This is a genomic window from Vibrio sp. HM8-C (assembly GCF_058630515.1).
In genome coordinates this window covers 115343-168395 of record NZ_JBMMKS010000012.1, presented here as the reverse complement: position 1 = coordinate 168395, position 53053 = coordinate 115343, and the positions used below count along the sequence as shown (strand labels likewise).

At 43.1% G+C, this 53053-nt stretch carries 49 protein-coding genes and 18 tRNA genes (1 of these 67 only partly in view); 36 read left to right on the top strand and 31 right to left on the bottom strand.

All coding sequences use genetic code 11. The features are described 5' to 3' along the window. Positions 1-51: 51 nt before the first annotated feature. From ushA to hemA, 7 genes are all read right to left on the bottom strand, one after another. Positions 52-1713 carry a bifunctional UDP-sugar hydrolase/5'-nucleotidase UshA gene (gene ushA / locus ACOSVQ_RS14845; protein ID WP_491983273.1) on the bottom strand — a complete coding sequence of 554 codons (1662 nt, stop codon included), beginning with the start codon at positions 1711-1713 and terminating at the stop codon, positions 52-54. A 360-nt stretch (positions 1714-2073) separates the two neighbouring features. Next, positions 2074-2925, bottom strand: a complete 852-nt coding sequence (kdsA, locus tag ACOSVQ_RS14840; RefSeq protein ID WP_491983272.1) for a 3-deoxy-8-phosphooctulonate synthase — start codon at positions 2923-2925, stop codon at positions 2074-2076. Positions 2926-2943: 18 nt separating this feature from the next. Continuing rightward, complete coding sequence (locus ACOSVQ_RS14835) at positions 2944-3753, bottom strand: SirB1 family protein (protein WP_491983271.1); 810 nt, start codon at positions 3751-3753, stop codon at positions 2944-2946. 67 nt (positions 3754-3820) lie between these two features. Beyond that, positions 3821-4204, bottom strand: a complete 384-nt coding sequence (locus ACOSVQ_RS14830; protein WP_165312024.1) for a SirB2 family protein — start codon at positions 4202-4204, stop codon at positions 3821-3823. 30 nt (positions 4205-4234) lie between these two features. Further along, on the bottom strand, positions 4235-5098 hold the full coding sequence (gene prmC / locus ACOSVQ_RS14825; protein WP_491983270.1) for a peptide chain release factor N(5)-glutamine methyltransferase: 864 nt from the start codon (positions 5096-5098) through the stop codon (positions 4235-4237). A 3-nt stretch (positions 5099-5101) separates the two neighbouring features. Beyond that, entirely contained in the window at positions 5102-6190 is a 1089-nt protein-coding gene (prfA, locus tag ACOSVQ_RS14820; protein WP_491983269.1) for a peptide chain release factor 1, read from the bottom strand. A gap of 29 nt (positions 6191-6219) precedes the next feature. Further along, complete coding sequence (hemA, locus tag ACOSVQ_RS14815) at positions 6220-7479, bottom strand: glutamyl-tRNA reductase (RefSeq protein WP_491983268.1); 1260 nt, start codon at positions 7477-7479, stop codon at positions 6220-6222. A 160-nt stretch (positions 7480-7639) separates the two neighbouring features. On the opposite strand from hemA, the gene lolB reads away from it, so the two are divergent. The 22 genes from lolB to ACOSVQ_RS14705 all read left to right on the top strand — a co-directional run bounded on the left by lolB (position 7640) and on the right by ACOSVQ_RS14705 (position 14914). Beyond that, positions 7640-8254: a lipoprotein insertase outer membrane protein LolB gene (gene lolB / locus ACOSVQ_RS14810; protein ID WP_491983267.1), complete on the top strand. Its 615-nt coding sequence runs from the start codon at positions 7640-7642 to the stop codon at positions 8252-8254. Next, positions 8251-9159, top strand: a complete 909-nt coding sequence (gene ispE, locus ACOSVQ_RS14805; protein ID WP_491983266.1) for a 4-(cytidine 5'-diphospho)-2-C-methyl-D-erythritol kinase — start codon at positions 8251-8253, stop codon at positions 9157-9159. Before lolB ends, ispE begins: the two co-directional genes overlap by 4 nt. Beyond that, positions 9152-10096: a ribose-phosphate pyrophosphokinase gene (locus ACOSVQ_RS14800; protein WP_102940907.1), complete on the top strand. Its 945-nt coding sequence runs from the start codon at positions 9152-9154 to the stop codon at positions 10094-10096. The genes ispE and ACOSVQ_RS14800 overlap by 8 nt, the downstream gene beginning before the upstream one ends. A gap of 308 nt (positions 10097-10404) precedes the next feature. Beyond that, the gene (locus ACOSVQ_RS14795; RefSeq protein ID WP_491983265.1) at positions 10405-10812 is read left to right on the top strand and encodes an SPOR domain-containing protein; all 408 of its coding nucleotides are present in this window, start codon (positions 10405-10407) and stop codon (positions 10810-10812) included. Positions 10813-10933: 121 nt separating this feature from the next. Further along, on the top strand, positions 10934-11524 hold the full coding sequence (gene pth, locus ACOSVQ_RS14790) for an aminoacyl-tRNA hydrolase (protein ID WP_491983264.1): 591 nt from the start codon (positions 10934-10936) through the stop codon (positions 11522-11524). A gap of 10 nt (positions 11525-11534) precedes the next feature. Beyond that, positions 11535-12626: a redox-regulated ATPase YchF gene (gene ychF, locus ACOSVQ_RS14785; RefSeq protein WP_491983263.1), complete on the top strand. Its 1092-nt coding sequence runs from the start codon at positions 11535-11537 to the stop codon at positions 12624-12626. A 291-nt stretch (positions 12627-12917) separates the two neighbouring features. Beyond that, positions 12918-12994 (top strand) — tRNA-Met (locus tag ACOSVQ_RS14780). A gap of 54 nt (positions 12995-13048) precedes the next feature. Beyond that, a tRNA-Leu gene (locus ACOSVQ_RS14775) sits at positions 13049-13133 on the top strand. Between the two features lie 26 nt (positions 13134-13159). Further along, a tRNA-Gln gene (locus tag ACOSVQ_RS14770) sits at positions 13160-13234 on the top strand. 79 nt (positions 13235-13313) lie between these two features. Beyond that, positions 13314-13390: transfer RNA gene (locus ACOSVQ_RS14765), tRNA-Met, on the top strand. A 60-nt stretch (positions 13391-13450) separates the two neighbouring features. Continuing rightward, positions 13451-13535: transfer RNA gene (locus ACOSVQ_RS14760), tRNA-Leu, on the top strand. A gap of 25 nt (positions 13536-13560) precedes the next feature. After that, positions 13561-13645: transfer RNA gene (locus tag ACOSVQ_RS14755), tRNA-Leu, on the top strand. Positions 13646-13671: 26 nt separating this feature from the next. Beyond that, a tRNA-Gln gene (locus ACOSVQ_RS14750) sits at positions 13672-13746 on the top strand. A 53-nt stretch (positions 13747-13799) separates the two neighbouring features. After that, positions 13800-13884, top strand: a tRNA-Leu gene (locus ACOSVQ_RS14745). Between the two features lie 12 nt (positions 13885-13896). Then, a tRNA-Met gene (locus tag ACOSVQ_RS14740) sits at positions 13897-13973 on the top strand. Positions 13974-14026: 53 nt separating this feature from the next. Further along, positions 14027-14111: transfer RNA gene (locus ACOSVQ_RS14735), tRNA-Leu, on the top strand. Positions 14112-14137: 26 nt separating this feature from the next. After that, positions 14138-14212, top strand: a tRNA-Gln gene (locus tag ACOSVQ_RS14730). 82 nt (positions 14213-14294) lie between these two features. Next, positions 14295-14379, top strand: a tRNA-Leu gene (locus tag ACOSVQ_RS14725). Between the two features lie 26 nt (positions 14380-14405). Further along, positions 14406-14480 (top strand) — tRNA-Gln (locus tag ACOSVQ_RS14720). Positions 14481-14561: 81 nt separating this feature from the next. Then, positions 14562-14646: transfer RNA gene (locus tag ACOSVQ_RS14715), tRNA-Leu, on the top strand. 26 nt (positions 14647-14672) lie between these two features. Next, positions 14673-14747, top strand: a tRNA-Gln gene (locus ACOSVQ_RS14710). A gap of 82 nt (positions 14748-14829) precedes the next feature. After that, positions 14830-14914 (top strand) — tRNA-Leu (locus ACOSVQ_RS14705). Positions 14915-15136: 222 nt separating this feature from the next. Here ACOSVQ_RS14705 and ACOSVQ_RS14700 read toward each other — a convergent pair. The 15 genes from ACOSVQ_RS14700 to ACOSVQ_RS14630 form a co-directional block, all read right to left on the bottom strand. After that, positions 15137-16270 carry a flagellin gene (locus ACOSVQ_RS14700; protein ID WP_491983262.1) on the bottom strand — a complete coding sequence of 378 codons (1134 nt, stop codon included), beginning with the start codon at positions 16268-16270 and terminating at the stop codon, positions 15137-15139. A gap of 481 nt (positions 16271-16751) precedes the next feature. Continuing rightward, entirely contained in the window at positions 16752-17891 is a 1140-nt protein-coding gene (locus ACOSVQ_RS14695; RefSeq protein ID WP_491983261.1) for a flagellin, read from the bottom strand. 391 nt (positions 17892-18282) lie between these two features. After that, positions 18283-19476, bottom strand: coding sequence for a flagellar hook-associated protein FlgL (gene flgL / locus ACOSVQ_RS14690; RefSeq protein WP_491983260.1), 1194 nt, complete (start codon positions 19474-19476; stop codon positions 18283-18285). Between the two features lie 12 nt (positions 19477-19488). Further along, positions 19489-21363, bottom strand: coding sequence for a flagellar hook-associated protein FlgK (gene flgK / locus ACOSVQ_RS14685; protein WP_491983259.1), 1875 nt, complete (start codon positions 21361-21363; stop codon positions 19489-19491). Positions 21364-21539: 176 nt separating this feature from the next. Further along, positions 21540-22502 carry a flagellar assembly peptidoglycan hydrolase FlgJ gene (flgJ, locus tag ACOSVQ_RS14680; protein WP_491983258.1) on the bottom strand — a complete coding sequence of 321 codons (963 nt, stop codon included), beginning with the start codon at positions 22500-22502 and terminating at the stop codon, positions 21540-21542. Positions 22503-22512: 10 nt separating this feature from the next. Beyond that, entirely contained in the window at positions 22513-23598 is a 1086-nt protein-coding gene (locus ACOSVQ_RS14675) for a flagellar basal body P-ring protein FlgI (protein ID WP_491983257.1), read from the bottom strand. A 116-nt stretch (positions 23599-23714) separates the two neighbouring features. Beyond that, the gene (gene flgH, locus ACOSVQ_RS14670; RefSeq protein WP_491983283.1) at positions 23715-24494 is read right to left on the bottom strand and encodes a flagellar basal body L-ring protein FlgH; all 780 of its coding nucleotides are present in this window, start codon (positions 24492-24494) and stop codon (positions 23715-23717) included. A 50-nt stretch (positions 24495-24544) separates the two neighbouring features. Continuing rightward, entirely contained in the window at positions 24545-25333 is a 789-nt protein-coding gene (gene flgG / locus ACOSVQ_RS14665; protein WP_491983256.1) for a flagellar basal-body rod protein FlgG, read from the bottom strand. A 20-nt stretch (positions 25334-25353) separates the two neighbouring features. Beyond that, the gene (gene flgF / locus ACOSVQ_RS14660) at positions 25354-26103 is read right to left on the bottom strand and encodes a flagellar basal-body rod protein FlgF (RefSeq protein ID WP_491983255.1); all 750 of its coding nucleotides are present in this window, start codon (positions 26101-26103) and stop codon (positions 25354-25356) included. A 203-nt stretch (positions 26104-26306) separates the two neighbouring features. Beyond that, on the bottom strand, positions 26307-27611 hold the full coding sequence (gene flgE, locus ACOSVQ_RS14655) for a flagellar hook protein FlgE (RefSeq protein ID WP_491983254.1): 1305 nt from the start codon (positions 27609-27611) through the stop codon (positions 26307-26309). Positions 27612-27639: 28 nt separating this feature from the next. Continuing rightward, the gene (flgD, locus tag ACOSVQ_RS14650; RefSeq protein WP_491983253.1) at positions 27640-28347 is read right to left on the bottom strand and encodes a flagellar hook assembly protein FlgD; all 708 of its coding nucleotides are present in this window, start codon (positions 28345-28347) and stop codon (positions 27640-27642) included. A gap of 17 nt (positions 28348-28364) precedes the next feature. Continuing rightward, positions 28365-28781 (bottom strand): flagellar basal body rod protein FlgC, encoded by a 417-nt coding sequence (gene flgC, locus ACOSVQ_RS14645; RefSeq protein WP_165312044.1) that lies wholly within the window; start codon positions 28779-28781, stop codon positions 28365-28367. A 5-nt stretch (positions 28782-28786) separates the two neighbouring features. Continuing rightward, positions 28787-29182, bottom strand: coding sequence for a flagellar basal body rod protein FlgB (gene flgB / locus ACOSVQ_RS14640; RefSeq protein WP_491983252.1), 396 nt, complete (start codon positions 29180-29182; stop codon positions 28787-28789). A 264-nt stretch (positions 29183-29446) separates the two neighbouring features. After that, on the bottom strand, positions 29447-30274 hold the full coding sequence (locus ACOSVQ_RS14635) for a protein-glutamate O-methyltransferase (protein WP_491983251.1): 828 nt from the start codon (positions 30272-30274) through the stop codon (positions 29447-29449). Positions 30275-30284: 10 nt separating this feature from the next. Next, a complete protein-coding gene (locus ACOSVQ_RS14630) occupies positions 30285-31211 on the bottom strand; it encodes a chemotaxis protein CheV (RefSeq protein WP_491983250.1) in 927 nt (308 codons plus the stop codon). 56 nt (positions 31212-31267) lie between these two features. Here ACOSVQ_RS14630 and flgA point away from each other — a divergent pair, with 56 nt between their 5' ends. The 3 genes from flgA to ACOSVQ_RS14615 all read left to right on the top strand — a co-directional run bounded on the left by flgA (position 31268) and on the right by ACOSVQ_RS14615 (position 32920). Next, a complete protein-coding gene (gene flgA, locus ACOSVQ_RS14625; protein WP_491983249.1) occupies positions 31268-32035 on the top strand; it encodes a flagellar basal body P-ring formation chaperone FlgA in 768 nt (255 codons plus the stop codon). 112 nt (positions 32036-32147) lie between these two features. Beyond that, positions 32148-32465: a flagellar biosynthesis anti-sigma factor FlgM gene (flgM, locus tag ACOSVQ_RS14620; RefSeq protein ID WP_491983248.1), complete on the top strand. Its 318-nt coding sequence runs from the start codon at positions 32148-32150 to the stop codon at positions 32463-32465. Between the two features lie 29 nt (positions 32466-32494). Further along, positions 32495-32920, top strand: a complete 426-nt coding sequence (locus ACOSVQ_RS14615) for a flagella synthesis protein FlgN (protein WP_491983247.1) — start codon at positions 32495-32497, stop codon at positions 32918-32920. Between the two features lie 106 nt (positions 32921-33026). On the opposite strand, the gene flgP is transcribed toward ACOSVQ_RS14615, so the two are convergent. Then, positions 33027-33461 carry a flagellar assembly lipoprotein FlgP gene (flgP, locus tag ACOSVQ_RS14610; RefSeq protein ID WP_491983246.1) on the bottom strand — a complete coding sequence of 145 codons (435 nt, stop codon included), beginning with the start codon at positions 33459-33461 and terminating at the stop codon, positions 33027-33029. 9 nt (positions 33462-33470) lie between these two features. Next, a complete protein-coding gene (locus ACOSVQ_RS14605; RefSeq protein WP_491983245.1) occupies positions 33471-34106 on the bottom strand; it encodes a FlgO family outer membrane protein in 636 nt (211 codons plus the stop codon). A 163-nt stretch (positions 34107-34269) separates the two neighbouring features. Between ACOSVQ_RS14605 and ACOSVQ_RS14600 the strand changes: the two genes are divergently transcribed. Both ACOSVQ_RS14600 and ACOSVQ_RS14595 read left to right on the top strand, forming a co-directional pair. Then, positions 34270-35403, top strand: a complete 1134-nt coding sequence (locus ACOSVQ_RS14600) for a flagellar assembly protein FlgT (protein WP_491983244.1) — start codon at positions 34270-34272, stop codon at positions 35401-35403. 53 nt (positions 35404-35456) lie between these two features. After that, a tRNA-Arg gene (locus ACOSVQ_RS14595) sits at positions 35457-35533 on the top strand. A gap of 304 nt (positions 35534-35837) precedes the next feature. Here ACOSVQ_RS14595 and ACOSVQ_RS14590 read toward each other — a convergent pair. After that, a complete protein-coding gene (locus ACOSVQ_RS14590) occupies positions 35838-37316 on the bottom strand; it encodes an EAL domain-containing protein (protein ID WP_491983243.1) in 1479 nt (492 codons plus the stop codon). A gap of 442 nt (positions 37317-37758) precedes the next feature. Here ACOSVQ_RS14590 and ACOSVQ_RS14585 point away from each other — a divergent pair, with 442 nt between their 5' ends. After that, positions 37759-38289, top strand: coding sequence for a GNAT family N-acetyltransferase (locus tag ACOSVQ_RS14585; protein ID WP_491983242.1), 531 nt, complete (start codon positions 37759-37761; stop codon positions 38287-38289). A 69-nt stretch (positions 38290-38358) separates the two neighbouring features. Here ACOSVQ_RS14585 and ACOSVQ_RS14580 read toward each other — a convergent pair whose 3' ends face one another. Continuing rightward, complete coding sequence (locus ACOSVQ_RS14580) at positions 38359-39894, bottom strand: methyl-accepting chemotaxis protein (protein ID WP_491983241.1); 1536 nt, start codon at positions 39892-39894, stop codon at positions 38359-38361. 522 nt (positions 39895-40416) lie between these two features. Between ACOSVQ_RS14580 and ACOSVQ_RS14575 the strand changes: the two genes are divergently transcribed. Further along, positions 40417-40923, top strand: a complete 507-nt coding sequence (locus ACOSVQ_RS14575) for a Fe3+-citrate ABC transporter substrate-binding protein (RefSeq protein WP_491983240.1) — start codon at positions 40417-40419, stop codon at positions 40921-40923. 101 nt (positions 40924-41024) lie between these two features. Here the strand turns inward: ACOSVQ_RS14575 and gltX are convergent, their stop codons facing one another. Further along, positions 41025-42452 (bottom strand): glutamate--tRNA ligase, encoded by a 1428-nt coding sequence (gene gltX / locus ACOSVQ_RS14570; RefSeq protein WP_491983239.1) that lies wholly within the window; start codon positions 42450-42452, stop codon positions 41025-41027. 191 nt (positions 42453-42643) lie between these two features. Between gltX and ACOSVQ_RS14565 the strand changes: the two genes are divergently transcribed. After that, positions 42644-45436 carry a copper-translocating P-type ATPase gene (locus ACOSVQ_RS14565; RefSeq protein ID WP_491983238.1) on the top strand — a complete coding sequence of 931 codons (2793 nt, stop codon included), beginning with the start codon at positions 42644-42646 and terminating at the stop codon, positions 45434-45436. Positions 45437-45570: 134 nt separating this feature from the next. Continuing rightward, positions 45571-46443 carry a TraB/GumN family protein gene (locus ACOSVQ_RS14560; protein WP_491983237.1) on the top strand — a complete coding sequence of 291 codons (873 nt, stop codon included), beginning with the start codon at positions 45571-45573 and terminating at the stop codon, positions 46441-46443. A gap of 304 nt (positions 46444-46747) precedes the next feature. Here the strand turns inward: ACOSVQ_RS14560 and ACOSVQ_RS14555 are convergent. After that, positions 46748-46824 (bottom strand) — tRNA-Pro (locus ACOSVQ_RS14555). Between the two features lie 234 nt (positions 46825-47058). On the opposite strand from ACOSVQ_RS14555, the gene ACOSVQ_RS14550 reads away from it, so the two are divergent. The 3 genes from ACOSVQ_RS14550 (at position 47059) to rluF (ending at position 49236) form a co-directional block, all read left to right on the top strand. Further along, positions 47059-47199, top strand: coding sequence for a DUF3149 domain-containing protein (locus tag ACOSVQ_RS14550; RefSeq protein ID WP_165312060.1), 141 nt, complete (start codon positions 47059-47061; stop codon positions 47197-47199). A gap of 173 nt (positions 47200-47372) precedes the next feature. Then, complete coding sequence (gene smrA, locus ACOSVQ_RS14545; RefSeq protein ID WP_491983236.1) at positions 47373-47969, top strand: DNA endonuclease SmrA; 597 nt, start codon at positions 47373-47375, stop codon at positions 47967-47969. Positions 47970-48141: 172 nt separating this feature from the next. Next, entirely contained in the window at positions 48142-49236 is a 1095-nt protein-coding gene (rluF, locus tag ACOSVQ_RS14540; protein ID WP_491983235.1) for a 23S rRNA pseudouridine(2604) synthase RluF, read from the top strand. Between the two features lie 74 nt (positions 49237-49310). On the opposite strand, the gene upp is transcribed toward rluF, so the two are convergent. After that, positions 49311-49937, bottom strand: coding sequence for a uracil phosphoribosyltransferase (upp, locus tag ACOSVQ_RS14535; RefSeq protein WP_165312063.1), 627 nt, complete (start codon positions 49935-49937; stop codon positions 49311-49313). A gap of 166 nt (positions 49938-50103) precedes the next feature. On the opposite strand from upp, the gene purM reads away from it, so the two are divergent. Both purM and purN read left to right on the top strand, forming a co-directional pair. Continuing rightward, positions 50104-51144, top strand: a complete 1041-nt coding sequence (purM, locus tag ACOSVQ_RS14530; protein WP_491983234.1) for a phosphoribosylformylglycinamidine cyclo-ligase — start codon at positions 50104-50106, stop codon at positions 51142-51144. A gap of 3 nt (positions 51145-51147) precedes the next feature. Beyond that, on the top strand, positions 51148-51786 hold the full coding sequence (purN, locus tag ACOSVQ_RS14525; protein WP_491983233.1) for a phosphoribosylglycinamide formyltransferase: 639 nt from the start codon (positions 51148-51150) through the stop codon (positions 51784-51786). A gap of 95 nt (positions 51787-51881) precedes the next feature. Here the strand turns inward: purN and ACOSVQ_RS14520 are convergent, their stop codons facing one another. Together ACOSVQ_RS14520 and lpcA are read right to left on the bottom strand one after the other, a co-directional pair. Next, positions 51882-52727, bottom strand: a complete 846-nt coding sequence (locus tag ACOSVQ_RS14520; RefSeq protein ID WP_491983232.1) for a class II glutamine amidotransferase — start codon at positions 52725-52727, stop codon at positions 51882-51884. 140 nt (positions 52728-52867) lie between these two features. Beyond that, positions 52868-53053, bottom strand: partial view of a D-sedoheptulose 7-phosphate isomerase gene (gene lpcA / locus ACOSVQ_RS14515; protein ID WP_491983231.1) — the 3' portion only. Its footprint extends 390 nt past the window's final position; the window shows 186 of its 576 coding nt (coding positions 391-576); its start codon lies beyond the right edge, outside the window; the stop codon is at positions 52868-52870.

The following is a 53053-nucleotide window of genomic DNA, read 5'->3' as shown; positions in this document are numbered from 1 at the left end:
AAGCGGTGTTTTCACACCGCTTATTCCGTAGCTAATGAATCAACTTATTGATTATTTATAAACAATTTCACCAGAAGGTGCGTATGTGTTTACATCAATAGGGCTATTCGCTTGTAGGTAGTCTTTAAGAACTTCAGCATCTACGAAACCAGTGTTAACGAAACCTTTGCGGTCTGTAATCTTAGGATATCCGTCACCACCAGCAGCGTTGAAGCTTGGTACTGTGAAGCGATAGGTATCGTCTAGACGAAGCTGTTTGCCACCAATAAATACGTTAGATACTTGACCATCTTTTACGTGCATTGAAATGCCAGCAAATTGCGCATAAGCACCAGAGTCAACAGGTTTAGTCGCAACAACATTTAGGTAATCAAGCACTTCCTGACCAGTCATATCGATGTAAGTCAGAATGTTTGCAAATGGTTGTACTTTCAACACATCTTTGTATGTGATATCGCCAGCAGGGATAGAGTCACGCACGCCACCAGAGTTCATTACAGAGAAGTCTGCTTTTGCACGTTGCATGTGAGCCGTCGCAATCAAACGACCTAAGTTAGTTTGTTGGAAACGAACAACGTTACGGTCACCTTCCAATTTACCATTCGACTCAGCAACTTTAACACTAAGCTGCTCTTGGCCTTTTTCTTGGTAAGGACGTAGGAATTCCAGCATCTCTTTGTTCTCTGGAATCTCTGTCGTCGCAATCACCATCTTGCTCTCACCGTTAACCTTCACCTTATTCTTCAGGTTCACAGGGATCAAGTTGTAGCTCACCATGTTCAACTCGCCATTACGGAATTCGTAATCAGCGCGGCCTACGTATTTACCCCATTCGTAAGCTTGAACAATGTAAGTACCGTTTTGCATGTCTGGTTTACACTCGTCACCCGGAGCGAAGTTTTTCTTCACTACATTCGGACCTTCCATACATACAGGCTCTTGAGAGTGGCCACCAACGATCATATCCAAGTCGCCTTCATTCAAGTAGCGAGCAAGTGCAACGTCACCCGGTGCATTGATACCGTATTCACCGTTTTGGTAGTGTCCCATGTGAGTCACTGCAATGATCAGATCTGGGTGTTCAGTCTTTTTCAGCTCAGCGATAACTTTCTTCGCTTCTTCTTTAGGATCGCGGAAGTCGATACCACCAATGTATTCTGGGTTACCAATTTTCGCCGTGTCTTCCGTGGTTAAACCGATGACCGCGATTTTGATACCTTGCTTATCAAACATTTGGTATGGCTGGAACAAACGCTTGCCCGTCGCCTTGTCGTAAATGTTTGCTGAAAGCATTGGGAATTCAGCCCATTCACGCTGTTTGAACAGCACTTCTAGCGGGTTATCAAACTCATGGTTACCTAATGCCATTGCGTCGTAACCAATCTTGGTCATGCCTTTGAAATCTGGCTCTGCATCTTGTAGATCAGACTCTGGAACACCCGTGTTGATGTCACCACCAGAAAGTAGAAGCAGGCTACCGCCTTCAGCTTCAACTTGAGCGCGAATATCGTCGATCAAAGTCTTGCGAGCGGCCATGCCGTATTCGCCGTATTTGTTTTGCCAGAAACGACCGTGATGGTCATTGGTGTGAAGAATAGTCAGTTTGTACGTTTTATCTGCTTCCCACTCGTGAGTAGGTTGCGTCGCACAGCCTGCCAGTGACGCCAAAATAGCGGTACTTAAAACCGTTTTTAAAATAAAGCCTTGTTTCATTGTCATACCTTTGAGCTGATGAAATCCACTAATAATAATTTTTAGGTCTAGATCAATCCGTTATCCATTGAGTTAACTTGAGATCGACCTATAAAAATAGATCTAACCTTAAAATAACCTCACATAAGTGACAGAGTTATTTCATATTAATGTCTAATAGATCACAATAGAAACGTCAAAAAATTTAGTCACTTAATCGGCTAAATAGTAAAACTAGTTTATTGAAGCCGTTTTTTTTACTTTTTATTGCATTAGTAGGACGAATTTGTGAATGAAATCGTTTGCTCAACGAATTCATTACAATCAGGCAGAGATAAAAAAGCCACCTTTCGGTGGCTTTTTACTTATAAATTCATTCAATTAGCGAATGTCGATTTTCTCAAAACTCTTCACTAAATCATCGAGAGCTTTCATCTGTGCCAAGAAAGGCTCAAGCTTGTCTAGTGGTAGTGCTGAAGGACCATCACAACGTGCTTTTTCTGGGTTTGGATGCGCTTCAATAAACAGACCTGCAATACCCGTCGCTAAACCTGCTTTCGCAAGCTCTACGGTTTGTTCACGACGACCACCAGAAGCTGAACCGGAAGGGTCACGCATTTGCAGTGAGTGAGTCACATCAAAGATAATCGGGCTACCGTTTGAGGCTTTCTTCATTACGCCAAAACCAAGCATATCCACTACTAGGTTATCGTAACCGTGGCAAGAGCCGCGTTCACATAGAATGATTTTCTCGTTACCACACTCAGCGAACTTCTCAACGATGTTGCCCACTTGACCTGGGCTCATGAATTGAGGTTTCTTCACGTTGATAACAGCACCCGTTTTTGCCATTGCTTCAACTAGGTCAGTTTGACGAGCAAGGAACGCTGGAAGTTGGATAACGTCTACCACATCAGCAACAGGCTGTGCTTGAGCTTCTGTGTGTACGTCAGTGATAATTTTCACGCCAAAAGTATCTTTCAGCTCTTGGAAAATTTTCATGCCTTCTTCAAGGCCTGGACCACGGTATGAGTGAACTGAGCTACGGTTTGCTTTATCAAACGACGCTTTAAACACGTACGGAATACCAAGCTTATCCGTCACTTTTACGTAGTGCTCACAGATTTGCATTGCCAAATCACGAGATTCCAGCACATTCATACCTGCAAACAAGGTGAACGGTTTGTCGTTTGCGACAGGAATATCGCCAACGTGAACGATTTTTTGGTCCATGTTTTATCTCTTCAATAATTAATGCAAGGTCACAGTGTTATGACTGAGTGCATGCATTTGAGTTTTTAATAATTCTGCTGCTGGATCGTCAGGGCAATTATCAATAAAGAACTGATAATCAGACATTGCCACCTGATGACAATCTAATTGCTGATAAATATAGCCTCTATCGCGGATTTCGTACGGATCATCCGGAACAAAAGTCAGGGCTAAATCCGTGCATCTCAGTGCCAGAGTGTAGCTTTCTTCACGCAATAAGGCACTTTTCAACAAAGCAAGCCAACGACCGATAATCGTTGGATGGTCAGTAACTTTCAGATCTTCCGCTTTGAGTTTTGCCAGAGGGCCTTTCATTCCGATCAACCAAGCTTGTAACGTATGATTTGAAACATACTCACCCGAAAACGGATTCAAATATTGGTTGGTTTCATCTGACCAATTCACTTGCAATAAAAACTGTGTTGGAAACGTAATACCTTGCAAAGGAAAACCGAGTTTGCGACCGAAGTACAGCAGTAGAGCACCTAAACTCACTGGCACACCTTTACGTCGTTCTAATACCTTATCAATAAAAGCATTGTTGGAATCGTAATACGCTTCGCGATCGCCAATAAATCCCCACTCTTTATAGAACAAGTGTAAGAATGCATCGAAGCGCTCTTTCCCTTCGGTTTTATCTGCGAGTATTACCTCAGCTTCATTTAGTAGACGGCTTAACTCTTGCTCAGCCCATTCTACTTGAGTTTCTGGATCGATGGCTTTGTTGAGGATTAATGCTCCTTCAACCAGCTCCATCTCATCAAAATCTTCATCAAATAAGTCAAGCATTTAACTACTCTTTTTTCGCTAACAGTGATTATTCTAATTGAGCTTTTTCTATTGTTCGGCTTTTCTTCTAGCCAAAGAACACTGGCATTTTTGTCACGGCAACTTTGCCCGCCATTCCCAGCCAGCCTAGTGCACCGAAAAAGGCAAATGTACGCAGTAAGTTGTTGCGTGCTAATTTCAGTGTGAAGAAACCCAATGCAATGTAAGCCAGTACACAAGTAAGCTTTTCAGTCATCCACGGAGCGGCTGCCGTAAATGGAATAAAGCCAGTGATAAAGATTAAACCAATACCTGATAGCAGTAAGAAAGTATCAACGACGTGAGGCGTTATTTTCAGAAACTTATTCTGTAGATGCTTGGAGTTCATCATCAACAACACATAGCGAACTGAAAGCAATAGAGCGCTGATCGCAATGGTCAGCATATGGAAATGTTTTAAACCTTCGTACATCTTTATCCTCTTTACGCCTTATATGACTTTTTATTTGATATCGTTTTTTATTCGATATTGGCCTAAGGTAACACGATCATTACCAGCATAATCCTTTTGTGTTTCAACATTGCTATAGCCGAAACACTGCAAAATCTCTCTCACCGCTAAACCTTGGTCATAACCATGTTCAAACAGCAGCCAGCCATCGTTTAACAGATAATCACGCGCTTTGTCACTGATGGTTTTTATGTCTGCCAAACCATTATCGGATGCAACCAACGCACTCTTAGGTTCAAAGCGAACATCACCAACGGATAGATGCGGATCGTTTTCTTCAATATATGGTGGGTTTGAAACAACTAAAGCAAACTTTGTTCCCACTGGTACAGGTGAAAACCAACTGCCATTCCAGAATGACGCATTAGTAATGCCTAAACGCTGCGCATTTTCGCTAGCGAGCTGCCAAGCTTCCTCACGCAAATCAATACCAAACACTTTACGCTGTGGGAGCTCTGATGCCAGAGCGAGAGCAATCGCCCCTGTGCCCGTACCTAGATCTAAAATATCTCCATCGATAAGCTGAGATTTATCTAACGCAAGTTCCACCAGTCTTTCGGTATCCGGTCTTGGAATCAAAGTGGAAGGAGATACTTTTAACGGCAGTGACCAAAACTCACGCTCTCCAATGATATAAGCAACAGGTTCGCCGGATTTTCGACGCTCAATTAACACGTCAAACTGGCTTTGTTGTTCGGATTGAAGGGTTTTATCTGGCCACGTCAGTAGATAGGAACGCGGTTTTTCTAACACATGGCAAAGTAGCACATTGGCATCAAGAGACGGCGAATCACTGCCGCTCTCGATAAATTGCTCTGTTGCCGCTTTTAAAGCAGCCTCAATGGTTAGAAACATTGATTAGTTTTGCTCTGCAAGTGCTGCTAACTGATCTGCTTGGTGCTCTAGTAATACAGGATCGACCAACGCTTGTAGATCACCTTCCATTACCTCACTTAAACGATAAACCGTTAAGTTGATGCGGTGATCAGATACACGGCCTTGTGGGTAGTTGTAAGTACGGATACGGTCGCTACGGTCACCAGAACCTAACAGGTTACGACGTGTATCTGACACTTCAGCCGCACGCTTAGCTTGTTCAGCTTGAGCAATACGCGCAGCAAGAACTGCCATCGCTTTTGCTTTGTTTTTGTGCTGTGAACGTTCGTCCTGACACTCTACTACGGTGCCTGTTGGCAAGTGAGTAATACGGATTGCAGAATCCGTGGTGTTAACGTGCTGACCACCCGCGCCCGAAGAACGGAAAGTATCGATTTTCAGATCGCTTGCTTTAATTTCTGGGATTTCAGCTTCTGGCACTTCAGCCATTACCGCTACTGTACATGCAGAAGTATGAACACGACCTTGTGATTCCGTTGCAGGAACACGTTGAACACGGTGACCGCCTGATTCAAATTTCAGTACGCCGTATGCGCCATCGCCGCTCACTTTCGCGATCATCTCTTTGTAACCGCCGTGTTCTGCTTCATTTGAAGACATTACTTCAATGCGCCAGCCTTTCTTCTCTGCAAAACGGCTGTACATGCGGAACAAATCACCAGCGAAGATACCGGCTTCGTCACCACCAGCACCTGCACGAATTTCAAGGAAGCAGTTACGGTCGTCGTTTGGATCTTTTGGAAGTAGAAGAATTTGCAGCTCGTCAGTTAAACGTTCGATTGCCGCTTTCGCTTCTTTCATCTCTTCCTGAGCCATTTCACGCATTTCTGCGTCATCTTCTTTGGTCATCTCTTCAGCGGCAGCTAAGTCATCTTGAGCTTGCTGATAGGCTTGGAAACACTTAGTGATCTCTTCAAGCTGAGAGTACTCTTTTGACAGAGCACGGAATTTATCTTGATCACCAATAACCGTTGGATCACCCAACAGGTGTTGAACCTCTTCATAACGTTCAACAAGAGATTCAAGCTTCACTAAAATCGACGAGTTCATATTTTCTTCTTTAAATTCAGAGTTACAGATTACTGTGAGTCATCAAGACCCAAGCTTTGTCTGATAATGGCAAGTTTTGCCGGTTCACCTAACTCCGCAGCGCTTTGCATCGCTCGTGTTGGGGTATGAATAAGTTTGTTGGTGAGTTTGTTGCTCAACTCAACCAAAAGTTTTTCTGGGTCTCCGCCCGCCGCTAAAGCCTGTAAGCTTTTTGATAGCAATTCTTCGCGGATATCATTGGCTGCTTTACGGTAATCACGAATACTATCGACCGCTTGCAGTGAACGCATCCAGCTCATGAAAGCTGCACTTTCTTCACTAACGATAGCTTCTGCTTGAATCGCTTCCACTTTGCGCTGCTCAATATTGCTATCCACAATGGATTGCAAATCATCCACGGAATACAGATAAGCGTCATTGAGGTCGCCAACTTGCGATTCGATATCACGAGGTACGGCGATATCGACAAACAGCATAGGTTGATGGCGACGTTTTTTCAGCGCGCTCTCTACCATACCCTTACCAATTATAGGTAAAGGACTGGCGGTTGAGCTGATAACGATATCGGCAAAATGCAGGTAATCGGGGATTTCATTTAATGCGATTACTTCTGCATTAAATTCTTCCGCTAAACTCATTGCTCGCTCACGAGTACGGTTTGCCACAATAATACGTTTGCAGTTGTGCCCTGCTAGATGTTTAGCCACCAACTCGATGGTTTCGCCAGCACCAACAAGCAGCACTGTTGCATCGGATAAAGACTCAAAAATGTGTTTTGCCAAAGTACAAGCGGCATAAGCCACCGATACCGCACTGCCACCAATTTCTGTTTCAGTACGAACGCGCTTAGCCACAGAGAATGCTTTCTGGAACCATTTATCCAGTGAAGAATCCACGGCATTGTTGTTGCGCGAATCAGCGTAAGCTTGCTTTACCTGACCAAGAATTTGCGGTTCACCCAATACCAGAGAGTCCAGACCACAAGAGACACGCATTAAATGACGAATCGCAGCTTGGTCTTCATGGATATAGAGACTAGGTTTCAAATCTTCTGGGCTGACGTTGTGAAATTGAGTCAGCCATTCGATCAGTTTGTTCTTACTTGATGATTTAACATCACAATAAATCTCGGTACGGTTACACGTCGAAAGAATAACACTTCCGTTAACGTGTGAGTCAGCCGACAACTGGCCAAGAGCCTCAGACAATTTATCTGGACCGAAAGCCACTTTTTCTCGTAACTCAACCGAAGCCGTATTGTGATTGATACCAATAGCAAGCAAGGACATCTATCGAGGATTCTCTGGTAAGAAATGAATTAGGGGCAGAATTTTACTTTATGCCCCTTATGATTGAAAGAGTAACTAGGATTTGTTTTCCCGACTTCGTGATATCAATGATATAGTGATGCCAATTTCACTCACTTTGCCGCACAAATAACGAGCAATTATGATGATAAAACCGCGTATTCTCCTTACCTTCGCTTTTTTGCTGACTCTGTTTGGCTGTAGTTCCACACCAGAGCCGATTGTTGATGTCGAATGGCAAGCTCATCAACAAAAGCTGCAACAAATTCAAACTTATCAAGTGATCGGCAAGATCGGTTACATTTCACCAGAGCAACGTGAATCACTAAATTTCCAATGGCAAAAGTCGCCGAACCAAAGCCAACTTCGTTTAACCAACTTTCTCGGTCAAACCGTATTAAGCCTTTCTATGGATGCCAAAGGCGCAAAAGTGGAAACTTACGATGATCAGAATTTCAGTGCCTCAAATGGTCAGATATTGATTTACCAGCTCACCGGATTGGATATTCCTATCGATGACCTTCAGGACTGGGTTCTCGGTCTGCCAACAAAAGCTGACAACTTTAAGCTCAATGAAAGCAACACATTAGCGTCACTAGACAAAGCGTCGGGTCGACAAAACTGGCATGTCGATTACACTCGTTATAAAGAGTTCGATTGGCAGAACGGCAATATTCCTTTGCCTGATAGAATGCAGTTAACGCAGCAACAAACTTCAATAAAACTTGTTATCTCTAAATGGATACTTACCCAATGATTTTTGGCAAAACCGTTTGGCCATCTCCTGCTAAGTTAAATCTTTTCCTCTACATTACTGGGCGTCGTGACAACGGATATCACGAACTACAGACGCTATTTCAGTTTCTAGACTATGGTGATGACATCACTATAACCGTCAATGAAAGCGGTAAGATTAACCTCACTCCTGAGCTTGAAGGCGTAAAAACGCAAGACAACCTGATTTGGAAAGCTGCTAGCGCATTGCAACAAAAAACAGGATGCTCTTTAGGTGCAGACATTGAACTCAACAAAATTTTACCTATGGGCGGCGGTATTGGTGGTGGTTCTTCAAATGCTGCGACCGTTTTAGTTGCCTTAAACTACCTCTGGCAAACCAACCTAAGTGATGATGATCTTGCTGAAATCGGCTTAGCTCTTGGCGCCGATGTACCCGTTTTCATTCGCGGATTCGCAGCCTTTGCCGAAGGTGTAGGTGAAGAATTAACACCTGTTGAAGCTGAAGAAAAATGGTATTTAGTCGTTCGCCCGAATGTGAGCATCGCAACCAAAGATATTTTCTGCCATCCAGAGTTAACCAGAAATACGCCGAAGCGAGAGCTGTTAACTCTTCTTGACACTCAATACGAAAACGATTGCGAAAAAATTGTCCGAATGCTGTATCCAGAGGTTGATAAGCAACTTTCTTGGCTGCTACAATACGCGCCGTCAAGATTGACCGGTACAGGATCTTGCGTTTTTGCTGAATTTTTGAACAAAAATGAAGCAAAAAATGTTCTGTCCCAACTCCCTGACACTGTCTCAGCGTTTATCGCTCAAGGGCGAAATGTTTCTCCGCTTAAAGAGACACTGGCTGCATACCAAACAGCCAACCCCAATCTAATTAAAAACTGGACGCAACCCCGAGGTTTCCACCGTGCCTGATATGAAGCTATTTGCTGGTAATGCCACACCCGAACTAGCACAACGTATTGCTGAACGTCTATACATTTCTCTAGGAGATGCTACTGTTTCTCGTTTCTCTGATGGAGAAGTCGCAGTACAAATCAATGAAAATGTTCGTGGTAGCGACGTATTTATCATCCAATCAACTTGTAAACCAACCAACGACAACCTAATGGAACTCGTTGTGATGATTGATGCTATGCGTCGTGCTTCAGCAGGCCGTATTACTGCTGTTATTCCTTATTTTGGTTACGCTCGTCAAGACCGCCGTGTGCGTTCTGCTCGTGTGCCAATCACTGCAAAAGTTGTTGCAGACTTCCTTTCTAACGTTGGTGTTGACCGCGTTCTTACTATCGACCTACACGCAGAACAGATTCAAGGCTTCTTCGATGTACCTGTAGATAACATCTTCGGTACTCCAGTTCTTCTTGAAGATATGAAAGCACGTGGTCTAGAAGATCCAGTGGTTGTATCTCCTGATCTAGGCGGTGTTGTACGTGCACGTGCAACTGCTAAAGCACTAGGTGATATCGATATCGCAATCGTCGACAAACGTCGTCCTCGCGCTAACGTTTCTGAAGTAATGAACCTAATTGGTGATGTTGAAGGTCGTGACTGTGTGATCGTAGACGATATGATCGATACAGGTGGCACACTATGTAAAGCTGCAGAAGCTCTGAAAAACCGTGGTGCTAAGCGCGTGTTCGCTTACGCAACTCACGCAGTATTCTCTGGTAACGCAGCGAAAAACATTAAGAACTCTGTTCTTGACCAAGTTATCATCACTGACTCAATTACTCTGTCAAAAGAAATGGCAGCAACAGGTAAAGTGACTCAGCTGACTCTATCGACAATGCTAGCAGAAGCTATTCGTCGCATTAGCAACGAAGAATCTATCTCTGCAATGTTTAACTAATTATTGTTGAACTAAGCATTTAGATAACCTTTCAAAAAAGCGCTTCAGTCACGAAGCGCTTTTTTTATATCTTCCCAATCTTGTTATGCAAATCTGTCCCCAAATTGACTGTGTGGGATAAAGCCTCTCTATTACAGTACTTCAATTCACTCTCATATAGGTCAATTCCGAAACTACTTGCCAGCAAGCTGTTTGAGTTGAAGCGCTCCATTTTTGCCAGTAAGTTTTGCCTCTCCATAAGAGTAACTGCGTGACCTGACTCATTACCGATTGATGTGAGAATGGACTGAATCGAACTGGAGTTAAAAGTGTATAAGATTTTAGCTGTTATATTGGCAGTAGCATTGATGGGATGTACTCCATTAGGCTCGCAACCTGAAAGCCCTGCGCAGTGTGTTGGTGTGATGTCATCTGAAGATGCCTACGGCTACATGAACCCAAACCATTTCACTGTTCAAGTACTTGCTTTAAAACAAGAAAAAGACATCAAAGAGTACATCCGTAATATAGACCCGAATCACCCTGTATGGGTTAACTGGAAAACCAGTCGAGGCACACAATGGTACGCAGTGACCGCTGGTGATTTCGCCAGTAAAGAAGAAGCGCGCAAGGCTATTGATTCTCTCCCTCACGGAGTAAAGCAGTCTGAACCTTTCGTAATTAGTTTTGCCGAAATGAAACAGAAGCAACAAACCAACGTTGTGAGAATGCGCTAGGGAAAAACGCGTAAAACCTCTCTCATTTGTGCCGAATTTGACGAATCCCTTTGAGCCTCGCGCCAAAGGGATTTTTTGTGCTATCATACCGCGCTTTTTCGTTTCCTAAGGGATCCTAGCTTTGAGTCAACCAATTAAATTACTTGTCGGTCTGGCAAATCCTGGCCCGGAATATTCTAGAACACGACATAATGCAGGTGCATGGGTCGTAGAAGAACTGGCTCGTATTCACAATATTACGTTGAAAAATGATCCGAAATACTTCGGTCTGACTGGCCGTATTGTGGTCAATGGCGAAGATTTACGTTTGCTGATCCCAACCACTTTTATGAATTTATCCGGTAAAGCAGTTGCAGCTCTTGCGAAGTTCTACCAAATTCAACCTGAAGAGATCATGGTGGCACATGATGAACTTGATCTCCCGCCAGGTGTTGCTAAGTTCAAAAAAGGCGGTGGTCATGGTGGTCACAATGGTCTTAAAGACACCATAAGCAAACTAGGTAACAACAAAGAATTTTACCGTCTACGGATTGGCATTGGTCATCCGGGACATAAAGATAAAGTCGCAGGTTATGTGTTAGGCAAAGCCCCTGCTAAAGAGCAGGAGCAATTAGATGCAACCGTCGATGAATCGGTTCGTTGCCTCGATATCTTGTTAAAAGATGGTCTAACGAAAGCGCAAAATCGCTTACACACGTTCAAAGCTGAATAAGGTTACAGACATGGGTTTTAAATGTGGCATTGTTGGTCTACCTAACGTTGGTAAATCAACACTTTTCAATGCTCTAACAAAAGCAGGTATCGAAGCGGCGAACTTCCCGTTTTGTACTATCGAACCAAACACTGGTGTAGTACCAGTGCCGGATCTTCGTCTAGATGCACTAGCGAAAATTGTAAATCCTGAGCGTATCCTTCCAACAACAATGGAATTCGTGGATATCGCAGGTCTGGTTGCGGGTGCTTCTCGCGGTGAAGGCCTAGGTAACAAATTCCTAGCTAACATCCGTGAAACTGACGCGATCGGTCACGTTGTTCGTTGTTTCGAGAACGAAAACATCGTACACGTTGCAGGTAAAGTATCGCCAATCGAAGATATCGAAGTGATCAACTTAGAATTAGCAATGGCTGACCTTGATTCTTGTGAACGTGCTATCCAACGCAACGCGAAGAAAGCAAAAGGTGGCGACAAAGACGCTAAGTTAGAACTTGTAGCACTTGAAAAGCTGCTACCAGTACTTACTGAAGGCGGCTCGGCTCGTACAGTTGATTTATCTAAAGAAGAACTAGCAGCAATTGGCTACCTGAACTTCTTAACGTTAAAGCCAACCATGTACATCGCTAACGTTGCTGAAGATGGTTTCGAGAACAACCCGTACTTGGATCTTGTTCGTGAATTCGCGGAAAAAGAGAACAACGTTGTAGTTCCTGTATGTGCTGCTATTGAATCAGAGCTGTCTGAACTAGAAGACGACGAGCGCGAAGAGTTTCTAGCGGATATGGGTATCGAAGAACCGGGTCTAAACCGCGTAATTCGTGCTGGTTACGAACTACTTGAACTTCATACTTACTTCACTGCAGGTGTTAAAGAAGTCCGCGCTTGGACAATCCCTGTAGGTGCAACAGCGCCAAAAGCGGCAGGTAAGATCCACACAGACTTTGAAAAAGGTTTCATTCGCGCAGAAGTTGTCGGTTATGACGATTTTATCCAATTTAATGGTGAAAGCGGTGCGAAAGAAGCAGGTAAATGGCGTTTAGAAGGTAAAGATTACATCGTTAAAGATGGCGATGTAGTTCACTTCCGTTTCAACGTGTAATCTGCAAAATTAACAACTGAACAAAAGCCAACCAACGGGTTGGCTTTTTTATTTTCCCCCTTAATCATGTGAAAGAAACATCAAAATTTGCTGCTATGCAAAAGTAATAAATCTGTTGTTTTGTTGGCACTTTTTGATCACAAACACGCCTCTTTGTTTAAAAAAAAGTCGAACGATGAGTTTAAGGCGATTTATTCAAAAAAACTGTTGACGCTCTGAGAGCAGATCCGCATAATGCGCACCGTTCTCAGCAATAAGGCAACTCATCTTAGAGAACAAAAATTAGGTAATGGCTACGTAGCTCAGCTGGTTAGAGCACATCACTCATAATGATGGGGTCACAGGTTCGAATCCCGTCGTAGCCACCATTTCCTAAGTACTTTTTAGCTAAAATAACTAGCAGAAAGTCTTTAGGAAATAATGCGGAAATGGCGAAATTGGTAGACGCACCAGATTTAGGTTCTGGCGCCGCAAGGTGTGAGAGTTCAAGTCTCTCTTTCCGCACCATTATTCAGATGAGCAATCATCTTAGTAGGTCTATCGCCAAGCGGTAAGGCAGCGGCTTTTGATGCCGCCATCCCCTGGTTCGAATCCAGGTAGACCTGCCACTATTTAATAGTTTCAGTATTTGAAAATTTATTGGAACTCGTAGCGAGTTTATATTATATTGTCTCGCTCAAAAATGATGGCTACGTAGCTCAGCTGGTTAGAGCACATCACTCATAATGATGGGGTCACAGGTTCGAATCCCGTCGTAGCCACCACTTATTCTAATTATTTGCTTACTTTTAATATTTAAGCAGGTAATTTTAGATATCCGAGATGCGGAAGTGGCGAAATTGGTAGACGCACCAGATTTAGGTTCTGGCGCCGTAAGGTGTGAGAGTTCAAGTCTCTCCTTCCGCACCATATTTCTCGATATCTTAAAAGTTTTGCGGAAATGGCGAAATTGGTAGACGCACCAGATTTAGGTTCTGGCGCCGCAAGGTGTGAGAGTTCAAGTCTCTCTTTCCGCACCATTATTTAGATGAGCAATCATCTCTGTAGGTCTATCGCCAAGCGGTAAGGCAGCGGCTTTTGATGCCGCCATCCCCTGGTTCGAATCCAGGTAGACCTGCCATTATTACAACGATTATCTGAAGACCAATATTCAGTTAATCTACAAATTAAGATGCGGAAGTGGCGAAATTGGTAGACGCACCAGATTTAGGTTCTGGCGCCGCAAGGTGTGAGAGTTCAAGTCTCTCCTTCCGCACCATTATTTATTGTTGGCTACGTAGCTCAGCTGGTTAGAGCACATCACTCATAATGATGGGGTCACAGGTTCGAATCCCGTCGTAGCCACCATTTCCTAAATGCTTTTAGCTAAAATAAACAGCAGAAAGTCTTTAGGAAATAATGCGGAAATGGCGAAATTGGTAGACGCACCAGATTTAGGTTCTGGCGCCGCAAGGTGTGAGAGTTCAAGTCTCTCTTTCCGCACCATTATTTAGATGAGCAATCATCTCTGCAGGTCTATCGCCAAGCGGTAAGGCAGCGGCTTTTGATGCCGCCATTCCCTGGTTCGAATCCAGGTAGACCTGCCATTATTTAAGTGTTTTGTTTAAAGAACAAATCATTACAACGATTAATTGAAGACCAATACTCAGTTAATCTACAGATTTAGATGCGGAAATGGCGAAATTGGTAGACGCACCAGATTTAGGTTCTGGCGCCGCAAGGTGTGAGAGTTCAAGTCTCTCTTTCCGCACCATTATTTAGATGAGTAATCATCTCTGCAGGTCTATCGCCAAGCGGTAAGGCAGCGGCTTTTGATGCCGCCATCCCCTGGTTCGAATCCAGGTAGACCTGCCATTATTGAAAAATAGCTGGTTTTAGACGAGTTATTACAACAATTAATTGAACGCCAAATTCAATTAATTTACAGATTAAGATGCGGAAATGGCGAAATTGGTAGACGCACCAGATTTAGGTTCTGGCGCCGCAAGGTGTGAGAGTTCAAGTCTCTCTTTCCGCACCATTATTTAGATGAGCAATCATCTCTGTAGGTCTATCGCCAAGCGGTAAGGCAGCGGCTTTTGATGCCGCCATTCCCTGGTTCGAATCCAGGTAGACCTGCCATTATTTAAGTGTTTTGTTTAAACAACAAATCATTACAACGATTAATTGAAGACCATTATTCAGTTAATCTACAGATTAAGATGCGGAAATGGCGAAATTGGTAGACGCACCAGATTTAGGTTCTGGCGCCGCAAGGTGTGAGAGTTCAAGTCTCTCTTTCCGCACCATCATTATGAAACCCAGCTTAGGCTGGGTTTTGTTTTATCTGTGGCTCCAACCTTACATTTCCTTCATTTGGATTTATTCTTACCCCAGTAAATCTCGACTAACTGATTTAAATAACTTTGGTAGCACCTATATCGTGGATATAAAAAATCCAGCCGAAGCTGGATTTCTATCATTGTACGCATTACACGCTTTTCAACAGTTAACCTATTCGTGGCAAACTACTACCCTAGCAGTGACAATGCTGAATTTGGTGCTTGTTTCGCTTGTGCCAGTACAGTGCTAGACGCTTGGCTAAGAATTTGAGACTTAGTTAGCGCTGTGGTTTCTTTCGCAAAATCTGTGTCTTTGATCCGGCTCTTAGAAGCGTTAACGTTTTCATTGATGCTTTCTAAGTTATTGATCGCATGATTGAAACGGTTTTGGAAAGCACCAAGTTGCGCACGATGGCTATCTACAAATTTCAGAGCAGCATCCACGACAGCTACAGATTGTTGAGCGCCACCAACACTGGTTACATCAATATCTTTAACTGTAACGTCTTTGCCTACGCCAAAACCAAGCTCACTAGCGAGGCTACCTTCAAAGGTCGCTTTGCCTTCAACTTTATCAGCCGCAGTAAACAGTTGTAGCTTACCATCTTCGTCTACAGACGCCTTAACCATGTCTGTTTGACCATTAATGTAAGTGGCTAACTCTTCAATATCATCACCAGTTTTAGCACTAATAGAGATCGTTTTCTCACCGTCATATTTATCATTCAACGTGATAGTGAGATCATTGCTGCCTGATTTAACAGACCAATCTTTATCTTGGCCATTTTCAGCTTTATAGCTCACGCCGCCCATTTTCTCATTGTCACTGCGCATGTTGTTGAGAGACAGCATAACTGCCTCACCGCTGTCAGCGCCAATCTGGAATGATTTAGTATTGAATGTCCCGTTTAACAGCTTACCACCGGCAAAAGACGTTGTTTCCGCTATACGGTTAAGCTCGTCATTCATTGCCGTAATTTCTTCTTGAATCGCTACACGCTCAGCTTTTGAGTTAGAACCGTTTGCTGCTTGCAATGACAAGTCACGAACCCGTTGCAGAATATTCGTTGTCTCATTCATTGCACCTTCAGCGGTTTGGGCAATAGAAATACCATCATTGGCGTTGCGAACGGCAACATCAAAGCCACGGCTTTGCACATTAAGACGGTTAGAGATCTGAAGACCTGCAGCATCATCTTTTGCACTGTTAATCTTTGAACCTGATGACAAACGTTCCATCGACGTTTGCTGTGCAGCGGTGGCACTGTTCAAATATCGCTGTGCTGTCATTGCTGACACATTAGTATTTACGTTCACTGACATAATTGTCTCTCCTAAGATTTTTCTACGAAGCGGAACTTCGATTGCGGCTTCCGACGTCTCGAAAAACCAAAATGTTCTCTCAAAGTTACTTCTAGTAACGGCTTACGAGACAATACCTTTAGAAAAATTAAGGATTTACCGAAAAAATGCGACGCAATTAGCAAAGAAAAATATCGCAAGAAAGAGTGGATGATTAGAGCGTAAGACTTTGCTTAACACGCTGTGAGGCAAGATTTAGATAGGTATAAATAACAGGCAAAAGAAAAGCCCCTTTCCTTTGAGAGAACTGGGGCTGTTTGTGGTAGCCAAGCCATGTGGAGATCAAGAGAAATGAACACATTTAGGCCAACCGGGGCGTATGAGAATTATCCAGTGGCAAGCAGGGTGTAGATTGAGAGAGCCTGCCACTTTCTAATAAACATACTTTGCCAAAGGGTCTTCATTAGCCTACGTCTAGACTTATTAATGAAGAGTCCTAAAACTACTGCAATAGTGAAATTGCAGAGTTCGGCAACTGTTTCGCTTGAGCGAGAATCGAAGTACCCGCTTGTTGCAGAATTTGAGATTTCGTAAGTTGCGTAGTTTCCTTCGCAAAATCGGTATCTTTAATACGGCTCTTAGACGCTTCAACGTTTTCTTGGATGTTCGCCAAGTTGCTAATACTGTGGCTTAAGCGGTTTTGCTTCGCACCCAAATCAGCACGTTGTGAATCTACATATTTCAGCGCCGCATCGATGATGCCAACAGCATTTTGTGAACCACCAACTGTGGTTACATTAATGTCTTGTACTGTTGTGTATTTGCCGCTTTCGGTATTCAAACCAAGTTCGCCAGCAAGACTACCGCCGATGTTGAAATCTTGCGCCAAGTCAGGTTGAGCGATGAAAATCTGTAGCTTGCCATCTTCGTCTACAGATGCTTTAAACACATCTGTTTGACCGTTGATGTAAGTAGCTAGTTCTTCAATATCGTCACCGATTTTAGCTTGAACGTTAACTGTTTGTGGCTCACCGTCTTTACCAGTGAACTCAAATGTCAGCTGGTTAGCATTCGGTGGTACACCCCAATCTTTAGTCTTGCCCTGCTCAGACACGTAAGCCATACCACCCATACGTGGTTCATCAGCACGAATACTGGTTAAACCCATGATGATTGCTTCACCAGAGCTAGAGCCGATTTGGAATGAAGCCTCGCCAAACGAACCGTTAAGTAGCTTACGTCCACCAAAAGAAGTGGTTTCTGCGATACGGTTCAGTTCGTCTTGCAGTGCCGACACTTCTTCGTTAAGTGCTTTACGTTCAGACAATGAGTTTGTGCCGTTTGCTGATTGCAAAGATAGGTCACGCATACGTTGTAGGATGCTGGTTGACTCATTCATTGCACCTTCTGCAGTCTGTGCAATCGAAATACCATCGTTGGCGTTACGCATTGCGACATCTAGACCACGAGACTGAGCTGTCAAACGGTTAGAAATTTGTAGGCCTGCTGCATCATCTTTCGCACTGTTGATGCGGTTACCAGACGACAAGCGTTCCATAGATGTGTTCAGATCACCGGACGCTTTGTTTAGATAACGCTGCGCAGTCATTGCCGACACGTTGGTATTTACATTAATGGTCATAGTTTGCTCTCCTATCGAGTCCGCAAGTATTTTGCGAAGCGGTCAGCTTTACTCTTTGGAAGCACTGACCGTAAATAACTTGCTAAATCTGCAACATGTGCCGACTTAAAAAATTGTTTAATTAACACTTGTATTGATAATTCAATATGTGTGCCAACTTTGAAATTCAGTGTAATTATTTTTTAAACAACTAAATTTCAATCACTTACCAACAACATCACTCTAAATTTATCAGAACAACTATCGAGTCATTGGCAGCGGCAATAATTAGTTGCCGCATACTTGCCGCTTTACTATTGATTAATTCATCATCAATAACCGAAGCGGCAATTGTTCCTTTGTTACTCACATTTCACTTAGCTCATATGGCATTGCACATATGGCATGAAAGTTAGATGTAATTAAAAAGGGTCAAATCTTTGGTTTTACCGAACGCTTGCTGAGATGCTTGCAAAGCTCGGGAGTTTTCGTTGAATTCAATCACCGCTTCTGCGTAATCCAAGTCTTCAAACTGACTTCTTGACTTCGCTAAGCTGATTTTGAAATCTTCATGTTGCTCTTCTTGAATATCTAACGTGCTTAAACTGGCACCGATATTGGTGTGCGACTTGTTCAAATGAATAAAGGCTTTGTGAAGCTCTTCTGTCACTTGATGTAGTTTCGCTGTAGAAGAAGCATCAGAGACTGACTGAGATGAGTACTCAATCGCGTCTTTGAAACTGTCGAAAATGCTGAATGTTTTACGTGGCTCTATGCTGATTGCATCACCTTTGGTGATCTGCCCTTTAATCGCAATAGACAAGCCTTCATATTGAATACCTGTTTTGCCATCAAACTCATCAGCCTGAACAATACTGCCGTTACGCTCTAGTTGATAACCGAACTTGCCGTTCTCCATATCAACAAACGTCACTTTATAAGTGGCAGTATCATCAACATTACTGTTGGTCGCACGCTCAAGCAGCAACTCAGAACCTTCTTGTAATGCATAGTTCGGTTCATAGTCGCCAAATGGGTTATCGATCTCCATGAAGATCTTGCTACCAGGCGTGTTAAATGGGATTTCTAAGCTGTTAGAGATCTTCATTTTTCTCTGATAGTCATCACCGGAGTACGTTACGTTCCCAGCGTTATCACGGAAAAACGGCTGATTCTTTGGCTTAGTACCGGCAAAGATATAGTTGCCCATCTCATCCTGAACGTTTGCCAGGTTGAGGAAGTTATTGGAGATCTCTTGGATTTGACGAGCTATCGCACCACGGTCTTCAGGTGAAAGAGAACCGTTAATCATTTCCATAACGTTACGCTTCGCTTTATCAGCAAATTCTTCCGCATTACTGACGATGACTTCTTGGTGTTCTAAACGGTTTCGAACCAAAGTAATCGCATCCAAGTACTGACGTAGCTGCTCTTCTTGCTGAGAAACGTTTTGAATGTAGTGCGTCGCTAACGGGTTATCCGATGCGGACAACAGCTTTTTGCCAGACGCAAGCTGCGCTTGGTTATGATGAACTTTCGATTCCTGACGACGCATGTCGTTTTGAACAGATTGATAGTTATGGAAGCTAGAAATTCGAGTTAACATTCATTCTTCCTCCTATCTCAACTGCAAAATGGTATTGAACGTATCGTTCGACGCTTGGATGATTCGAGACGAAGCCATATAGGCTTGCTGAAACTTCATCATATTTGCCGCTTCTTCATCCAAGTTGACACCTGATACAGAAGCAATACGTTCTTGTGCAGACTGCTTTTCTAATCGAGAAACGTCAGTCAAGCGTGATGCCGTTGACAATTTCAGACCAAAATCAGTATTGAGGTTATGGTACAAATCGATGATGGTTGAGTTGTTGTCGTTCATCTCTTTGTTGGTCTGAATGTTGATCATTTTACGTAAGTTGCCGTTGTCACCTTCTGAAGCAACAAGGTTTGCCGTAAATTTGTCATCCGGCAACGCACCGCTAGTCAACTCAAAAATCGTACCTTGTACTTCAACAGGTCCAGACGGTGGATAATCTTGCGGCTCTAGCAAGATGTTTCCTTTGGTATCGGTAACGGCAAACTGATCGCCTAGTGGAGACACAACAACTTCAAACTCGCGCACAGCCCCCGCTTCAAGGATTTTGAATTTCGCTTTGCCTTGAGCCAAAGTAGTCGAAGCTTCATAACTCTGAGCGGCAATTTTTGCCGGGTCATTTGTCACTACTTTAATGTCTTTTGCGCCATTGCGAGTTGGGCGCAAAATAACGCGCTCACCGGTTTTTGGATCATTGTTGATTTGAATACGCATGCCATCGAAATAGATATTGCCGCGAGATTCCTGAGCTACGACCTGCTCACCGCTTGGACGCGTAATAACATAATCGCTACCGTTGTATGAGAGCGAATACTCACCGCCATCAAGCTGGCTAAGATCGTCGATATAAACGGCAAGATCGGCTTTTGAATCGGCTGGTGTAACAACACGATCCCGAGCGGCAACATCTGAGTTCACATCAGTAAAAATGTTGTGCCCAACATCACCACGTAGATCCAAACCTTGCCACTGTAACTTGTTCACTTCATATGAGAATGATGTAGCCAAACGGCCGATTTCATCCATTACATAAGGGATGTGTTCATCACGCATATCCATCAGTGCGCCAATTTTGCCGCCAATGTCTTTTGCCGTAATAGGTTTAATACCATTGCCTTCAACCATAGCGAGACGACGTTGCTTCACGTCAGGATAGCCATCCATCATCTTTAACTGGCTTGCTTCTGTACCTGAAACCAAGGTGTGACCATTACCAATATGAATGTTAAAACCTTCCGCGTTTTTACGAGGAGTTACGGTTACATTGGTGTATTCAGAAAGCTCTGCCACTAGTTTTTCATGCTGGTCCATCAAATCGTTATGTGGACCGGGAACTTTCATCATCAAGCGCTGCAAATCACGGATTTCAATCGCGATTTGGTTAATACGCTCAATACCGACATCCAAACCTTTGTTGGTTACATCAAACTGACGACGAACGGTTTCGTGGAAATCATTGAGGTTTTGAGAGATTAGGTTCGCTTTCTCCAACACCACTTTACGCGCACCCACATCGTTTGGAGAGTCGGCTAAGGTCTTAGCCGCATCAAACCATTCGTTTAGGTTTTCTGGAATTTTCTTAGATGCTACAGAGGAAAGCAGTTTGGATAGCATATCCAGATTCTGCTCGGTATCACTCTTGAATGCGTACTCGGAAGTGGCAATGTTCAGCTCTTTAACGGCAAACTGATCCCATGAGCGGCGAACATTGTCCACATGAACGCCCATACCATAGGTTTGTCCGCCGTATTGGCGAGGCATATTGGTCCCTTGGATCACAGACTGACGGCTGTAACCCTCTGTATTAACATTAGAAATGTTATGACCTGTTGTATTGAGTTGTCTCTGAGCGGTTAATACGCTTTGCGTACCCACATTCAGAAGATCAGACGCCATACTGCCCCCAAAAACTATAAAAACATCAGTGTTTACTGACTCTCTACAGGGTATAAAGCAACATGTATGCCAATTTCATTTGTTAGATATAACTCAAGGAAATATAAAGAAGAATTAATTGTGAGGATAAATTTTGAGTGGAAAAAAGCCGGAGAAATTTCTCCGGCTAGCATTGCTTATAACTCGCCCATCTGGTCGATTTGAGATTTCACTCTTAACACTTTGTCTGCGTATTGAGGATCCGTCGCGTAACCCGCTTTATGAATTCCTCGAATGAAGTCTTCGTTACTACCTTGATGATTAAGAGCGGTATTGTAACGAGGATTTTTTTCTAAGAATCGAACGTAATCGTTAAAACTGTCTTGGAAAGAGCTGTATGAACGGAACGCTGCTTTTTCCATTACTGGCGTATTCTGATGATATTCCAACGTTTGTGTAGCAACCTTATTACCATGCCAGCTGCGATCCGCTTTGATGTTAAATAGGTTATTACTGCTTCCACGGGAATTCTTAACCACTTTCTGCCCCCAGCCTGTTTCTAAAGCCGCTTGAGCAATTAACAGCGAAGCATCAATACCTAACGCTTTAGCCGCTTTATCAGCATAAGGTTTCAATGAAGAAACAAACGAGCGCGGAGATTCAAAATTGGCGACCGACTCTGGCTGCTCATTTAAGGATTCATTAGCAGCAGAGACACCTTTAACCATGGCTAGATCATTTTCATCCGTAGCTTCTGGTTGATTTGCCGCAGCTTCGCGAGAACGCTCTACACGGCGCATCGCTTCTTGGAAGCCATCTTCACCTCCAGCTTGAGAATTCTCGCCAGCAGAGAGCTGAGCCACAATCATATCCGCTAAACCCAGCGAACCCGATGAACTCAATTCACTAGTCATCTGCTCATCAAGCATTTGGCGATAAAAATCTTCGTTTTGACTGTTGAACAATTCCGATTTAAAACCGGAGTTTGCATCACGCATCGACTTCAACATCATATTGGTAAAAATCGATTCGAATTGACGAGCTGCCGCAGTCAATGCTGCTTTTTCTGAACCTTCATCACCGCCTACAGCCTGCTTACGCAGTTTGTCGAGACTTGCAATGTCGTGGATAAAACCAATATCGTTCGAGTTATTAATCATCTTAATCCCCTTAGATAATGATCAGTTGGCCTTCAATAGCACCCGCTTGCTTGAGTGCTTGCAAGATTGCCATCAGGTCAGAAGGTGCCGCGCCAACTTCGTTTACCGCACGAACGAGCTCATCTAGAGTCACACCAGGCTCAAGTTTGAACATCTTGCCCTGCTTCTCTTCCACTTCAATTGTAGAGTCAGGAACCACAACCGTTTGACCACCAGAAAAAGCGTTAGGCTGACTTACATTCAAATTCTCTTTGATCGCAACTGTCATACCACCATGAGTGACTGCCGCTGGTTTCAAGCGAACATGCTGACCAACAACAATAGTACCTGTGCGAGAGTTAACAATGATTTTTGCTGAACCGTCCGCAGGATTGAAGTCTAGGTTTTCAATCGCAGAAAGAAACGCTACACGTTGGCTAACATCACGAGGGGCGCGAACACGCACAGAAGCTGCATCAATAGCAGATGCCATTTGAGGGCCAAGGAAATCATTTACTGCATCGGCCATGCGTTGTGCTGTTGTGAAATCGGATTCAAGTAAATTGAAGGTAATAAAGTCTCCACGACCAAATGGCGTCGGAACTTCACGCTCAACGATCGCGCCACCGGAAATCATCCCAACGGCTGGGTTGTTACCCACCACTTTTGAACCATCGGCACCAGAAGCACTAAAACCACTGACCACAAGATTGCCTTGAGCCACAGCGTAAACCTGACCATCCAGACCTTTTAGGAATGTTTGCATCAATGTACCGCCTCGAAGGCTTTTAGCTGAACCGATAGAAGATACCGTGATATCCACTGTTTGACCTTGCTTAGAAAACGCAGGCAAATCAGCCGTCACGATTACAGCGGCAACGTTTTTGGTTTTTGGTTTTGTGCCAGGTGGCAATTGAATGCCGAAGCTTTGCAGCATGGCATTAAAGCTTTGATCGGTAAAAGGCGTAGACTCGCCCGTTCCCGGCAAGCCAGTCACCAAACCGTAACCCACCAATTGGTTACTACGCACACCTGCTACTTGAGCAACATCTTTGATGCGAGCAGCGTTAGCGCTTGCTGTTACTAGCATCATCAATAACAAAGTGAGTTTTTTCATAGTGGGTTACCATTAACTTTAGGTCTGCCGACCTGAATTCTAAAAAACAAATGAGGCCAATTAGGCCTCATCGATATCAACTTAATTCTGTCAATTCTTCGACTGTGGAGCTTAATCTACAGTGAGACATTAAAAAATCGTGCCAAGAATCCAGGTTCTTGCATATCTTGGTTAGTTCCGGTACCAGAATATTGAATTCGAGCATTAGAAATACGAGTTGAAGCAATGGTGTTATCAAAATCAATATCGTCAGGACGGATGGTGCCGCTTAGACGAATGTATTCATCACCAGTGTTCAAAGTTAACCATTTCTCGCCACGAATCACTAAGTTACCGTTAGCCAGCACCTCAATCACTTCGACAGTAATCGAACCAGAAATACTGTTGCTTTGGTTGGCTTCAGCACTGCCACTGAATTTATTGTCATTTTTCAAAGCGTAAGAGAAGTTGTACTCGCCGATGGTTAAATCTTTGCCGCCCACGGCTAAAGGATCCATCGAAGCATCATTCGATTTATTCAGATCTGCATCAGCACTCTTTGCCGCTTTAGTTTTCTCATCCAAATTCACCGTAATGATGTCACCGATGCCACGAGGCTTCGAATCGTCATATAGGCTGGTAGAGTTTGCGAGGTTAAATAGTGATCCTGTCTCTGCCGCATAATGCTCAGGTTTTGCTTTAGGATGAATGGGAGCCCACGCAGGGTCACCGGCAACCGGATCTGTACGTTTACGTAGCGTATCAACAATACCTGAATCAGTGTCAGCCGATTTATCGCCTTCAACTGCATCCACTACCGTAGTACCGGCAGTGACATCTGAGGTTTCGATCTCTTCTGGAAGTAGTCCACAGCCAGATACCGTCAAAACAAAAATTAGGCTAAGTAAACGTTTCATCATCACTATCTCTCAATCACTCTTTATGAACCAAACTGACCGCTATTAGGTTATAGCTGTTGGTTCGCATAGCTCATCATCTTGTCTACCGCAGAGATCACTTTTGAGTTCATCTCGTAAACGCGTTGAGCTTCAATCATGTTGACCAACTCTTCTGTTACGTTAACGTTTGAGCTTTCCAACATCGATTGACGAATACTGCCTAAGCCATCTAAACCCGGTACACCTTCTTGAGGGTCACCACTTGCCCCTGTCGGCAAGTAAAGGTTCTGACCAATCGGCTCTAGACCGCCTGGGTTAATGAAATCTACCGTCGTGATCTGACCCAAGACTTGGTTGTCTTGCTGACCACGAATACGTGCTGAGACTTCACCGTCATTGCCGATAGTGATTGAGATAGCGTCTTGTGGAACCACGATTTCAGGATCTAGTGGATAGCCTGCGCCTGAAGTCACAATCACACCTTCATCATTCAGAGTGAATTGACCATTTCGCGAATAACCGATGTTGCCATCTGGCATCAGGATTTGGAAAAAGCCATCCCCTTCGATCATCATATCGAGGCTGTTGGTTGTGGTTTGTGCGTTACCGTTAGTGTGAACTTTTTGAGTTGCCACTACTTTAGAACCTGCACCTAACATTAAGCCACTTGGTAACTCAGTATTTTGCGATGACTGGCCGCCAGGTTGGTTAATGTTTTGATAGAACAAATCTTCAAACACGGCACGGCTTTTTTTGAAACCAACCGTCGAGGCGTTCGCTAAGTTGTTCGAGATCGTAGCAATATTGGTTTGCTGCGCGTCGAGGCCTGTTTTACTTACCCATAATGCCGGCTGCATACTAATTTCCTTTCAATTGGTTAGCTCATACGAAGCAGAGAGTCGGACGATTTATCCATATCTTCTGCCGTGCTCATCATTTTGACTTGCATTTCAAACTGACGCTGTAACTCGATTAGGCTGGTCATTTCACCCACCGCATTGACGTTACTGCCTTCTAAGGCTCTGGTCAGAATTTTCACATTGGCATCTGCGTCGTATGCCGCGTTTGGATCTTTCGCTCGGAAAAGACCGTTTACATCTTTGTATAAATCTTGGTTATTTGGACGAACAAGTTTGATGCGGTCAACAATTTCCATAGCATCTGCCGGAGCACCTTGTGGGCGGACAGAGATGGTGCCATCGTTGCCGATTTCAACTTTTGCCACAGGTACCGGCAAAGTAATAGGCGCACCCGTTTCACCGAGCACCAAATGACCATTGCCGTTGAGCAAAAGACCAGTCTGGTCAATCTGTAGGTTACCGTTACGAGTTAAACCCTCAGAGCCCGTTTTATCTTGCACGGCAATCCAACCATCACCTTGAATCGTTACGTCCAAATCACGTCCCGTTGTGATCACGCTGCCTTGCTGGAAGTTGTTTCCAGGGCGCTCAGTCATGCTGAACACTCGGCTAGGCAGACCATCACCGTATGCTTGCATCGAACGAGCTTGCGCTAAGTCAGCACGAAAACCAGTTGTGCTTACGTTGGCCAAGTTATTCGCTCTTAGCTGCATAGCTTGCATATTTTGCTTTGCACCACTCATGGCGAGAAACAATGCACGGTCCATAATTTGCTCCAAAATTCATCTGTTAGAATTCATAAAGCAATAGGTGTGCCAAGTTTTATTTTGGATATAAAACAGGATATTAGAGTATATAAATGAGGAGTTAAGAGAAGAGTTGCCGCGGCAATGTGGCAAACTGGCAATCCTATCAAGCCAGCGTTGCCGCTGGCTTGATAGACCAGATGATCATATATACGAAGTTCGTATTATCGAATCTGCAGGATGTTTTGTTGTAGCTGGTTGTGAACTTCAAGCGCACGTGAGTTTGCTTGGAAGTTACGCTGAGCTGAGATTAGGTCAACGAGCTCTTGGGTCATATCAATGTTGGATTGCTCTAGAGTACCGTTGTTGATTGTACCGAAAGAACCTTTATTTGATTCACCCCAGATCTTGTCACCAGAGAACTGAGTTGAATCCCATTGAGTACCACCTTTCTTGTCTAAACCTTGTTCGTTAGAAACACGTACTAACGCAACTCGGCCAAGAGTGATGTTTTCACCGTTCGAGTATGTACCTAACACACTACCGTTTTCATCGAAGTCGATCTTAGTTAAGAAACCCGTTGTCGCGCCATCTTCATCGAACTTAGTCAATTCGAATGGTGCTGCAAACTGAGTTGCCGTACCTAGACCAAAGGAGAGTGTTTGTGTAACGTCTGCGCCGTTTAGGTTAATAGGGTTAGCACCTGTACCTAGTGGGTCAGAAACAATTGGCTGCCCGTTGTTCAAACTTGCTAACGTACCATCGTTATTAAACTTCATGGTGTGACCAACATGACCAGTAGGCGTTGCAGCATCACCACCAGTGATGTTTAGTGGCTTCTCACCTTCTTTGTCCGTCACTGTGTAATAAGTTTGCCACGTGTTTGACTGACTTTGGTCTTTCAAATAGTACGTAGTTAACTTATACGACTGGCCCATTGAGTCATAAATAGTCGATGACGTTGAGCGGTTGTAAGTTTCAGGGTCATTGTAATCAAACAGCGCTGGATCTTTCAGTTCGCCGTTTGCAGGTAGGTTTACACCAACCTCAATGTTTGCCGTTTGTTTTGGTTTACCAAACTCAGCTGGAATGTTCAGTGGCTGTGGCTCATAAGAAAGCACATCACCCGTATCAGGGTTTACCTGGTAGCCCAATAAGAACTCATCATTCGACGTTACCATGTAATTGTCTTTGTTCAGGTGGAAAGCACCGTTACGCGTCAATTCATTTTGCTGTGGAATGAGACGATCTTTAGATACCGCGAAAAAGCCTGTGCCCGAAATACGTAGATCCATTGGGTTATTCGTATAGATACTTGAACCTTCGTGGAACTGTTGGGCAACTTTATTCGCTTGAACACCGCCACCAGGAGTGGTTTTAGCGTTGGTAAATAAAGAACTTGAGTAAACATCACCAAACTCAGCACGCGACTCTTTAAAGCCGAATGTGTTTGCGTTCGCAATGTTGTTACTGGTTGTGTTCAGGTCTAACTGAGCTGCGGATAAACCGCTAAGAGATACATATGACATTCCAAATTCTCCTATCTAGCTAGCATTACTATGCTTTGCCAACTTCAAGTACTTCAGCAAGTTTCACTGGTGATGTGAAACCAGCTAGATTGAGTAGTACGTTACCATCACCTTTACCAAGCAGAACACTATTGACGTTAGCGTAAGTTGATACGCCAAATTCAGTACTTGTTCCATCTAGTAAACCAGCCGCTTTCACTTTGTATTTGCCGGCCGGCAATGGATTACCGTTTTGATCTTTTCCATCCCATTCGACACGGTTGTCACCGGCCGGTTTAGCTCCTACGTCCATAGTACGAACTAGCTGTCCCATTTCGTCTTCGATACGAACAAACAAGTTGTCTACCGAACTTGGAAGCTTAACCATTGCCGCCATGCCTGCATCATCTTTCTTAACACCTGCAGCACCTGGTACCAATACATCACGACCTACCAGTGACGATGCCTGCAAGGCTTGGTTTGATGTCATTGCCGAGTTTAAACTCTCAAACTGAGTGTTCATCTTGCCAATACCATCAACCGTCGCAAATGATGCCATTTGCGCAATCATCTGGTCATTGCTAACCGGCTTAAAAGGATCTTGCTGAGAAAGTTGCTTCGTGAGCAGGGAAAGAAAATCTTCTTGTTTAAGATCTTGTTTACCTGTGCTCTCAGTCGTCTTCTTCTGCTCTTGAAGAGCCTTCAGCTGGTCAACATAGGACAAGCCGCTTTGACCAACGTTATCTATTCCGGCCATACGCTAACTCCTTATCCTTATTGACCCATCTGCAGCGTACGCAGCAGCATTTGTTTACTTGCGTCTGCAACTTGTACGTTCGTTTGATATGAACGTGATGCAGAAATCATATTCGCCATTTCTTCCATTACATTGACGTTCGGCTTGTAGATATAGCCTTCGTCATTTGCAAGTGGGTGATCAGGGTTAAACTCCGCCGTTAGTGGTTTATCACTTTCAACAATACCTAACACTTTCACTGGCACGTTTGGGTCGCGGTTATAACGTGCTTTACTTAACTCAGCACCGAACACTGCATGGCGCGCTTTATAAGTATCTTTAGCAGAGCTACTGATACTGTCCGCGTTAGCAAGGTTACTTGAGGTAGTATTTAGACGTACAGATTCAGCACTCATCGCAGAACCTGTTACATTGAACACATTAAATAAGCTCATCTAAATTACTCCCCTTTAATTGCTTTCGTTAAGTTCTTGAATTTACTTCCTAAGAAGTCGAGTGATGCTTGGTGACGAATCTGGTTTTGCATAAACAAGTTACGCTCTAAATCCACATCCACCGTGTTACCATCACCGGTGTCAGGTTGAGTTGGAACGCGGTAAAGCGTTTCCCCTGTCACAGTCGTAGAGGCAGGAATGTGCCGACCGTCCGTACGGCTAAGACCAATGCTTGCCCCCGAACTTGCCGCCTGCAAAGCCTTCTTGAAGTCCATTCCTTTCGCTTTGTACCCAGGCGTATTCGCTTGCGCAATGTTCGTAGAGATAACCTCTGCATTGCGTTCACGAACACCCACCGTGTGCTGGTGTATGCCGAGTGCGTTGTCAAAAGAAATAGCCATACTTTGCCTCTTAGATAAGAACTGACCGTTAGTAATAGATTAATAGCAATTAGCGTACCAACTTTAAAAAACACTGAATCACTAAGAATCTTTTCTGGTGTTGCATTATCGAGTTTGCAAAAAGCACGCCGTTTTCGACGATTACAAACATAAACGTTTGGAGATTTGGAATGTCTCTCTTTAGGTATAGATCAGAGAACAAGAAAGGAAAGAAAAAGCCCAGCAAATAGCTGGGCTTTAAAAACACCGAATATGAGTTTGGGTCTATTTCAGTTTGTAGATAATGCCGGGGTTACAACGCACCATCTCAAATTTATCCGTCAGCCCAGTGAGAGATTCAGATGCACCTAACAGCAAATAGCCACCCGGATTTAAGTTGCTTGCCATCTGGTTCAACACTTTTGCTTTCATCTCTGGAGAAAAGTAAATCAATACATTTCGACAAAAAATGATGTCGAATTTACCAAGTAAAGCGTAGCTTTCCATCAAGTTCTGCGGACGGAAATTCACAAGACGCTTCAGGCTGTCTTTTACTTTCATGCGTCCATCACCCGCATCTTCAAAAAATGCACGGCGACGTTCAAGAGACAAACCACGACCTAACGCCAGATTGTCATATACACCAGCACGACACATATCCAACATGCTTGCAGAAATGTCCGTAGCCGTAATTGAGACGCTTGGAAGCAAACCCGGACGACGCTGCTGAGTTTCCAGAATAGTCATTGCCATTGAATAAGGCTCTTGACCAGATGAACTCGCCGCCGACCAGATTTTTATAGGGCGTTTTTTTGCCGCCATTTCTGGCAACAAACGATCCGCAAGTACAGTAAACGGATAAGTATCACGAAACCATAAGGTTTCGTTTGTTGTCATCGCATCAACCGCTGCCACACGCAAATCACGATTTCTGCCTGTTACGACATCGCGTAACAGGTCAGATAGACTAGCCAACTTATATTTAGTCACAAGTGGACTGAGACGACTTCTCACCAAGTATTGCTTGCTGTCACCCAATACGATTCCGCATTGAGATTCCAGAAACCGGCAAAAGTCGCGATATTCTTGATCGCTTATAGTAATAGCAGTCATTAATTTCTCTTTATTTTACTAGCGCAGACTTAACCGCATTACCAAGCTCGTCAGGGTTAAACTTAGCAATAAACGAATTCGCGCCGACTCGTTCAACCATAGCTTGGTTAAATACCCCACTCAATGATGAGTGCAATATAACGTAGAGATCTTTTAATTCATTATTACGACGAATTTCCGCCGTTAAGGTATATCCATCCATCTCTGGCATTTCAATATCCGAAATCACCAAAGAGATTTGTTCGTAAATACTACCTTCTTTTGCCATTTCTAGCAGCTTTTGATACGCATCTTTGCCGTCTTTGGTAAGAATACACTCAAAACCAATCGACTCAATCGCTCGTTGAACCTGTTTGCGCGCTACCGTTGAGTCGTCAGCAATCAGGATACGGCGAACAATCGGCTTAACTTGTTCAGCTTCAGCAATGTCCTGGCCAATACTAGCATCCATTGATTCATCAACTGGTGCGATTTCTGCAAGGATCTTTTCAACATCGAGAATTTCAACCAGCTCATTGTCAATATTAGTAACCGCTGTAAGGTAGTTCGCTTTACCAGCACCTTCCGGCGGTGGAAGTATCGCTTCCCAACGCATATTAACGATGCGCTCCACAGAGCTCACTAAAAAGGCTTGTGTGGTACGGTTAAATTCCGCAATGACAACAAAACTTTTTTGAACATCTTGAGTAGGACGGCCACCAATAGCCAAGCTTAGGTCAATAACCGAGAGAGTCTGACCTCGAATATGTGCTACACCCTTGACCAAGTAATGCAAATTCGGCATTGCAGTCAATTTAGGACATTGTAGAACTTCTTTGACTTTAAAAACGTTAATGCCATAACGTTGGCGTCCGTTAAGACGGAAAGTTAGTATTTCTAGTCGGTTTTGGCCGACAAGTTGCGTACGCTGATTCACAGAATCAAGAATACCCGTCATAAGCACATCTCCATCTCAAACTTATGTTCTTGAAAAATGATAGTCTACTACAAGCTATGAAGAAACGAGAGACACGAACAATGCATCCGAAGATCTGTTTACATCTACATTCCATATCTAAGTGTAGAGCTTTCTATAATATTTTTTTTAACTCTATCGGTTTTTTGTTAGCTTTCTTTAGTCTTTCTTTGTTTGCAGCTACGCCAGAACAAGTAAAAATGATTCAAAACGCAGCTGAAAATCATGTTTTAAGCAGCGTCGACGTGGCTGAAGGTGGCGAACTTGCAGTAAATGCAGCCAATATAGATGAGCGTATATTTGCCACCGATTGCCCAAATACTCTTTCTACTTCATCTTCCTCGAGTAACGCCTCGGCCAGCAACATTACAGTGCTTGTCGAATGCGAAGCAGACAACTGGAAAATCTATGTTCCCGTTCGCTTAACCATGCGAGTTCCTATGGTTATCGCTGCTAATCATATTAGCAGAGGCCAAGTTTTAACAGAAAACGATATAACTATCAGTATGGTAGATCTGCTGCGCTTTAAACGGCAAGGTTTTTCCTCGCTAGATCGTGTGGTCGGAGCAAAAACCAAGAAAAACGTGAAGTTAGGTGATGTTATAGAACAAAATGATATCTGCGTCGTGTGCCGGAATGACAGCGTACTTATCCAAGCAAACGCCAGTGGTATGAACATTACTACTAAAGGAACAGCATTATCTGACGGAAGCTTCGGTGATCAGATAAAAGTGAAAAATGATAAATCTAACCGTATAATAGATGCGCAAGTCAGTGGTATTGGCGAAGTAACCGTTCAATTTTAATCAGTTAGAACAAAAAGCGTTAATTTCGTCACGAAGCCATAAAATTGCTAAAGTTATTGTTCTACATGTCGATATTGACAGTACAGATTCATATTTTAAAAAAGGCTCATTTATGGCAGGCATTGATAACATACGCTCAGGGCATTCGTTGAACACGACGAATAGAACCCCTGCTCGTTCTAATTCAGATGCATCTTCTTCAACTTCAAGTGCTACAACCCGTGCTGCTAAGCAAGATTCCGTTTCTCTTAGCCACCAAGGTAAAGCCATTGGCGAACTGCATAACGATATGACTACGACTCCAAGCTTCGACAGCGCGAAAGTTGCGGCGATCAAAGAAGCGATCGCAAACGGATCTTATGTTGTCGATTCAGAAAAACTGGCCGACAATATGATTAGATTTGAAAAAGAACTGGGTGGTTTTAGCTAATCCAGTCGGGTTTGAAGGCAAAGTAAGTTATGGCGGCACTAAAAGACCTCATCGAGTTCCAACTTAAAAACGCACAAGAGCTATCTGTGTTGTTGGAGAAAGAAAAAATCGCGATTACTTCACGAGTTTCCGCGGATATTGAAGCGCTCGCCAAACAAAAAACGACTTTGGTCACTCAGCTACAATCCACTGACAAAAGAATTTCTGCTCATCCTCATGTCTCGAGCCTGACTGAGGATGGCTATCTCAATGATTTAACCAACCAAATCCGTTCTATTATTCACGATTGCCAACAAGCAAACCTCATTAATGGTGAAGCACTGAATCGTGCTCAGCTTAGCTTTAACAAGCTCAATAATATGATGCAACAGAGTCTAGGCAAAGTCGGAATGACATACAGTGCAACGGGTAGAACTCAGTCTGTCTCCACATTAGGAACAAACTTGAAAGCCTAAATAGATTGAAACTATCTCAGAGAGAAAACAGAAAAGCGGCAATAATTGCCGCTTTTTTACATGCTGAATTTAATTATCTGGAGAGTGATAGTTAAACCAAATACTGTTAAAACAGAGTTTGCTGACGCTTTTCAGGAACCTGTTGAACTTCACCATAGTCACGGAGCATGTTCATCTTATTGATGTCTAGACGCAATTCCGTTACATAGCTGTCACCCACTTTATAGCTGCGAACGACTTCTGCACCACGGATAACACCATCAACTTCGCCACTTGTACGCTCAGTACCAAGACGCTGATCGCTCAACTCAGCACGTCCGCTGACACGCATACCATACACTTGCTCTGCTAACTCGCGATAAGCATCAATCTTAGAAGCTCGCATTGCGCGCACACGCTTCTCTTCATCATCTCTGCCTTTTTGTTCGCTGATACTGGCATAACCAACTGCTGTTAACCAATCATTCGCTCGAATCGTTTGAAGAGGTTGACACCCCATCATCACAAACGCTGTCACTAGGACTAATAACCATTGTTTCATCATCAACTCCTATGGACGCAGAATAACTGTATACGGCTGTTTCATCGTTGGATCTGAACGAATGAGAACACCATCTTGAGTTCGCATACTATTCAAGGTATCTAAATCTCTACCGATTCGATCAGCTGGTAAGAAACCTTGGGCTGTGGCAACAACAATGCGTGACTGCAAACCAACTACACGAGCGTTAACAAGTACACCACCGTCTTGGCGAAGCATAGTTCCGGTAAGCACGTATTGAATTTCTTGCTCTTGAGCTAAATCTTTCCAATCGCGACTAAAAGCGAAATCACCTTCTTGAGTAACTTGAATAGTCCCCGTCGTTTTGTAGTCTACGACTTTAAAACCACGGCGTTGGAATTGATAAATAAAACCTTCAGATACCGAATTACCTAACCAGTTTGTAGTGTCCATATTTTGTAGGTCAACAAACGAAGTAACAGCAATAGAATTACGAGAAGTAATACTGGTGTTCGATACCATTAAATCTTCAGTCATACTCTCTACGAAGAAATCCAATGTGTGTCTTGGACTCTCCATCAACATAAATTGTGAACCAGAGTACGGCTCTTTTCCGTTATAAATCGGGGCATAAGCACAAGCAGTTAAAAAAACTGCTGGTACTAAAGGAAGCCATTTTTTCATTCTCTTCATCTCCAGATATACTAAGGCATCGGTTCCATTTTCACTCTCACTGATGAAACTGGAACACTCTTTGCTTTTCTAAATTCGTCTACTATTCAGAAACGCGATACCTACATCAGCTACGAATTACAAAGCAAAATTTATACCTGACTGGTAATTTATAATGAAAAAAATTATTTATCCTTTAATTTCAATGCTTTTAACAACAATGACCATACCTAAAGCTTATGCTGAATGGTATGAAGTGACAGGTACTGCCGCTATTGTTTCGACAGAAAGTGCCGCCCGACTACACGCATTGGAAAACGCCATTTATAAGGCGGTAAAATTTGCCGGGGCAGATATTGGTAGTATCAGCAATCTAATGCCTCTACTAGAATCTGAACGTACTGAATACCAGTTTTCAAACCACGAGGTACGTTACGTCCTAGTGGAAGAAACCGTTTCTAGAAATGACGCCATTAGCATAAGAGCGAGAATTGACATCTATCCATCGGCAACAGGTTGCCAGCAACACCAGTATAAGAAGACCTTCTTGGTCGGCAATATCGATTTGGCATCTCCACAGCAAGCCGTTATGGGTCAAATTTACAGCTTAGGAGATGATTTTGCCGAAGTGGTAAACCGTCAAATTGGTCAAGAGTCCGGAAGCTTTGTGTCTGTTGGTACCACTAACTATGACATTAACGCTCGTAATCCGGAACGCATTAAAATGATCGCTCAAGATACAGGAGCACAATACATCATAGGTGGTGTGATTACAGACTTGACAGCAACCATCGACCAAAAGCTTCTACAAGACGATGTAATCAACCGTCAATTCGCTCTGGAAATGAAAGTGTTTGATGGCAAAACTGGCATTGAAATATTCAAACACAACTATCGTGAAGTCGCTCGCTGGCCTTTTGCAAAAACTAGCCAAATAGATACTCGCAGCGCGCGTTTTTGGGCTTCAACATATGGCGATATGTTACTAAGAGTCAGCCGCAATATTATGTTGGATCTGGAATCAGAGATTTCCTGCAAAATTACGCTTCCAGAAGTAGTCGCAAAATTTGGCAACACCATAACCATGGATCTAGGCCGTATTCATGGAGTTCAAGAAGGCGACAAACTTCAGCTTTGGCATACAGGGGCATTCATTGACCAGAAAGGTTTGCCACGTAACAAAGTTACACAGAGCGACATCACTCTAACTGTGTCTCGTGTTTACGAGAACGATGCAGAACTTGTAATTGACCAACCAGAACTGCTTTCAAGTGTGCAAATTGGCGACGTTATGCACAAACAGTATTAAAAGTATTTTTCAGATGTTAACTTATTCAAATAATTGAGTAATATAAGAGCCCTGCTCCCGTGGCACAGCTGGATAGCGCGGCCCCCTCCTAAGGGGCAGGTCTCAGGTTCGAATCCTGTCGGGAGCGCCAAATAAAACAACGCCTTAGCTAAAATTCAAGCTAAGGCGTTTTTGTTTATGTCCACATATTAACCACACCTACGAACTGACCACACCCTCTAATCCTGTATGCGGTTTCAGCTTAATTACTTCACTGCACACAAACTAGTTCAGCTCCATGAATAAATGCGCAAGTGTCAGTAAATTCACTCTACTGACATCTTAAGGTAATTATTCGTCAAACGATAGAATACGCTCACTTGGCACTTGATTGACGTCAAGATGCCGTTAAGCTAAATCAGTTCGCGATGTTTAGGAAGATTGGTAAGGTTTGTTTATAAGAAGTACTTTTCTATAAATTCATTTATTGGCATAGGCTTATCAAAGTAAAAACCCTGATACCGACCTATTTCGCGCTCATGTAAGTAATTGAACTGCTCTTGGTTTTCAACACCTTCAGCTAGTAATTCTGTATCTGTTGTCCGTGCCAAATTGATAATCGCATCAAGCACTTGGGTATTGTCTCCATTCGATATTGTATTGATGAAGGTACGATCGATTTTGATGATATCTATTCTGGTATTTATCAAATACTTCATCGAGCAATGACCGATACCAAAATCATCAAGTGCAATTACAACGTTTCTGTCTTTTAGCCTCTTGATGTACGAGGTAAATACTTCATTTTCAAACTCATGACGTTCAGTAATTTCTAAAGCTATTTTAACCGGATTTGGAAACAACTCGTTCTGGAGTTTTACTACATCCTCATACAAACAATTTGAATCAAACTGGATTGCGCAGACATTGAACCCAAGATGAAAGTCATTGTGTCTTAGGTATTCGATATTACGTAAATGCTGTGAACACTTGTTCATTAGGATTCTAGTAATGTCTTTAATCTTTCCATTGGCTTCAACTTCATCGATGAATTCAATTGGTGGAATTACTCCCTTGCTCGGATGAATCCAACGAACGAGCACCTCTGCCCCAGTCAATGTGCCGTTTATGTCAAACACGGGTTGGAGAAATGGATGAAACTGAGATCGCTTGATGGCTTTTTCAATATCCCAGTAGCTTGACTTAAACCTATCGAAAACTGGTGAACTTCTATTAACTACAACCAAATAAGCTACAGTCCAAAATACGATGATGAAGCCATGGTTCATGAAGAAGTAAGCCAAGAATGAGTATAACTTCAGATTAAAATCGACTGAGTATAAATCACCTGTTGGCAAAAGATTGCTTCGACCAACTGCTCCTCCTTTGTATAACGATGCATTTTCAAGTTTGATAAACACATCGTACTCAGAGTAATCATCCATCAACTCAGTTAATGCCTCTGGATAAAAAGCAAAATAAGTAGCGTAGGTTGGTGTATAAGAAATCTTGAGTAAGATAGCTCCGGCATCTTTTGGCACCAGATAACCAGTATAGGGAGCTCTCGGAAGGTAAAATAATCTGATTCTACCGGATACTTCTGTTTGAGTGGGGACCTCTATTCCGTTTAGGGATACTACGGAAGAACAGCTAATTGCATTCTTATCAGTAACACCGATACTTCTAATATCCCTATTGAATAGCAACAGCTCTGTATTCTTCTGCAAAAAAGCAGCGCAGTCTTGCAATGGGATGTCTTGACTGATTTTTTCTTGATAGTACTTAATATTTTCGTCGACGATACTTCGTAGCTCAGTAGACACTTTTCCAGCGACTTCTTGAGAATCGAGGTAGTACTTTGCAAATGACAAGAGCGTTATTAAAGACAAGCCTGCAATGTAAATGTAGTTCTTTGTTGATCTCTTAAGCTTCATCTTAACTCTCAATCTGCCTTCAAATTACTAAAAGCAATTAACTCAAAAAAGGCAGGCTCATCCATAAGTACAATCCTACTTCCTTAATTAGAATCCCGTAATGTATTTGGAAACAAGTCACACTTTTCCTGTGCAACAAAAGTACGGAACACAAAATTCGCGTGATTTTTAATCAACGCACCAATGTAATGCAAGCAATAATTCTCATTTTTGATAAAAACATGAACTAAGTATAATTATGCTAAGAATACTACTGACAATTGGATCAATAACACATTAATCAGCATCGTTTGTTAACAGATTGGAAAAAGATTTAGTTAAATGTGATTGAACACATTTGCTAAGCCTTTCTTTTACATCCGGCTTTGGGTGTGTTTCTGGTTGTATTTAAAATATGATGAGTTAGTAAAAAGCGAACAAGCCAACCAAAGGAAATAAGAGAATGAAAACGGATGAGCAAGAACAGCTCCAAGTGGTACTCAGTGGTTTAAGTATCTCTATCAGACCTATCTCACCCGAAGACAATCATCAAATAGCAGAAGTGATACGCAATAGTTTTATCGATAATAAAATCGATCACCTAGAAGGCGTAAGCTTACACGATCCTACGTTGTCGAATCTCAGCAGTGCATATACCGCTGAAAAATCGGGTTATTGGGTTGCAACTCTAAATGGAAAAGTTGTTGGTGGCGTGGGCATCGCTCAATTACTAGGTGCTGATGAAGAATACAGTGAAATGCAGAAACTGTATTTGGACAAATCCGTACTTGGTATAGGACTAGGCAGATATCTCATCGATTTATCTATTCAAAAAGCAAGGGCATTTGGATACAAATACTGCTATTTGGAAACCCTTGAAGAATTAAGCTCAGCGGTATCTCTGTACGAACAATTTGGGTTCGAACATATTGAGGGAAGCATTGGCAATACTGGTCACGGCAGCTGTGAAATTTGTATGCTTAAAACATTATGATTCCGATAAACAAAGACTCGCACTTTATAGCGAGTCTTTGTTATTTCTATCTTCAAACAGTTTATCAACCTACCTGAAGTTGCAGCTTAATGCGTTGATATTATTGGCGCTCAAATGTGCCTCACAAGCATTTTCACTCGCCTGCCCAACCAAAGAGACATTCTGGTTGGAAACTGTTTGGATATGGTGAACGTTTTGGCTTATTTCTGAAGTGACCGCACTTTGTTCTTCCATTGCTGTCGCAATCTGAATCGATTTGTCTTCAAGCAACGACATCATTTCAATCACGCTGGACATAATGTCCTGAACACTATGAGCCTCGCTGTTACAGCTTTGCGATTTATCCTGATTCGTCATCATCGATTTCTGCCAAGCTTGCATGGAATTTTGAAGATTGGTGACAGAGCTTTGAATATTCTGGGTAGCAAGTTGCGTCCTGCCTGCTAAGGTTCGAACTTCATCGGCTACGACGGCAAAGCCTCGACCTTGTTCACCAGCCCTTGCAGCTTCAATGGCAGCATTCAAAGCCAGCAAGTTAGTCTGGTCTGCAATTCCCTGAATTTCTGCCATAACTCCGGAGATCTTATTGGTATCCTCCACCAGTTGAAGCAAACTCTGAGCCGCTGCACCAATATCATCGGACAATTCATTTAAGTTTTTGCCATTGCGAGAAAGCGTTTCAGCAGCATTGCTGCACTTAGTTTTAACTTCTCTGACGAATTCACGTGTATCTAAAGTGGCATTATTTACTTCTTGGATTGACGCGTTCATTTGCGTTGCCGCAGTTGAAAGCTGCTCCAATAACTCGCTCTCGGCTTGTAAACTTTTAAGAGAAGACTCACTGCTAGATTTGAGCTGTTGAGAAATACAAACTAATGCTCTTCCTGAGTCTGAGCTTCTGCCCAGTATGGTTCTGATTTTTGCCAACTGGATATCCACGTTGTAGGCAACTTTACCACTCAGCCCTGTTCCACAAAAAACGACACGAGAAGGACTGTTTGCCGTATCCGACTGCTTTTGAATCAAAGCGGGCAATTTGAATATCTCATCAAAAAACAAACCGCTAAAAATGGCTAGGGAAATAAGAACTAAAGCAAACATGGTCATTCCAGCTAGCCAGTAAGCTGAGCCCAGTAAAGCGAAAGAGACTAATCCAGCAACCATTCTCTGAAATTGGACATGTTCGGTTAGTGGGAAAGGCTTCTTCCCTTGATTTATTCGTTGATACAGCCTTTCTGCGGAAGCGATATCTTTTCGAGAGGGACAATGACGTACTGATTGATAACCAATAATTTTGTCTTTGTCATAGATAGGTGTAACGAAGGCATCTACCCAATAATAATCACCATTCTTACAGCGATTTTTTACCATCCCTCGCCAGCTATTACCTTTCTTAAGTTGTCCCCACATATCTGCGAAAGCCGCTTTAGGCATATCTGGATGACGAACAATGTTATGAGGTTTACCAATCAGTTCCTGTGCGGTAAAGCCTGCCACTCGGCAAAACTCGTCGTTTGCATAGGTGATAATACTGTTGGTATCTGTTGTCGAGACCAAGAACTCCGATTGGGAGAAGGTCACTTCCTTTCCGTTGTGAGTAGACATAGCCAAATAGCGTCCTTAAAAACTCATTATTATTATTAATTTAGACATCTCAAATTATGCTTATCTTGCGCTAGAGCTCATTAAATAAGGGCTCATGACAAGACACACAATATTAACAATATAGTTACAAGGAGGCATTCAGTATGGGAGATATAGAAAAATGTGACATATGTTAACCTTGATGAATGCCTGTTACATTACCTACATTTATAAAGATCAAACATTGTTCAGTTTGTTCATTTTTACTTCTATGCAAACTCATCCTAGATAAACGTAAAAAGTTTATCTCGCAAAATCCTGACTCAATTTTGATATAAAAAATTAACATTCAACTAGACTGTTTATTCTCGTTATTCGGGATTTCATCTAAAATTATTACTAACAAAAATATTGATAAACCCAAACTTCTTGACGCGATTCAGTACGAAGTAAAGTGATGTTTAAAAAGTGCTCTGTACTGCTGATAAACAAAGAACCAGATTCACTTAACGCGAATCAAGTTGTACGGGAAGTAGCTTGCCTATGAACAAAAGTAACCTTGAAACCAATACTGGTCATCGATTTATCTCCAAAGCTAAAACAGCTTATAAGATTCATATTCATACTCCCGATGACAGCGTGCTGCATAGATCGGTTGGTTACATACGTCTAGGTGAAACAAAAGGTCTGAAAAAAGCAATCAAGCTAAGAAATGAGCTTGGAAGAGAGATGTGGGGCAAGCATTGGCGACGTATTTTAAAAGACCCGTTCTTGATGACACGCCTACCTCACAGCCTAGAACCGAAGATCATCTATAAGCCTCGCCCAACGAGTGATAATCCAGAAAGCCGCGACGCATGCTATATAGCAGCTTGGCGAAACTACGATACCAAAGGTAAATGCACATTTAAGAGTGTGGTTTGCTCGATCAACAAACACGGAAAACTTGCAGCCTATACGAAAACAAAGAAAGCGCTGTTAGAAGCACATAAAGACTGTTTAGACATTCTTATCTATATGGGACGTCTAAGCAGTATTGACTTGAAATAGCTTCATTTCCTAGCCCATTTACTCTGTTGTTTCAGAAAACAAAAAAGCTGTGGTTGTTACACCACAGCTTTTTTCATTCTTGCCTAAACAACAATGATTTCTTATTGCGCGTTTGCTTCGCGCTCTTCGATAAATGCTAGTGCCATCTTGATACGTGCAACTACACGCTCTTGACCAATGAGTTGCATTACTGCGTCAACTGAAGGAGATTGACCGCCACCAGTTACAGCTACACGTAGCGGCATACCGATTTTGCCCATACCGATTTCAAGTTCTGTACAAACTTGTTCGATTACTTGGTGCAGAGATTCAGTCGTCCACTCAGTTAGAGCTTCAAGTTTGCTTAACGCAAGAGCTAGAGGCTCTTTTGCTACGCCACGTAGGTGCTTCTTAGCTGCGCCTTCTTCAAACTCAGAGAAATCCTCGTAGAAGTAACGAGATTGCTGTGCAAGCTCAACAAGAGTGTTGCAACGTTCGCCAACAAGAGAAACGATTTGTGCTAGTGCAGGACCGTTGTCTTTGTTGATACCTTGGTTATCAAAGTGCCACTCTAGGTGCTTCGCTACATATTCTGGCTCAGAAGATTTGATGTAGTGGTTGTTCAACCAAAGCAGTTTATCAGTATTAAATGCTGATGCTGATTTTGAAATCGCATTCAGGCTGAACAGATTGATCATCTCTTCTTGCGTGAAGATCTCTTGGTCACCATGACCCCAACCTAGACGCACAAGGTAGTTGATCAGAGCTTCAGGTAGGTAACCCTCATCGCGGTATTGCATTACAGAAACAGCACCGTGACGTTTAGACAACTTAGCACCGTCGTCACCTAAGATCATTGCACAGTGTGCAAAGGTAGGAACTTTCGCGCCAATTGCTTCGTAAATGTTAATTTGACGAGGCGTGTTGTTGATGTGGTCTTCGCCACGAATAACATGCGTAATACCCATGTCGATATCATCAACCACAACACAGAAGTTGTAAGTTGGAGAACCGTCTGTACGGCGGATGATTAAATCGTCCAGTTGGTCATTGCGAATTTCAATGCGACCACGAATTTGGTCATCAAATACTACGCTACCGCCTTTAGGGTTACGGAAACGAATAACGCAAGGGTCGCCCTTTTTTGCAGCGTCATTCACCGCTTTAATTTTTGGATGGTTAGCGTCGTAACGTGCCATCTCTTTGTTTGCTTCTTGCTCAGCACGAACTTCATCTAAAAGCTCTTTAGATGCATAACATTTGTATGCTTTGTCTTGTGCTAGAAGCTGATCAACAACTTCGTTGTAACGATCAAAACGTTTAGTTTGGTAGTAAGGACCTTCATCCCACGCCAAACCTAGCCAAGTCATACCTTCAAGAATCGCATCTACTGCAGCTTGAGTAGAACGTTCAAGGTCAGTGTCTTCAATACGTAGAACAAATTCACCGCCTTGGCTTTTTGCATATAACCAAGAGTAAAGTGCTGTACGTGCACCACCAACGTGAAGATAGCCCGTAGGACTTGGGGCAAAACGAGTTTTAACCGTCATTTGACTTCCTTAGATATAAAAACAACAGCGGCACATGAAGCCACTGCGACTGAAAGGATAAAATTTGGCGCCATTTTACCATTGATGACTAATTCCACAATGGAAGATTAAATCATATTCCATCACACCACTTGACCTTACCTTTAGGTCAAGGTTTATGCTTTCATTATTGTCAAATGGAGGAATTTGAAATGGGTCATTACGCACTGCCTTTATCGGGTTTGAATTGCATGGGCTGCGCACGCAAAGTTGAGCGCCAGCTCAATTCGGATTTCACGGTTGAAATTCAGTCCCTTTCTCCGACTTTTATCGAATTAGAGGTCAACTCACCGCTCGAACAAGTCATCGACAGCATTGAATCATTAGGCTATCACGCGGGCAACTCTCTGCAATTTAGTCTGCAAGGATTAAACTGCGGCAATTGCATCAACAAGCTTACCAAGCATTTGCAAAGCTTTGACGACATAGCGCGCTTGGAGATTTCCAAACAATCACTGTCACTGATTACTGCAAGTTCTGACACTGACATTATCGATCGCGTATCTCAGGTTGGGTTTAAAGCAACCCTTATCACCCCTTCCATTGAAGTAGAAGAAAAGAGTGAAGTGATTACTTCAAATACGACTGATAAAGAGCAAATAACAGAATCAAAATCCGCACCCATTGAACCAATTTCCGTGGAGACATCGCCTTTAGAGACACCTCGTATAGATATAGCGCAAAGCAAAGCCGACGATTTAGTGAATACTCACTTACTGATCAAAGGGATGACTTGTGCCAGTTGTGTTTCCTCTGTAGAAAAATCACTACTCTCGGTATCTGGCGTAGAGAAAGCGCAAGTTAATCTGGCAGAACAAACCGCCTTAGTGATTTCCAATCAAGATGTCACTTCCGCATTAGTCGCCGCAGTTAAACAAGCGGGTTATCAGGCTGAGTGGGTAGATGATCCAGCGGAGCAACAGAAGAAACAACAACAGCATTTAGAGCTTATTCAGAACGAACATAAGCGAAATTCCACTCTGGGTTTAGTCTTAGGTATACCTTTGATGGCTTGGGGTGTATTCGGTGGCAACATGATGATCCAAACTACTAGCGACCAAATGGCTTGGGGCGTCGTTGGATTATTGTGTTTCCTACTCTTAGCAACCGCTGGCAAAGGCTTTTTTACCACCGCATGGCAAGCACTGACACACCGCAGAGCAACGATGGATACCTTAGTTGCACTTGGCACAGGGGCAGCGTGGTTCTACTCGATGTTGGTTGTAATTGCGCCAAACTGGTTCCCTGATAGCGCGCGCCATGTCTACTTTGAAGCCACAGCGATGATCATTGGCTTAATCTCTTTGGGTCATTACATAGAAGCCAAAGCCAAAGCGAGAACAACTCAATCTCTTCAATCTTTGATCAATTTGCAGCCACAACAAGCAACCTTAGTCATAACCAGTAATGGTGAAACAACAGAGCAAACCATCGCTATCGCTGACATCAAACAAGGTATGACGTTACGAGTAAAACCCGGCGAGCAGTCTCCGGTAGATGGTATCGTCATTGAAGGCAGCTCGTACGTTGATGAGTCAATGCTTACTGGTGAACCGATCCCGGTTTACAAATCAGTTTCAAGCCAAGTGTCTGCGGGGACAATTAATCAGGATGGTAGCTTATTGATACAAGCAACCGGCATCGGCTCGCAAACTATGCTCTCTCGCATAATCAAAATGGTGCGTCAGGCGCAAAGCAGTAAACCAGCTATAGCCAAAATGGCAGACCAAATATCAGCTGTTTTTGTACCTACTGTTGTATTGATAGCTATTTTTTCAGCGTTAATCTGGTACTGGTTTGGTCCTGAACCAAAAGCCAGTTATATGCTGGTGATTGCCACCACAGTACTCATCATTGCCTGTCCTTGCGCACTTGGTTTAGCAACGCCATTATCAGTCACTGTTGGTGTGGGTAAAGCTGCAGAAATGGGGATATTAATTCGAGATGCCAATGTTCTTCAGTCTGCGAGTAAAATCGATACAGTGGTGTTTGATAAAACAGGTACGCTCACACAAGGTAAGCCCAGTGTTCAACAACTCATCACTTTTAATTCAGAGCCACAAAAAGTATTAGCTTTGGCGTATGCGTTGGAATTGCACTCCGAGCACCCACTAGCCAAAGCGGTTTGCCTCTATGCCAAAGAGAAGCAAATTGCTCCGGCAACCATCACCGACTTTGTTAATTTGCGCGGGCAAGGCATTCAAGCAGAACATCAGGGGCAAACGGTACAAATTGGCTCCATCGGTTATTTCCAATCTTTAGCTATCGATTTAAACGAAGCAGAGCCGACTCTAGAGGACTTTTCAACCAACGCTTGGACACCGGTCGCTATTGCCCTCGACAAACAGCTTATCGGTCTGATTGCGATTGCCGACCCAGTAAAAGAAAGTGCTACGCAAGCTATCCAAGCGCTTAATGAAATGGGGATTCATACTGTTATGCTCACGGGCGATAACCAAAGTGTTGCCAACTCAATTGCAAGCAAGCTCGGTATAAGTCAAGTCATCGCACAGGTACTTCCAGATCAGAAAGCGCAACATATTGAAGAGTTACAGCAACAAAACAGAGTTGTAGCCATGGTCGGTGATGGTATTAACGACGCACCAGCGCTTGCTCAAGCAGATATTGGTATTGCAATGGGAAGCGGCAGTGATGTTGCCATTGAGAGTGCGCAAATGACACTGCTCAACTCGTCACCACTATCGGTTGTCAGTGCTATCGAATTGTCACAAGCGACAATTAAGAACATGAAGCAAAACCTGTTTGGTGCGTTCATTTACAACACCTTTGGTATACCAATCGCCGCAGGTGTGCTCTATCCGGCATTCGGATTCTTGCTTAGCCCAGTAGTAGCCGGGGCAGCAATGGCATTGTCATCCATTACCGTTGTGAGTAATGCGAACAGATTAAGACTGGTAAAAACACGCTTTCACCAATCAAAATAGGGCAATGTAACGAAAGGCAACCAGCGATAGTCTTGAGTATTAATTGAAGCGTAACCATAGCAATTGAGCTAATCTGTTCTAAAGTAAGGTTTTTGTCCTTTAGAACAGATTTAGAATTAGAAAAGGATTACAGCATGTCTGTTATTACTCGTGCTCTCCGCTGGCTGCTGCCTTTTGTGATCTTCTCTGCTCATGCAGAGCCTCTATATTGGGATGCAACAAACGGCAAAATCAACCTAACGATTATTGGCTCAGTCCACGTTGGCGAGCCTTCCATGTTTCCCTTACCGGATGACATCTATAAAGCACTAAGTAAAAGTGATGGACTTATCGTCGAGTCTGATACCACTAATCAACAGAACATTGTCTATCCGCCATCATCTAAGCAAGCCGCTCAAGTACTGGATCAGGAACAACTGTTCAATCTTGACAAAATCGTCAATGAGTTCGGGCTTAATACTCAGCAAATTCATCAGCTTCCTCCTTGGAGTGCTGCGTTATCACTCCAGTTCTTACAATTACAAAAGCTCGGCTATGAAACAAAAGATGGCGTTGATCTCCATCTAATGCAAAAAGCGGCAGAAACCAAAGTTCCATTAGTGCCTTTAGAAACCATGCAGTTTCAAATTGATCTACTCACCCACCAACCAGAAGACGGCAAAGAACTCTTAGTGAGTATCATTGACGAATGGGAAAGTAACGAAGCGATGACGCACTGCATGATCGAGAGTTGGAAAGCAGGAGATAAACAAAACCTCGAAAAAATGATGCACCTTACCGAGATGTCGCCAGAAATGGAGCAAGCATTTGTCATAAAGCGCAATCAGGATTGGGCGAACAAGCTAAGTTCTGGGAAATTCTTACCGACACAACAAGGTCAGTACGTCATGATCGTCGGTGCTTTACATCTAATCGGTGAACATAACTTTATTGAAATGCTTGAGAAGAAAGGCTTCAAAGTTTCACAACAAAACCGAAGTAAAAAAGCAAACTGCGAGTTTTTTTAAGCTCGCTCTGTTCGAGTACATAAACCACTTGAACCGAAAAGGCTTTAGTCTTTTGACTAGAGCCTTTTCTAAATATGACCGGTGAAGAGTCAGATACTGAACGTCAGGCGAACCCCGCTCCTTTCGAATCCTTAAAATAAGCCGAAACGAAAAAGGCTCCAGTCTTTCGACTAGAGCCTTTTCTAAATATGACCGGTGAAGAGCCAGATCCTGAAAGTCAGGCGAACCCCACTCCGTTCGAATCCTTAAAATAAGCTGAAACGAAAAAGGCTCTAGTCTTTTGACTAGAGCCTTTTTCTAAATATGGTCGGTGAAGAGGGATTCGAACCCCCGACCCTCTGGTCCCAAACCAGATGCGCTACCAAGCTGCGCTATTCACCGAGAACGCTGCGTATATTACGGATTATGAATAGTTACGCAAGTCATTTAGTTAAGTTTTTCGCAAAATCAGTTCGTTCGATTAAAAACCCACCAACCAGCAATAAAATGTGACCAAATACACACACAAAGAAACATTCATACAACCTATCAATCACAATTGATCCAGATCAGTGTCGGTTTTGTATCCAGAATTTAACTTAAGAATCGTCTTCAAGCACTTTGAGAGGAAATACTATGGACTTATGGCTAGATCTCCTTTTCGGTAATGCAGTTGGGTTATCTTCAATGCTGGTAATTTTCGGCGCTATAGGACTGATGCTGTTTTATGGCAGCTATTTCGTCTACAAAGTATTGAACGACAAATCTCCTCACTAGATCGCTTAGCATCTATTTTTAAATAGAATCACGCTTTGCACCGGAGTTGATAGCTTGTCAGCTCCGGTTTTTTATTTCGTTTATCTCAATTTCATTCTTCATACTGAACAGGTTGCTTGAGCAGTCTCGATTGTTATACTTCTGACATTCCATGATTAATTCGAGATAGCACTATGTCTAACGATGACTTTGAGTCTCAAGATGATTTCGAACTATTTCATCAAATGATGGGCGACGTAAAACCCATCAAGCAAGATACAGCCGAGCTCAATAAATCTCATCAGGTAACTGATGCACAATTGGCTAAGCGCGAAGCGGCAATTAGCCATTCAGATAATGATCCTGACTACCTTTCAATAGATCATGCACCAATGCTTAAACCTGACGACCACGTTGAATTTAAGCGCGATGGCGTTCAGGACGGGGTATACAAAAAGATGCGCTTGGGTAAGTACCCTATTCAGGCTCGCCTTGATTTGCACAGAAAAACCCTCAAACAAGCGCGAGATGAAGTGGTCGCATTCGTCAATCAATGTATGCGAATGGATATTCGCACTGTAATCATTGTTCACGGTAAGGGAGAGCGATCTAATCCACCAGCACTGATGAAGAGCTTTGTCGCTCACTGGTTGACTCAGATGAAAGAAGTGCAGTGTATTCACAGCGCACAACGATTTCACGGTGGTACTGGCGCTTTGTATGTTCTATTTAAGAAAAGTGTTGAGAAGAAAAACGAAAACAGAGAGCGCCATCAGAAACGTCTTGGCTAACAAAAGATACCTGCTAGAATGCGCCCTCGCGAAATTTTGAACACTTTATTTATTTTGAAAGCACTCTCGATTTCGAAAACACTATTTATTTTGAAAACATTATTTATTTTGAAAAGATGGCTATCGTCGTTTTCAAAACAAAAGCCGTTGTGAAACGTTACAGGAGATAAACATGTCACAATCTGAAGGCAAACGCCTAAACAAGTACATCAGTGAAACAGGTTACTGTTCTCGTCGCGAAGCCGACAAGTTAATTGATCAAGGTCGAGTAACTATTAACGGTAAAGTTCCAGAAATGGGAACCAAAGTAAGCGATGATGATGACATTCTGATTGATGGTAAATCCCTTCGTAGCAAAGAAAAGCCTATCTATATTGCGCTTAACAAACCTACGGGTATCACTTGTACCACAGAGCGTGACATTCCAGGCAATATCGTAGATTTCATCGGTCATAAGAGTCGCATTTTCCCAATTGGACGCTTAGATAAACCTTCAGATGGTTTGATCTTCCTGACCAATGATGGCGATATCGTGAATAAAATTCTACGCGCAGGAAACAACCACGAGAAAGAGTACGTGGTTCGCGTTGATAAACCCATCACACCTGAATTCATCAAACAGATGTCCTCTGGGGTGAAAATTCTCGATACCGTAACCTTGCCTTGTAAAGTCGAAATGGAAACTAAGTTTTCCTTCCGTATTGTTTTGACTCAAGGATTAAACCGCCAAATTCGCCGCATGTGTGAAGCGCTTGGTTATGAAGTGTTTAAGTTGCGTCGTGTACGTATTATGAACATCTCTCTAGATGGTATTCCCAACGGTCAGTGGCGTTATTTAACCGATGCTGAAGTGGCAGACATTCTGGCGATGTGTGAAGAATCAACGGGTACTGAAGAAGCTTCTCGCGTTGACGCTAAAGGACACAATATCCGCAAGGCGACCGATGCTAAGTTGTTCGACAGCAGAGAAGAGAACCGCGATTCAAAAGCGCGTAGAAACCAAAAGTCGAGTTCGTTTAAAGATAAGACATACCAAGGTCACAATGCCGATACCTTCCGTCACGCTCCTAACTCAAAGAAAGGAAAAGCGAGAAGTGAAAGCCAAGGCAACGGGTCATCAGCGAGCTCTACAAAAGGAAATACTTCTAAAGGAAAGCCTTATCAAGGTAAGCCAAACTCGATAAAACCGAATCAGCAAAATGCAAAAGGCAGCAATAAGCCATCTAACGCGCCTCGAGTAGGCGGCACATTGAGCTTGAAAAAATAGAATATAGAAATAAGAAAATATAGAAATAAGAAGGGGAGCAAATGCTCCCCTTCTTATTTCTTACCAAGTAGCGATTACTTAGTACCGAAGATTTTATCGCCAGCGTCACCAAGACCTGGAACGATGTAACCTTTGTCATTCAATTTTTCATCAATAGCAGCAGTATAAAGCTCAACATCTGGGTGAGCTTTTTCTAGTGCAGCAATACCTTCTGGTGCAGATACAAGAACCAATACTTTGATTTGGTTACAGCCTTTCTCTTTCAGCAGATCGATAGTTGCGATCATAGAGCCGCCAGTTGCCAACATAGGGTCAACAACCAGTGCAATGCGCTCTTCAATGTTTGAAGCAAGTTTGTTGAAATATGGTACTGGCTCTAGAGTTTCTTCATCGCGGTAAATTCCGACTACGCTGATACGAGCGCTAGGAATATGCTCTAGCACACCATCCATCATGCCTAAGCCAGCACGTAGGATTGGAACTACAGTTACCTTTTTACCTTTAATTTGGTCAACTTCAACAGGACCATTCCATCCATTAATGGTTACTTTCTCAGTTTCAAAGTCTGCAGTTGCTTCATAAGTCAGTAGGCTACCTACTTCTGTTGCTAACTCACGAAAGCGCTTAGTACTGATGTCACCTTCTCTCATCAAGCCAATTTTATGTTTAACAAGAGGGTGTTTAACTTCAACAACTTTCATTTCCATCTCCGGCACAATTTAAATAAACTTCGGGATTATACACCTATTCTTTCAACTTTACCGACCAAAAATCGCGATAAAAAACTGACGCAAACGTTTTCCTTTTTGTTTTAAGCCCTGTAGAATAGCGCCGTTTTCATATCCAACTAAACCGAGGAACTTCCCCGTGAGCGGTAACAAGACTTCACTTAGCTACAAAGATGCTGGCGTAGATATCGATGCAGGCAATGCACTTGTTGAACGAATTAAAGGTGCTGTAAAGCGTACTCGTCGCCCTGAGGTAATGGGTGGCATTGGTGGCTTCGGTGCGCTGTGCGAGCTACCAACTAAATACAAACAACCTGTACTTGTTTCTGGTACAGACGGTGTTGGTACTAAACTTCGTCTTGCTTTGGATATGAAAAAGCACGACACCATTGGTATCGACCTAGTGGCAATGTGTGTAAACGATCTGATTGTACAAGGCGCTGAGCCTTTATTTTTCCTAGATTACTACGCAACTGGCAAACTAGACGTTGATACAGCAGCAGACGTTGTTTCAGGTATTGCAGATGGCTGCGTGCAAGCTGGCTGTGCTCTAATCGGTGGTGAAACTGCTGAAATGCCGGGAATGTATGAAGGCGAAGACTACGACGTAGCAGGCTTCTGTGTTGGTGTGGTCGAGAAAGAAGACATCATCGACGGCTCTAAAGTTGCTGTTGGCGACGCGTTAATCGCTGTTGGCTCTAGCGGTCCACACTCAAACGGTTACTCTCTAGTTCGTAAGATTCTAGAAGTTTCTGGTGCAGATAAGAATGCACTTCTTGAAGGTAAAACAATCGGTGAACACCTTCTTGAACCAACTAAGATTTACATCAAATCAGGTCTAAAACTGATTGCAGAACATAATATCCATGCGATTTCTCATATCACTGGTGGCGGCTTCTGGGAAAACATCCCTCGCGTACTTCCAGAAGGTACTAAAGCCGTTATCGATGGTAAGAGCTGGGAATGGCCAGTGATCTTCAAATGGCTACAAGAGCAAGGCAACGTTGATACCCATGAAATGTACCGTACGTTCAACTGTGGTGTAGGTTTGATCATTGCCCTACCACAAGACCAAGCTGAAGCCGCTGTTAACCTGCTGAAAGCAGAAGGCGAGAATGCATGGATCATTGGTGAAATCGCAGCAGCTCAAGCTGGTGAAGAGCAAGTAGAGATCAATTAATCCATGAAGAGTATTGTTGTTTTAATTTCAGGAAATGGTACCAATTTACAAGCGATCATCGATGCTTGTGAGTCAAGCATTCATGAAGGCAGAGTAACGGCTGTTTTTTCGAATAAAGCAACTGCTTATGGCTTAGAGCGAGCTAAAAAAGCAGGTGCAGCGGCAGTATTTGTCGATCCTAAAGAGTATGAGACTCGTGATGCTTACGACCATGCCCTAATGGAACAAATCGATGAATATAAACCCGACCTAGTTATTTTAGCTGGCTATATGCGTATCCTGAGTAGTGAGTTTGTACGTCACTACTTAGGACGTATGATCAACATTCACCCATCACTACTGCCTAAGTATCCGGGTCTGAATACCTACCAACGAGCTATCCATGCTGGGGATGAAGAACACGGTACCAGTGTTCACTTCGTGACAGAGCAACTCGACGGTGGCCCTGTTATCCTTCAAGCAAAAGTGCCAATCTTTGATGAAGATACAGTAGAAACACTGACAGAGCGTGTACAAAACCAAGAGTACCGTATCTATCCTTTGGTGACTCAGTGGTTCGTTGAAGGCAGACTTGAAATGAGCGAAGGCAAAGCGTTCCTTGATGGCGAGCCTTTAGGTATGCACGGTTACGCAACTGAATAATGGCTAAAATGCTGTAGACGAAAAAGGGTTGATAGAACATCAACCCTTTTTTTATTCACTTGCCTTTTTATTCTTCGATACGGTGCTTCAACTGGTTACTCAAGAGGCTCAGATGGTGCTTGGTTTCCCGGTTTAGGTGCAGCAAAAGCAACATCAGTTAAATCTGCACTATTGCTCTCGAACAATTCGCCATAATGAAAAATATTGAACTCGCCGGGTTTCATTCTGTGCCACTGCTCATTACCCGTTAATGGTTGGGTCGCAATCACTGAAACCACATCATTCGGTGTCGTTTCTTCTTGGAAATTGATTTCAATATCTTCATCAAGTAATGCTGCGCGACCAAAAGGAGCGCGGCGAGTAATCCAGTAAAGATGATTGGTGCAGTAGGTCATCAGATACTCACCATCAGACAACAGCATATTGAAGACACCTTTCTCTCGCAGTTCGTCACAGCGTAAAGAGAGGTAACGAAACACGGCCTGCATATCTTTAGGTGGTTCTGGATAGCGGTTTTCTAGCTTATCAAGTAGCCAACAAAAAGCCGCTTCACTGTCTGTTTGGCCTACCGGTCGATGACGACCAGTCGGTAAATCTTGATAATCGGTCAGCTGACCATTATGAGCAAACGTCCAATAACGTCCCCATAATTCCCGTGTAAATGGATGTGTGTTCTCTAAATTCACACCACCTCTATTCGCTTGGCGAATATGACTGATCACGGCGCAGCTTTTGATTGGGTATTCTTGAACTAACTGTGCAATCTTGGATTGGTAACTAGGATTTGGATCTTTAAATGTTCTAAAACCTTTACCTTCGTAAAAAGTGATTCCCCAACCATCTCTGTGTGGTCCTGTATTTCCACCACGTTGAATCAAGCCAGTAAAACTAAAACAAATATCAGTCGGGACATTAGCGCTCATTCCGAGCAATTCACACATTTTTACTTTCTCTCCTATTACCAGCTCAGAGTTTGCCACTAAATGATTGCCAGCAATTTAATGTTTCGAGCTGGTTTCATACTTATTTGCGTAAAGACCAGCTCGATTACGGCTTAACCAAAAAGGTTAACTACCTTTAATTATTCCATTTCTTTTTCAATAAGTTGAATCACGATATGGATAATCTTGATATGTACTTCTTGGATACGGTCTGCATAACCAAAGTGCGGTACGCGAATCTCAACATCTGCAACACCCGCCATTTTACCGCCATCTTTACCAGTAAGAGCGATAGTTTTCATGCCTTTAGCTTTTGCCGCTTCAAT

Coding starts and splice junctions, on each gene's coding strand:
- ushA (WP_491983273.1), bottom strand. CDS start 1,713: ATGAAACAAGGCTTTATTTTAAAAACGGTTTTAAGTACCGCTATTTTG.
- kdsA (WP_491983272.1), bottom strand. CDS start 2,925: ATGGACCAAAAAATCGTTCACGTTGGCGATATTCCTGTCGCAAACGAC.
- ACOSVQ_RS14835 (WP_491983271.1), bottom strand. CDS start 3,753: ATGCTTGACTTATTTGATGAAGATTTTGATGAGATGGAGCTGGTTGAA.
- ACOSVQ_RS14830 (WP_165312024.1), bottom strand. CDS start 4,204: ATGTACGAAGGTTTAAAACATTTCCATATGCTGACCATTGCGATCAGC.
- prmC (WP_491983270.1), bottom strand. CDS start 5,098: ATGTTTCTAACCATTGAGGCTGCTTTAAAAGCGGCAACAGAGCAATTT.
- prfA (WP_491983269.1), bottom strand. CDS start 6,190: ATGAACTCGTCGATTTTAGTGAAGCTTGAATCTCTTGTTGAACGTTAT.
- hemA (WP_491983268.1), bottom strand. CDS start 7,479: ATGTCCTTGCTTGCTATTGGTATCAATCACAATACGGCTTCGGTTGAG.
- lolB (WP_491983267.1), top strand. CDS start 7,640: ATGATGATAAAACCGCGTATTCTCCTTACCTTCGCTTTTTTGCTGACT.
- ispE (WP_491983266.1), top strand. CDS start 8,251: ATGATTTTTGGCAAAACCGTTTGGCCATCTCCTGCTAAGTTAAATCTT.
- ychF (WP_491983263.1), top strand. CDS start 11,535: ATGGGTTTTAAATGTGGCATTGTTGGTCTACCTAACGTTGGTAAATCA.
- ACOSVQ_RS14700 (WP_491983262.1), bottom strand. CDS start 16,270: ATGTCAGTGAACGTAAATACTAATGTGTCAGCAATGACAGCACAGCGA.
- ACOSVQ_RS14695 (WP_491983261.1), bottom strand. CDS start 17,891: ATGACCATTAATGTAAATACCAACGTGTCGGCAATGACTGCGCAGCGT.
- flgL (WP_491983260.1), bottom strand. CDS start 19,476: ATGTTAACTCGAATTTCTAGCTTCCATAACTATCAATCTGTTCAAAAC.
- flgK (WP_491983259.1), bottom strand. CDS start 21,363: ATGGCGTCTGATCTTCTGAATGTGGGTACGCAAAGCGTATTAACCGCT.
- flgJ (WP_491983258.1), bottom strand. CDS start 22,502: ATGATTAATAACTCGAACGATATTGGTTTTATCCACGACATTGCAAGT.
- ACOSVQ_RS14675 (WP_491983257.1), bottom strand. CDS start 23,598: ATGAAAAAACTCACTTTGTTATTGATGATGCTAGTAACAGCAAGCGCT.
- flgH (WP_491983283.1), bottom strand. CDS start 24,494: ATGAAACGTTTACTTAGCCTAATTTTTGTTTTGACGGTATCTGGCTGT.
- flgG (WP_491983256.1), bottom strand. CDS start 25,333: ATGCAGCCGGCATTATGGGTAAGTAAAACAGGCCTCGACGCGCAGCAA.
- flgF (WP_491983255.1), bottom strand. CDS start 26,103: ATGGACCGTGCATTGTTTCTCGCCATGAGTGGTGCAAAGCAAAATATG.
- flgE (WP_491983254.1), bottom strand. CDS start 27,611: ATGTCATATGTATCTCTTAGCGGTTTATCCGCAGCTCAGTTAGACCTG.
- flgD (WP_491983253.1), bottom strand. CDS start 28,347: ATGGCCGGAATAGATAACGTTGGTCAAAGCGGCTTGTCCTATGTTGAC.
- flgC (WP_165312044.1), bottom strand. CDS start 28,781: ATGAGCTTATTTAATGTGTTCAATGTAACAGGTTCTGCGATGAGTGCT.
- flgB (WP_491983252.1), bottom strand. CDS start 29,182: ATGGCTATTTCTTTTGACAACGCACTCGGCATACACCAGCACACGGTG.
- ACOSVQ_RS14635 (WP_491983251.1), bottom strand. CDS start 30,274: ATGACTGCTATTACTATAAGCGATCAAGAATATCGCGACTTTTGCCGG.
- ACOSVQ_RS14630 (WP_491983250.1), bottom strand. CDS start 31,211: ATGACGGGTATTCTTGATTCTGTGAATCAGCGTACGCAACTTGTCGGC.
- flgA (WP_491983249.1), top strand. CDS start 31,268: ATGAAGAAACGAGAGACACGAACAATGCATCCGAAGATCTGTTTACAT.
- flgM (WP_491983248.1), top strand. CDS start 32,148: ATGGCAGGCATTGATAACATACGCTCAGGGCATTCGTTGAACACGACG.
- ACOSVQ_RS14615 (WP_491983247.1), top strand. CDS start 32,495: ATGGCGGCACTAAAAGACCTCATCGAGTTCCAACTTAAAAACGCACAA.
- flgP (WP_491983246.1), bottom strand. CDS start 33,461: ATGAAACAATGGTTATTAGTCCTAGTGACAGCGTTTGTGATGATGGGG.
- ACOSVQ_RS14605 (WP_491983245.1), bottom strand. CDS start 34,106: ATGAAAAAATGGCTTCCTTTAGTACCAGCAGTTTTTTTAACTGCTTGT.
- ACOSVQ_RS14600 (WP_491983244.1), top strand. CDS start 34,270: ATGAAAAAAATTATTTATCCTTTAATTTCAATGCTTTTAACAACAATG.
- ACOSVQ_RS14590 (WP_491983243.1), bottom strand. CDS start 37,316: ATGAAGCTTAAGAGATCAACAAAGAACTACATTTACATTGCAGGCTTG.
- ACOSVQ_RS14585 (WP_491983242.1), top strand. CDS start 37,759: ATGAAAACGGATGAGCAAGAACAGCTCCAAGTGGTACTCAGTGGTTTA.
- ACOSVQ_RS14580 (WP_491983241.1), bottom strand. CDS start 39,894: ATGTCTACTCACAACGGAAAGGAAGTGACCTTCTCCCAATCGGAGTTC.
- ACOSVQ_RS14575 (WP_491983240.1), top strand. CDS start 40,417: ATGAACAAAAGTAACCTTGAAACCAATACTGGTCATCGATTTATCTCC.
- gltX (WP_491983239.1), bottom strand. CDS start 42,452: ATGACGGTTAAAACTCGTTTTGCCCCAAGTCCTACGGGCTATCTTCAC.
- ACOSVQ_RS14565 (WP_491983238.1), top strand. CDS start 42,644: ATGGGTCATTACGCACTGCCTTTATCGGGTTTGAATTGCATGGGCTGC.
- ACOSVQ_RS14560 (WP_491983237.1), top strand. CDS start 45,571: ATGTCTGTTATTACTCGTGCTCTCCGCTGGCTGCTGCCTTTTGTGATC.
- ACOSVQ_RS14550 (WP_165312060.1), top strand. CDS start 47,059: ATGGACTTATGGCTAGATCTCCTTTTCGGTAATGCAGTTGGGTTATCT.
- smrA (WP_491983236.1), top strand. CDS start 47,373: ATGTCTAACGATGACTTTGAGTCTCAAGATGATTTCGAACTATTTCAT.
- rluF (WP_491983235.1), top strand. CDS start 48,142: ATGTCACAATCTGAAGGCAAACGCCTAAACAAGTACATCAGTGAAACA.
- upp (WP_165312063.1), bottom strand. CDS start 49,937: ATGAAAGTTGTTGAAGTTAAACACCCTCTTGTTAAACATAAAATTGGC.
- purN (WP_491983233.1), top strand. CDS start 51,148: ATGAAGAGTATTGTTGTTTTAATTTCAGGAAATGGTACCAATTTACAA.
- ACOSVQ_RS14520 (WP_491983232.1), bottom strand. CDS start 52,727: ATGTGTGAATTGCTCGGAATGAGCGCTAATGTCCCGACTGATATTTGT.